The sequence below is a fragment of the Ignavibacteriota bacterium genome (assembly GCA_016716225.1).
Lineage (GTDB): Bacteria > Bacteroidota > Ignavibacteria > Ignavibacteriales > Melioribacteraceae.
On record JADJWT010000001.1, the window covers coordinates 1,730,144 to 1,787,814 of the forward strand.

Sequence of the window (57,671 nt, forward strand, 5' to 3'; positions counted from 1 at the left end):
TTTTAAAATTTATTTATTAAAAATTTTTGACAATACTTCTGCCATTTCTACAACTGCTGCAATTGTGTGAGAATATCTCATTCTTTTTGGACCGATAATTCCAATACTTCCGGCAACTTGTCCAATATTATATTCTTTAATAATAATGCTGTAATCATTTAGTTTTTCTTCTTTACTTTCACTCCCTATTGTAATAGAAACTTCTCCGGAATTTCTATTTACGTTTTCATCCATAAAATGAATTATAATATCTTTATCTTCAATCAACTCAATAATACTGCTTAATTTTTTATGATCAATAAACTCAGGTTGAGTTAATAAATTTTTTGTGCCCGTAATTATTGAATCTTCGTTTGAACGAATATCTGTAAAAATTTCCGGAACTGAATCTAAGAAAACTCTAATTACCGGTTTGAATTCCGAAGCCGAAACACTTTTTATTCTTTCATTTATTGTATCCCTAATTTCAGAAAATGTTAAACCGGAAAGTCTTTCATTTAATAATCTTTCAATTGTTTTTAAACTTTTTCTATCAAATCCACTATTTATTTCCAAAGTAATTGTTCTAATCATTCCGGAATTTATTGTGATTACAACAAGAATTCTGGAACTTGAAACTTCTACCAAACGTAATCTTTCTAAAATTGCATTTCCAAATTTTGGATAACTAACATAGGCAAGCTGATTTGTCAAACTACTCAAAATTGATGAAGTTACTTTTAAAATTTCATTTGTATCAAAATTTAATTGCTCAAGCTGAGATTCAATAAAATCAACTTCTGTTTGATGTAATTTTGGTGAATCCATTAAAGAATTCACATAATATCTGTAACCTAAATCAGTTGGAATTCTTCCAGCAGAAGTATGCGGATGACCGAGCAAACCGGTTTCTTCCAAATCCGACATAATATTTCTAATAGTTGCCGGAGAAAATCCTATTCCAAATTTCTTGGAAAGATTTCGTGACCCAACTGGATTTGCAGTTAGAATAAATTGGTGAATCACATATCTTAAAATAGATTTTTCGCGTTCTTTTAAATCAGCTGTATTCATTTAAATAAAATTGAAAAAATAAACTTATAAAGTTATCAAAATCCTAAAAAAAATTCACTTATTTACGTTAAATTGAATATACAAAAAATTATCGTTTTGCATCATTTTACTTTATAATTATAATTGTTGTTTCAAAAATTTTGAACGTAAAAAACTTAAAATAAATAAGGAACTAATTAGATTGAAAAATAGCTACAAAGATTCCGGTGTTGATATAAAAGCTGGCGACGAAACAGTTGAAAAAATCAAAACTTTGGTGAATTCTACATTTAACAAAAATGTGCTTTCCGGAATTGGACATTTTGGCGCGTTTTACGAAATTGATTTGAATGAATGTAAAAATCCGGTTTTAGTTTCAAGCGTAGATGGGGTTGGAACTAAACTTAAAGTTGCAATTGATGCAGGAATTCATAATACGGTTGGGCAAGATTTGGTAAACCATTGCGTAAATGATATTGCGGTTTGCGGTGCAAAACCAAAATATTTTATGGATTATATGGCTTTCGGAAAATTAAATTCAGAAGTTGCAGCGGAAATTGTTGGTGGTTTTGCAAATGCTTGTAAAGAAAATAATGTGGCATTAATCGGTGGCGAAACTGCAGAAATGCCCGGACTTTATAATGAAAAAGATTATGATTTATCCGGAACGATTGTAGGAATTGTTGATAAATCTAAAATTATTGATGGAAAAAATATTGAAAAAGGTGATTTGTTAATTGGATTTGAATCAAACGGATTGCATACAAACGGATATTCGCTTGCGAGAAAAGTTTTATTTTCAAAATTTAATCTTGATGAAAATATTTCAGAGTTAAATTCAAATTTAAAAACCGAATTGCTGAAAGTTCACAAATCATATTTAAATATTATTCAAAACCTAATTCAAAATTTTGAGATAAAAGCATTTTCACACATAACCGGCGGGGGAATTATTGGAAATACCAAACGCGTTGTTCCAAAAAATTTATCAATAAATATTGATTGGAACTCGTGGGAAATTCCCGCAATTTTTAATCTCATTCAAAATACCGGAAATGTTGATGATGAAGAAATGCGCATGGTTTTTAATATGGGAATTGGGTTAATTGCAATTATTAATAAAAGTGTTTTAAATGAAATTCAAAATCTGTGTAAAAGTTTAAACGAAAGCCCAATTGTAATTGGAGAAATTTCTTAAACTTTTTAGGTTTAGATTGGAGTAAAAATGTTTGTTGATATGCACGCTCATTTATTTTATCCAAATTTTGATGGAGAAATTGAGCAGATTATTGATAGAGCGAAGCTTGCCGGTGTTAATTATATTTTAGTTCCGGGAACTGATTTGGGAACATCGAAAAAAGCTATAGAATTAGCCGAACAATTTGATGAAATCTATGCTGCAGTTGGTGTTCATCCTCATGATACAAGGGAATGGAAAGATTCAGATTTGGAAATTTTAGAAGAATTTTCCAAACATCCAAAAGTTGTTGCGATAGGTGAAATTGGATTGGATTATTATTATGATTTTTCACCCAAAGAAATTCAGATCAAAGCATTCAAAGCACAAATTGATTTAGCGTTAAAAGTTAATAAACCAATAATTGTTCATAATAGAGAATCCAACGAAGATATTATGACAATTATTAGATCTTATTTGAATACAAATTTAAAATGTCATTTTCACTGTTTTGCCGGAAGTAAAGAAGATGCTGCAGAGCTTACGGCTATGGGACATTACTTATCTTTCACCGGAAATATTACTTTTAAAAAAGCTGATAATTTAAGAGAAATTTTAAAAAGTATAAATCTTGAAAATTTATTATTGGAAACAGATTCACCTTTTATGACGCCGGTTCCTTATCGCGGACAAAGAAATGAACCTTCGTATATTCCATTAATTGCAGAAACAATTTCAGAAGTTCAAAATGTTTCTATTGATGATGTTTCGCGAATTACTAATTATAACGTTTATCGCCTTTATGGTATTGGAGAAAAAGCTAAAGTTAGTTTCACATATAAAATTGGAAATTCACTTTACATAAATGTTACAAATAGATGTAATGCCGATTGTGTTTTTTGCGATAGAAAAGGCGAAGCCGTGATGAAAGGTTATAATCTGAAAATGAAAAAATCGGAAGAACCAGAAACTGATGTTTACATAAATGAAATTGGTGATCCAAAAAAATATAAAGAAATAGTTTTCTGCGGATACGGTGAACCAACAATTAGATGGGATGTTGTAAAACAAATTGCAAAATATGTAAAAGAAAATGGCGGAAGTACAAGAATCAATACAGACGGGCATGGAAATTACATTAATAAAAAAGATATTACTCCGGAGCTTGCTGGAATAATTGATGTAGTTTCTATTAGCCTTAATTCTACTGATCCAAATCAATATGCAGAGCTAATGAGAGTATCTCCGGAAATGCACAAAGAAATGATTGATTTTGCTCAGAAAGCTAAAAATTATACAAGAGTTGTTTTATCAATTGTTGGTTTGGATGAAGTAGATAAAGAAAAAGCAAAAGATTTTGTTTTAAATAAAATTGGTGTTGAATTTAGAGAACGTGAGTATTTTTAATGAAAAAAATAACAGAATTTCTTTTAGCATTTTTGATTTTTTCATTTCCAATTTTTGCACAAGAATTTAACAAAGAAATTGAAGAAGAAATCAATGAAATATTTGAAGATGATTTTTTTAAGTCTTCCATGTTGGCTGTTTCAATTTATGATTTAACTGATGATAAATTGCTCTATCAGAAAAATGAAAAACAACTTTTAACGCCCGCATCAAATATGAAAATTTTAACCTCCTCTGCTGCATTGGAATTTTTAGGTTCAGATTATTCATTTCAAACTTCTGTTTATCATAACGGAATAATTATGGATTCGATTTGCTACGGAGATATTTTTGTTAAAGGCGGATTTGATCCAGAATTTTCAACAGATGATTTAGATACATTAGTTTCAAAAATTATTAGTTATGGAATTAAAGAAATACGAGGAAATATATACGGCGATGTTTCAAATATGGATTCATTATTTTGGGGAAATGGCTGGATGTGGGACGATGATCCTTCATCTGATTTTCCATATTTAACTCCGTTAATTATAAATGATGCTTGCGTGCAGATAGAATTTGAGCCCGGAGAATTAAATAAAGAAGCTAAAATTAAAGTTATTCCCGAAACAGATTTTTTTGATATATCAAATACTTCGGTTACAACAAATAATGAAACAGAAAAATTTGAAATTACCCGCGATTGGCAATCACGCGGAAATGAAATAATTATAAAAGGTGATTTACAAATAAGTGCAAAAAAAGATACTTCTAAAATAAATATTGTAAATCCGGAATTTTATTTTTTGTATCTGCTAAAAGAGAAATTAGAAAAACAAAATGTTGAATTTTTAGGGAAATTAGATACCGCAACAACTCCGCAATTTGCAAAAAATATTTACACTTTTGAAAGAAAATATAAAGATGTAATTGTAAATCTCAATAAAGATAGTGATAATCTAAATGCTGAAATGACCTTACGCGCATTGGCGTTAAAGAATTTTGGTAAACCGGCATCTGCAGAAAATGGAATAAAAATGATTGATAGTTTAATTAATCAATCTGGTTTAAATTCAGATAATTATGTACTTGCGGATGGTTCGGGAATTTCTCGTTACAATTTAATTTCAGCGGAATTATTAGTTACATTATTAAAATATATGTATCAAAATTCTAAAGAGAATTATGAAGTTTTGAAAAACTCTTTTCCAATTTCCGGAATTGATGGAACTTTATCAAATAGAATGAAAAATACTAAAGCTTATAAAAATGTAAACGCAAAAACCGGCACTCTAAGCGGAGTAAGTTCATTATCCGGATATTTAAAATCTGCTGATTCACATGAAATTGCATTTGCAATTTTAATTCAAAACTTTGTTGGAAGCTCAAAATCTGCAAGAAATTTTCAAGATAGAATTTGTACAATTTTAAGTGAATTAAATTTGCAACAATAGTAATTCGGTAAAATGAAAAATTATAAGCAATATATCGTTAAAGCCAATCCATTTAATATTGATTTAATTTCCGGGAATTTGTGGAATTTAGAAATTCTTGGAATAAATGAATTTGATAATTATTTAACAACTTTTGTGTATGAAGATTCTGATTTGACAGTTGAGAAAATTGAAGAATCATTAAATGAATTGAAGCAGCAAAATCTAATAAATTCTTTTTCTGTCGAAGTTGAAAATGTTGAAAGTAAAAATTGGAATGAAGAATGGGAAAAGAAAATTAATGTTATAGAAGTTTCGGAGAGATTAGTAATTAAGCCATCTTTTAAGGAATATTCATCTAAACCAAATCAAATAATTATAACTATTGATCCGAAAATGTCTTTCGGCACCGGAGAACATCAAACAACCAAAATTGTTCTGCAATTATTGGAAAAATATGTTGATAAAAAGAAAATGGTTCTAGATATAGGAAGCGGTACCGGCGTTTTGGGAATTGCAGCATCGAAACTTGGAGCAGAAAAAGTAATTTGTATTGATAATGACGAATGGTGTTTTGAAAATGCAAATGAAAATGTTGAAAAAAATAATGTTACTAATGTAGAAATAATTAATGGCGAAATTAATAAAGTAAAAAATCAAAAATTTGATTTGATTTTGGCAAATATTAATAAACATATTTTACTAGAAATTCATTACGATATTAAGAATATTTGCACAGAAAATGGTATTCTAATTTTAAGTGGTTTATTAGAAACAGATTATGATGAAATAAAAAAGCAGTATACCCAAATTGGGTTTACTGCTTTAGAATTCCTTCAGAAAGATGAATGGATAGGAATAGTATTCAAAAACTAAGAAGCTAATTTTTCCAATAAAGCTGTTAATTGTTTCATCTCAACTTCTGATAATTTTTTAGAAACTTCGTTGAGACTTTTAACATGTTCAGGATAAATTTTATCTAGTTTTTGTTTTCCTTTTGGAGTTAACTCAGCATTAATAACTCTTCGATCTGTTTTTGAATGAACTCTTTTAACAAGATCTTCTTTTTCCAAGTTATCCATAACGCAAGTTATATTAGCTCCGGTAACCATAAGCTCGTCGCTAATTTTCTTCAAAGGAATTGAACCATTTTTCATCAAAACATCTAAAACGCCAAATTGTGGAGAAGTTAATTTTTCAGCACCAAGGTGTTTTGATTGTACTTTTTTTAACTTATCATGGGCTTTTCCCACTAAGTTATAGAGCTCAACAATCTGTTGCTCTTTTGTTGATTTTGCCATAGAACCCCCTTCTAGATTATAGGATAATTTTATTTAATTCTTTCCTATATATATTATAATTTGGTATTATACCCTTAACCAGCTTCCAGAATTTCACCGAATGATTCATCTCTTTAAGATGACACAGTTCGTGAACAATTACATAATCAATAACTTTGTGATTAAAATACATTAGTTTTATGTTAAATGACAACACTTTTTTTGCCGAACAACTTCCCCAGCGTGTACTAAGATTTTTCAGCTGAATTTTACTGAATTCAAAATTTCCAAGTTTTGCAATTTTTTCAACTCTTTGGGGGATATAACTTTCAGCTTGTATTTTCAACCACTTAAAGAACAACTCGTCATCAGAAAATTTATCATTTATGTTTTTCTGAACTACTAATGTATCATTTTCTAATATATATTTCAAGTTTTTATTATTGACATATTCTTTTTTAATTAAATCAATATTATTACCTAAATAATAATATTTATTTTTCTGAGATTTTAAATCATTGATTTTTTTTGTAATCCATTTCTGGTTAGCAAGTACAAACTTTTTTGCCGCAATAAATGAAACATAATTTGGAAGGGAAACCTTTATAACCCCATCTTTATTAATCTTAATTTTAATATTACGTGCTGATTCATATTTTCGCATTTCGTATTTATACGAAATGCTATTAATTTCTATTTCTTCTTCTCTCATATATAGTTATAAATTTTGTTGAAAGCTCCGTAAATTAAAATTATATTACTTATTCAAACTATAAAAATTCATAAAAATTATTGTGCGGCAAAATATAAAATTATTCGAGAAAGAATTAATAAATTTTTTCAATTCTTCAAGAAATTTATTTGAAAATAATGGTGAAAATACACTTTTTAGTTTTCTATTTAAGTTAGATAATCTTGAAATATCAAAATTTACTGATTCAAAACTTTTAGAAGATAAAATTTTCTTTTATTGGAGAATTTTTAGCGAAGATGAAGAATTTCTGGGAATAGACCCAATTTATACAATTTCAGCAAATGGTGAAAACCGATTAATTGAAACAAATCTGCAAGTAAACAAAATTTCATGTAATTTAATTTCAAATTGGAATAAACAAGATTTTAATAATATTCCCATTTTTTTAGGCGGAATAAAATTTGCTCCCAACCAAAAAAGTGAAAGATGGAAAGATTTTAATGATTCCGATTGGTTTGTTCCTAAAATTTTATTTCTTAAAAACTCTAATGGAAATTTTATTATTTATAATTTCTGCAGTTTAAATAATTTTAGCAATTCCGAAATTGAAATAAAAAAATCTATTGAATTTTTGAAAAATCTCTTTATTGAAGAAAGGGAAGAAATTCTACCAGCAAAAATTGATGACCCAATTTATTCAAATTCATTTAATATTTGGCGATCCCAAATAGAAAATGCTCTGCAAAACATTGGTGATGGAAATTTTGCAAAAGTTGTACTTTCCCGAGAAGTTAATTTTAAACTAAATAATTATCCAACCATTTCTTATTTGTTGGATGAACTTAGTGCAAAATATCCAAGATGTTATGTTTTTACTTTCAAAAAGGGAGATTCAATTTTTATTGGAGCTTCACCTGAAAAATTAGCAAAATTTTCTGATGGCTGGATTGAAATTGATGCTCTTGCCGGTTCTGCACCAAGAGGAAAAAATCTTGAAGAAGATTTTAATTTTGAGCAATTTTTGTTGACAAGTGAAAAAAATTTGAATGAACAGCAATCGGTTGTAAATTTTATTACTGAGCTGATTAAAGATATATCAGAAGAAATTTATTTTAACAAAAAACCTATAATTAGAAAATTACCAAACATTCAACATTTATGGACACCAATTAAAGCTAAATTAAATAATGACTTTAAACTTTTTGACGTACTTTTAAAACTTCATCCAACTCCGGCAATTTGCGGAACTCCGTGGGATATTGCACAAAATTATATTTTAAAAGTTGAAAAACATGATCGCGGATTATATACGGGAAATATTGGTTGGTTTAATTTAAATGGTAATGGAGAATTTGCTGTTGCAATTCGTTCTGCTTTAATTAAAGAGAAAAATTTGTTTGCTTATTCTGGTTGCGGAATTGTGGAAGGTTCCGAACCTCAGTCTGAATTTGAAGAATCCGAAATAAAACTTAAACCAATATTATCACTTTTTGTTGATGAAAAAGTTTATCAATCGTAATTATTTTTGGTCAAGTTTATTTGTTGAAAAACTTTCCAAATTCGGAATTCAGCATGTTTGCATTTCACCCGGTTCGCGAAATACTCCACTAACATTGGCTTTTGCAAATCATAAAAAATTTAAAAAATATATTCACGTTGATGAAAGATCTTCAGGATTTTTTGCATTAGGAATTTCTAAAAAAATAAATAAACCGGTTGCAATTGTTACTACATCCGGAACTGCTGTTGCCGAACTTTATCCGGCAATAATTGAAGCTTATAATCAAAGAATTCCATTAATAATTTGTACTGCTGATCGTCCGGAATATTTAAGAAATACTGGAGCAAATCAAACAATAAATCAAGAAAATATTTATAAAAATCATATAAGATTTTTTTGTGATTTTGGCTTGCCTAGTTTGGAAAAAACTGATTTAGAAAATTTTTGCTTTAAAATTGATGAAGGAATTTTTACCGGAAGTAAAAATAATATTGGACCAATTCATTTTAATTTTCCGTTTAAAAAACCACTTGAACCCGAAACTTTTAGCGATGAAATAATTTTCAATATTTCTGATTTTGTTCAAGAAAATAAAAATTATCAAATCAAATCAAAATTAATTTCCAACCAATTGATTTATGTTTCTGATAAAATTAAGCAATCACAAAAAGTATCTATTTTTTTAGCATGGGATAATTTTGATAAAGAATTTTATGATGAATTAATAAAATTTTCTAGAAAAAATAATATCCCAATTTTTGCAGATGGCACAAGCGATTTAAGATTTGTAAAAAATAAAAATGAAAATATTATTATAAATCATTCAGCATTTTTACAAAACTTTAATGACGATACAGAAATAATTTTGCAATTCGGAAATGCTCCGGCTTCACAATCTGTTCTAAAATATTTGGAAAACACAAAAGCGAAAAAAATCTCAATAAATAATTTTGGCGATTTAAAAGATCCATCGCAAAACAAACCATTAATAGTTGAGAATGATCCTAAAGAATTTTTAGAATTTTTGAGTAAACAAAATTTAAATTCACAAAACAAAATTGAGTGGAAAAAGGAAATTATTAATCTTGATAGAAAATCAGAGAAAATTAAAAATAAATTTTTACAAAATTCTAAAATAAATTTAGAACCATATTGGCCAAATGAATTGTTAAAGATAATTCCAAACAATTCAAATTTATTTATCAGCAACAGTTTACCGATTAGAGATTTCGACTATTTTGCATCAAAGAAAAAAAATAATTTAAAGATTTTAACAAATCGTGGTGCAAGTGGAATTGACGGAATAATTTCAACTGCTTCCGGAATTGCATCTCAATCAAAAGAAAAAACATTTTTGGTTCTTGGTGATTTGGCATTTTACCATAATTTAACGGCACTTTCTTCACTAATTGAATTTAAAATTCCTCTAATAATAATTTTGATAAATAATATCGGCGGTGGAATTTTTAGTATGCTTCCGGTTGCAAAAACCAAAAATCATTTTGATGAATATTTTAATACTTCATTGAATTTAAATTTCTCGAAAATCGTAAAAAGTTTTGGAGGAAATTATTCAAATCCAAAATCTTATAAAGATTTTCACGAAAAAATAAAATCTTCAGTTCTTTCTAAAATATTTTCCGTTATTGAAATAAAAACAAATACCCCAAAATCCATCGAATTGAGAAAAAAATATTGGCAGAAAATAAAAGAAGAAATTAATTCTTAATATGATTTTAAAAATTGATAATCTTGAATTTAATTTAGAATATGATGAAGAAAATTTACATTCAAAAATACCAATTTTATTTTTGCATGGATTTACCGGAAATTTAAATGATTGGAAATTTCTTGAGGATAAAATCCCACAATATTTTACTCCTATTTTTATTGATTTAATTGGACACGGAAAAACATCATCCCCGAATAATGCCGAATTTTATTCATCAAAATCACAAGTTGCATTTCTTAAAAAATTAATTGATGAACTTAATTTGACTAGAATTATAATTTGCGGATATTCAATGGGCGGAAGACTTGCACTTGATTTTGCTTATGAATTTCCACAAAATATAATTGCTTTGATTTTAGAAAGTACATCTTTTGGAATTCAAGATGAAAAAGATAAATTAGAAAGAATAAAAAATGATTTTCAAATTTCTAAGAAATTAGATGAAATTACGTTAGAAGAATTTTTAGATTTTTGGTTTGAACTTCCGCTATTCAATTCACTAAATAAAATGCCTCAAGAAAAATTATTACAAATAAAAACTGAAAGAATAATATCCAATAATAAAATTGGGTTGAAAAATTCCTTAATTGGGTTCAGCACCGGAAAAATGAAAGATTATTATGCTTTAGCAAATAATTTATCAATGAAAATATTTTTAATTACCGGTGAACTTGATTCAAAATTTACTCAGATTGGAAAATCAATTTTACCAAAATTAGCAAATGGGAAATTAGAAATTATACATGACGTGGGGCACAATACTCATTTAGAAAAGCCGGAAGAATTTCTTAAATTAATTATCAAATTTTTACTAAATATTTTGGACAATAAATGAGTTTTAATTGGAAAAAAGTTAAAGAATATAAAGATATCATTTACGAAAAAAATGAAGGTATTGCAAAAATAACAATTAACAGACCAGAAAAGAGAAATGCATTCCGACCCGAAACAGTTTTGGAAATGTATGATGCATTTTCCGATTCTCGTGAAGATCCCGAAATTGGTGTAATTTTATTAACCGGTTACGGTCCAGCAAAAGATGGGAAATATGCATTTTGCTCCGGCGGTGATCAGAAAATTCGTGGTGATCAAGGTTATGTTGGGGGAGATGGAATTCCAAGATTAAATGTTTTGGATTTACAAAAATTAATTAGGAGTATTCCCAAACCAGTAATAGCATTAGTTGCCGGGTATGCAATTGGCGGTGGTCATGTTTTACATGTTATTTGCGATTTAACAATTGCTGCTGACAATGCTGTATTTGGTCAAACCGGACCAAAAGTTGGAAGTTTTGACGGTGGTTTCGGTTCAAGTTATTTAGCAAGAATTGTGGGACAAAAAAAAGCCAGAGAAATTTGGTATTTGTGTAAACAATACAACGCAGAAGAAGCAGAAAAAATGGGACTCGTAAATAAAGTTGTTCCGGTTGAAAAATTAGAAGAGGAAGGAATTGCTTGGGCTAAACAAATTTTGGAACATAGTCCGCTTTCAATTCGATTATTAAAATCTGCATTCAATGCAGAATTAGATGGACAAGCTGGCATTCAAGAATTAGCTGGAAATGCAACACTGCTTTATTATATGAGTGAAGAAGCTCAAGAAGGTAAAAAAGCATATAACGAAAAAAGAAAACCGGATTTTAAAAAATTTCCACGAGTGCCTTAAGGTATGACTGAATCAATAAAAGCATTAACGAAATTAGATACTTGGATTTTAGCAAGTCGTCCTAAAACTTTACCGGCTGCTGTTGTACCGGTTTTAATTGGAACCTCAATAGTTTCATTTGAAACAAAAGTAAATTTTCTTGCTTCTGCTGTTGCATTAATTTGTGCTGTATTAATTCAAATAGGTACAAACTTTGTAAATGATTTGTATGATTATTTATCTGGCGCTGACAATGAAACAAGAAAAGGTCCGCTAAGAGTTTTAGCTTCCGGTTTAATTACAGTTAGTGAAATGAAATTTGCAATCTTTCTTGTTTTTCTAACAACTTTTATTTTAGGATTGTATTTAGTTTACATTTCAACGTGGATAACTTTGCTTATTGGAATTCTTTCAATATTTGCAGGAATTGCTTACACTGCCGGTCCATATCCGCTTGCTTACAATGGATTGGGCGATGTTTTTGTTTTTCTATTTTTTGGAGTTGTTGGCACAGTTGGTACTTATTACGTTCAAGTTGTTGAAATTTCAGCTATGGCAATTTGGGCTTCAATTCCGGTTGGAGCATTAATTACAAATATTCTTGTCGTAAATAATTACAGAGATATTGATGAAGATAAAGAAGTTGGTAAAAATACACTTGCAGTTAAAATGGGAAGACGTTTTACACAATACCAGTATTTGGTTTTCATGATTTTGTCATATTTAATTTTGTTTGTTGTTTACTTCACATACAATCAAAGATTGTTTGTTTTTCTTCCTTTGTTAACTTTACCATTATCAATAAAATTAATTAGAATGATTTTTTCATACACTGGTAAAGAGCTTAATAAAACATTGGAATTAACTGCAAAACTTTCTGCATTTTACGGATTTCTTTTCGCAATTGGAATACTTTTATAAATTATTTTCAGATTTAACTTTAAAAGTAATTCATCTGATTTTGTTACTTTTCACTTAATTAAAAATTTTAATTTCATGAAAATAAAATCGCAAAATAATTTTTGGTTAATACAGCAATTCAAAAAAAATCCTGAAACTATTTTTATTAAGAATAATTCAAGCGAATTTACATTTTCTCAAGTTTTTGAATTATCAAAAATGACTTCACAATATTTTGTTAAAAAAGGAATTAAAAATGGTAATCACGTTGCAATAATTTCTGAAAATAATTTGGATTTTATTATTACTGTAAATGCACTTTGGTTTGTTGGCGCAATTCCGATTTTGATAAATAACAGACTTAAAGAAAATGAAATAATAAATTTATTGAAACATTCAGATTCAGATTTTTTAATAATTATTGGGAAAAAATTTAATTCATTGTTGATTGAGAAAATAAACAAGATATATTTTCATTTAGACAAATTAAAATCTCCAAATAACTTTAATGATTTTGTAAAATTAGATGTAAATAAAACGGCGGTAATGATTTATTCATCCGGTTCAACCGGAAATCCGAAATTAGTTCAAATCACGTTTAAAAATTTATTTTCAAGTTTTACTTCTGCTGATAAATTAATTAAACATTCTCCAAATGATATTTGGCTTGCTTCGCTTCCGTTTTTTCACATCGGCGGATTTTCAATTTTTACGCGCGCAATTTTATCTGGCTCAATTTTGGCAATTCCAAAATCACTAAAAGAAAATGATTTGTTTGATGCAATTAAAAAATTCAAACCGACTTTAATATCATTAGTTCCAACAATGCTTAAACGAATTTTAGAAAATCAAAAGCGAAAATTAGAAAGTATTAGAATTGCATTTATTGGCGGAGGTCCATCAACGCAAAAATTAATATCTGATTCAATAAAAAATAATTTTCCAATTTGTACAGTTTACGGTTCCACTGAAACCTCATCAATGGTAACTTTTGCTGATTTTAATAATTTAAAAAAACATGGAATTTCTGCGGGAATTACTTTTCCAAATGTTGAACTAAAAATTATAAACAAAAATTATAAAAAAATTACCAATGGAAAAGTTGGTGAAATTGTAATTACATCGGATTCTATTGCTTTATCTTACTATAAGAATGAAAAGATTAATAATTTGAAAATTGGAAAATTCTTCACAAACGATTTAGGGAAAATTGATGAAAATGGAAATCTGCAAGTTTTAGGAAGAAAAGATGATATTGTAATTTCCGGCGGAGAAAATATTTCATTAAATGAAATTAGAAATTTACTTTTAGAAAAATTTAAATATGAATTTGAAACTTTAAAAATTGCCGATGAAAATTGGGGAGAATCTTATTTTCTAATTATTGAAGCTAAAAAATCAATAAAAATTAAAAATGAAATAACTCAATATTTGAGAAAAAATATTGCATCGTATAAACTTCCAAAAGAAATATTATTTGTAAATAAATTTCCAAGAACCGAATTGGGAAAAATTAAAAAAAGTGATTTAGTAAAAATATTAAATTAGATGTTCTTTAAGAATTTGTCTTAAATCGTTTGGCAAATCCGTCTTTTTAAAATCTGATTTTTTAACAAAAACATGAGTGGTTTTAACTTCTGCAGAAATTTTATCATTTACAATTAAATCATATTTTAATGTAAATGATGTTATGCCGATTTCATCAACGTAAATTCCACAAATTATTTTATCTCCAAATTTTACCGGAGACTTAAACTCGGCATTTGTTTTTATAATAGGAATAACAAATTCATCATCAAGAAAAAAATTTCTTTTCAAATTTAAACTAGCAAAAAATTGTTCGTATGCAAAGTGTGCTATTTTAAGATAGTTGGCAAAAAATACAATTCCTCCCGGATCCGTATCAGAAAACATCACTTTGTATTCAACGCTGAACATTTACGCTCTTTAATCTCTACTTATCGAAAAAAATATTAGTTATATTTCAATCCAAAATTAGTATTTATTTATAATGTTAGAAAGGTTTTTTTGTGGATTTATTACTTATAATTGTCTCAGTTTTTCTCGGAACATTCATTTTATTTCAATTATTTATTTATTTAAAATCAAAAAAAAGTGTTGGCAATCAAATTCCATTTAGTGAAATTAATTCTGAAGTTGCAGAAAAAATAAAAAACAAAAAAAGTATTTTGTATTTTCATTCGCCTACATGTTACAATTGCAAAACTCAAACTCCAATTATAGAAAAATTGAAAAAGGAATTCGATTCAATTTTTTCAATTGATATTAGCAAGGATTTACAAACTGCAAAGGCATTCGGAATTATGGGAACTCCATCTCTAATATTTCTGGGAACAAAAACAATTGAAGGATTTTATGTTGGTGTAAAAAATGAAAAGTTTATTCTTGAAAAACTTCAAAGTTTATCCTAGTAAAAATACTTCAAAAATATTTATGAAAATATTTTGTTAACCTTTAGAAAAAATTATGCAAAATAAAATAATTCCACTTTTATATTTATTTGTAATTTCATTTTTACATGCTCAGGAAGTAGAGATAAAAAAAACATTTTATCCAAATGGAAAAATTGAAACAGAAGGAGAATATATAAACGGAGTAAAACATGGAATATATAAAGAGTTTTATGATAACGGAGTTTTGTGGAAAGAATGGAAATTTGTAAATGGAAAAGAAGAAGGAATTTCCAATTGGTATTTTATGGATGGAACTTTAAGCATGATTTGGAATTATAGGGATGGAAAACTTGAAGGCGATGCAACTTGGTATTATGAATCGGGTGAGATTTGGTCAATTCCACATTATGAAAATGATATTCAGCAAGGATTTACAAAAACGTTTTATAAAAGCGGAGCTATTCAAGGAATTTGGCAATATGTAAATGGAAAGTTAAACGGAATTTCAAAATTATTTTTTGAGAATGGTAAACTAGAAGTTGAAAAAAATTATACAGATGGAAAACTTGAAGGAATAAGTAAAGTTTATAATAATTACGGCGGTGTTGCTCTTGAAGCAAACTATAAAAATGATGAGCTGGATGGAACATCATATTTTTATTATCCGGATAAATCGATAAAAGTAATAGATACATATAATAACGGACAAATTGTTAAACGTATTCGTTATGATATTGTCGGAAATTTTGAGAAACTTGAAGAAAATTTTACCGATTTTTTCGGTGACGGAACAATCAAATCAGAATTAAATTTTAAAGAAGGAAAAATTAACGGAATAAATAAATACTACTATCCCGGCGGTTTTATTAAAGCAATCCTAAATTATAGAGATGAAAAACTTGATTCAGTTTGCAGATATTTTTATGAAAACGGAATTCTCCACAAAGAAATAAATTATGTAAACGGATTTAAAAATGGGATAACTTTTGATTATGATAGTTTGGGAATTTTATTTGCAAAGTCCAATTTTTCCGATGATGAATTGGATGGCGAAACTATTTACTTTTACAAAAACGGTAATGCAGAAATAAAATTTAATTATGCAAAAAACAAATTGGAAGGTAAGCAATTGATTTATTTTGGTAATGGAGAAGTTGAAGCGGAATTTTATTATAAGGATAATTTGTTAAATGGAATGAGCACAAAATATTTTGATAATGGGAAAGTTAGAAACTACGGAATGTTTAAAGATGGGAAAATGGATGGAAAATTTTACGAATATTATAAAAATGGATTGTTAAGATTTGAGAAAATTTATTCACAAGATACTTTAGTTTCACAAACTTTCTACAATGAAAAAGGTTTAAAAATCACAAAATAATTTTTCAATTAATTTTCACTTCAAAATTTTTGCCATCAAAAAAAAGATAAAAATTTTTGTTTAAATATTTCAATTCTACTTTCTTAAAAGAAGTTTCAAATTTATATAAATATAAATTTTCACCAAATTTACTTTTTGAAATTACTTCCGCATTTTGATAAATCCAATTTCCGTTTTCCAAATTTGCATTTTGAGACTTTATAAAAACTATATTTTCATTATTCCAAATAGCTTCTAAATAAATTTCATTACTTGCTAAATGTTCTTTCCACAGAACTTTATTTTCATCCATATCAAAACAAAATAAATTTTTATTTGTGAAACCTAAAAATAAATTATCGGTATCACAGAATTTTCCGTTTGCAAATTTTTCATTTATTGATGAAATTAAATTGCCATTTGAGTTATATATTTTTGTTTGATTTAGAATTTTTTCATCACTCCAATTATAAATAGAAACCGCAATAAATTTTCCATTTCCCGTAAATGAAATTCCCGAAGTAATTCCATCTTCAACATTTATTGAATCTTTAATTTCACCGTTTTCATTGAATAAGAAAATTCTATTTAGAAAATTTTCCGAAATTAAAACTGCTAGATTATTTTCACTATTATCTGCAATAATACTTTGCTCGTTATGCTGATGAGTTTTGTAGAGAAAATATTTTTTATGAATTTCATTATTTTCATAAAATTCAATCAATCCTTCTTGCGAAAAGATTAAATAAAATTTATTTGAATCTAAAATTTTTACTTCCGGAGTTGATTGAAACGGCTCTAATATTTTTGTGAATGATTTGCGAATAACTCCATTTTGCGAAAGAATAATTTCAATCTCGCGTTTTTCTGAGTAACTTTTTTCAGAATCAATTTTTTGGAACGTAATACTATTTTGTGCAAATAGTAAATTGAATTTTAACATAAATAAAACAAAAATTATTTTGTAAATATTTTTCATTTCAATAAAATCATTTTTTTTGTTTGAATAAAATTATGTGTTTTCAATTGAAAATAATAAACTCCACTTGCCAAATCTCTTGCATCAAATTCAATTTTGTAATTTCCCGGTTTTTGTTTTTGATTAACTAAAGTTGCAACTTCTCTTCCTAGAATATCATACACAATTAATTTCACATTGTCATCCCGAACTTGATTCGGGATCTCAGAATTATTAAGATGCTGAAATGAATTCAGCATGACAGATTGCGGAATGCTATATTCTATTGTTGTAATTGGATTAAAAGGATTTGGGAAATTTTGAAAAAGTTTAAATTCATTTTGTATAGTTTTTTCTTCGTCAATTTTTACAGTAAGAATATTTAAATACTCTAAAAATAATCTCATTAAAATTTGTCTTTCAACTTCATTACCAATTGCTTCAAACGGAAATGAAAGATAAATCATTTGTCCAATTTTTGTACTTTCTCCAAAAGTACCGGTATATGCAATTCCACCTTTTCTATGCAAACCATCGCGGTCAAATTCAAAATTGTAGTTCAGAATTGGAATAGCTCCGTTTATAGGCTCAATATCATCGGGAGCAATATCATAAAATGATGTATTAAAATTTTCAAATTGTGTATTTTCTTCACCATTAAGTTCAGTCAAAATATCAAGTCCGTCATGAATTAATTTTGATTTCAAATATTGATGAAAAAATAACGTATCTGAAGATTCTGAATTGGAATGTTGTGTTTCTAAATCTTGACCAATATTACTTCCGGAAATTAAAATTTTTCCACCTTGTTCCAAATAAAGTGCAATTTTATATTGTTCCATATTTACAAAAGTATTATCAGCCATGGAATTATCACCAACAAACCAAATAACTAAATCATAATTATTTAAATCAATTTCTTCATCTTCAATTGCTTCATCAATACAAGATGAAACACTAAAATTCGTATTTGAAATAAGCGGATTAAAATAAATAGTATTTATTAAATGCTGTGGATTTTGCCATCTGCTATTAGTTTCATATCGACTAAAGCCATCTATAATTAAAGCTTTTTTATTTGATGAAAATGCTGCTGAGTAAATATCGCTTGTTTCAGATTCATTTCCTGCAGAATCAATTGAAGTTAAATAGAAATACAAATCTTTTTCTTCGGATGGAAATTGAAATGATTTTGTATTTTCAAAAGTAAATTTTGTTAGATCAGATTTTAAAACACTTTCATCTGCTGCCAATTTCCAAATATTTAAATTTTCATCTTCAGCATAATAAATTCTATAACCCAAAAGTTTATTGCTATTGTATTTTTCCCAATTAAATTCTAAAGAATCATTTTTTACTAAAACTGATTTTAACTTTGGCGGTAATTTCTGCACCGTAATTGGAAATTTTTTTGAAGAAAAACTTCCACGTGTATCTTCTGAAAAAATCTCTAATAAATAATTTCCATCATCAAAAAGATTTGTATTAAGAAAATTGTTTGGAACTGTTAATGTTGAATTGATATGACTTTCTCCATTTCCGTTTGTAAGCCAGTATATTGGATCAGAAAGAGTTGCAACATTATCAGCAAAAACAGTGTTTACGTAATTATCACTTGGTAAATAATAAAATCTATATTTTACTCCATTATCATTTGGTTCATAAATAATTTTAGTTCCATCTTCAGAAAGAATTCTATAACCTAAAATATAAGTTCCATTATTTACATTAGAAGAATTTGTTCCATTCGCATCTCTAACTTTAATTCTTATATCAACGTTTCCATTTAATTGATTTGGGGGAATTTCTATATTACTTCTGTCTTTAAAAAACTTAATTGTATTAGCTTCAATAATTGGCGGATTAGGATCAGAAAAAGGTGTTAAACCACCTTCTGGTCTAATCGGATTTATCTCATTTCCCAAACTGCTTGAAGAAACTTCCACAAATTCTCTTTCGATTAAATGAACATGTCCGGCACTTTCATAAATAGTTCCAAGAACTGTCAATCCCCTATAAACTTGCTGACCAACAGCTAAATTTGGATTAGGAACAACATGATAGTAAGTCATGTGTTTTTTCATTCCGTTAATTATTGATTTTACATTAATGTAAGAATCATAACCGTTATTTATAAGTGAGTAAATAATTCCATCTAAACAAGGATAAACTGGATTTCCATCCGGTTCTGCAATATCAACGGCATTATGAAAATGATCGGAACTTCCGGTATTTCTATATTCACCAAATGTTCCCGTAATTCCTTGGTTAGAATTTAAGGGCGGAACCGGCCACTGATATTTTGTAGTATCCGATTGCGAAATCAGATTTATAAAAGTTAACGTGAATACTGCTAAATAAAATTTCATATGAGAAAATTAGAATTTGCAAAACAATATAATTTATAATATGTAGAAAAGAAATTTATAACTTATTAGAACATTTAGCGGAAATCTAAAATTATTCCTTTGAGAAAGTAAAACTTAAGAAATAAAATATACTTGTAATTTCATCACTCAAAGATTAATATTTAATTAGTAAAAAAATGAATGAGGAAAAAATGAATGAATTAAAAGAAGTATATATAATTGATGCGGTTCGTACACCTATCGGTTCGTTTATGGGATCATTAAGTTCAATGCCAGCAACAAAATTGGGAAGCATTGTTATCAAGGCTCTCATCGAAAGAAATAAAATTCAAAATGATATTGTTGATGAAGTTATAATGGGTAATGTTATCCAAGCTGGAGAAGGTCAAGCTCCAGCAAGACAAGCTGCATTGGGAGCTGGACTATCAAATTCAACTCAATGTATGACAATCAATAAAGTCTGCGGCTCTGGATTAAAATCTGTTATGCTTGCTGCTCAAGCAATAATGGTTGGAGATGCAGAAATTATAATTGCCGGCGGTATGGAAAGTATGTCGCAAATTCCTTTTTATATGAAAAATGTTCGCAATGGTTATAAAATGGGAGATCAAAAAATAGTTGATGGAATGCTTGAAGACGGATTAATTGATGCTTACGATAAAATTCATATGGGAAATATTGCAGAAATTTGTGCAAAAGAATTTAATATTTCAAAGGAAGAACAAGATGAGTTTGCAATTGAAAGTTATAAAAGAGCATTAAAAGCAATTGATGAAAAGAAATTTATAAATGAAATTATTCCAGTAGAAATAGTCGGAAAAAAAGAAACAATAATTATTGATACTGATGAAGAACCGAAAAATGTAAATTTTGATAAACTAAAATTGTTAAAGCCAGTTTTTCTTAAAGATGGAACAATAACAGCAGCTAACGCATCATCATTAAATGATGGAGCTTCCGCAGTATTATTAATGAGTAAGCAAAAAGTTGAATTACTAAATATGAAACCAATTGCAAAAATAATTGCGCAATCAACTTTTGCAAAAGACCCAAAATGGTTTACAACAGCTCCAATTGATGTAATCAGAAAAGTTTTAAATAAAGCAAATTTAGAAACTAATGAAATTGATTTATTTGAAATTAATGAAGCATTTTCTGTTGTTTCATTAGCAGTGAATAAAGAATTAAGTCTTGATTCTTCAAAAGTAAATGTTAACGGCGGAGCAGTTGCTCTCGGGCATCCCATTGGAGCGAGCGGTGCAAGAATTTTAACCACTTTGCTGCATTCAATGATTGATAAAAATTCTAAATATGGTATTGCATCATTATGTATTGGCGGAGGGGAAGCTTCGGCAGTAATAGTTGAACGGGTATAAAAATTATTTTAAACCAGTTATATTAATTGTTTGTCAAACTATTATAATTATTGAAAATTATTAAGCAAAATTAAATGAAGAGAAAAATCATTTTGGGGATAATTTTATTTTCTGTTTTTAGTTGTGCAGATTTTGAAATTATTAGTAAGTGGAATGAAAAAGAAATTTCTATCGATGGAAGTAAACAAGATTGGAAAGGAAAAATAAATTATTTTGAAGATGAAAAAGTTGCAATCGGAGTTTTAAATGATGATGATAATATATATCTCTGTTTAATAACTTCTGATAGATCTAAAATTCTAAAAATTCTAAGTAATGGTTTTACAATTTGGTTTGAATCACCAAATAACTATAAAAACAATTTTGGAATTCAGTATCCTATTAAGAAAAAGTTTGATGATAGATTTGAAAATATGCCGGATTTTATTAACGAAAACGAACCTAGTAATGGAGATAAAATTATAAAAAGGGGGGAAATATTTCCCGGAAAATTGTTTGAAAAATTTAAAACAGAACAAAATGAAATTTTAATAATTAATGAAGATAACTTTCCTCTAAATGTTTATAAATTAAAGAATGATTCTGGTTTAGAAATTTCAGCAAATTTAGAACAAAATCAATTTATATATGAATTGAAAATTCCTTATGCAAAAAATAAAACTAATAAAATTTATTATGATGCATTTCCAAATGATGACATTATATTAAGATTTGAAACCGGTGAAATAGAAAAACCAAAATTTACTGATCGTAGTAAAAGAGGAGGAATTAGAAATCCGGGAAATGAAGGTAATGATAGAGAATTTACTCCAAGAGGAGGAAATAACGAAAGTAGCGGCAAAAGAATGGGAATGGATGAAATGATGAAGCCAATAGAATTTTCCCTAAAAATTTTACTGGCTTCAAATAAATAATCTAAAGATTTTAATTCAATGCACTTGTTGGTAAATCTACAGTTCTCATTGCATTAAAACTTCCAGAAATTGAAATTTCTGCATCAGTTAATGCATTATATAACTTTCCGGTAAAAGTTCCGGAAACTTTTCCACCAACTGCTCCATAACTAGAAATTGTTATTGATCCAGAATTATCTTTCCAGAAATAAAATTTTGATAAATCGCCACTTCCTGAGGAAAGTGTTATTCCAGTTCCTTGTTCAGTTTCTTCTTCCTTAAAGTTAAATGTTCCAGTTTTGTTCGTTCTTGCGTAAATCAAAATTTGAATGTCTTCTGGAAATACTCCATTAATAACTGTCATCTGAGACGCAGTTGCATAAGTTGAAACACAAGTATTAGCAATTAATGATTTGTTGCTCCATCCATCTCCATTGATTGATAAAGTTGTGTTTGTCGAATTATTATTATTATCATCGTCATTGTCTGTTGGATTACTATCATCTCCGCAAGCTGAAATCATAAATAAAATACTGGTTAACATTAACATGCTAAAAAAGTATTTTTTTGATTTTCTGAAAAGAATTTTCATTTTGCTTCCCCTTTTTGTTTAGCGTAAATAATTTTGGTTAAATAAGAATGAAAATAACTATTTCAAAAATAGTAATGTTATGATTCAAAACACACAATAATAAATAAATTGTAAATCAGTTATTATATATTAAAATGTTTATGTTGAATAAATATTTGTAAAATAAAAACTAAAGTAATATTGATAATATTTTTTAATTGCGAAAATTAAAAATCTTCTCCTCCGCCTTCCATTTCCATTCCAGAGCCTTCTCTTTCGCCTCTATTTTTAGATTTGTAGTTGTTAAAATTAAATCTCAAGTTCAGCATAACAACAGGAGATTCCATAACAAATTTATTGTATCTGTAAAAGTCATATGATTCGGCAGAGAATTCACGTTTACCAGTTCCAAATATATCACGAACTTGCAAAGTAAGCGCGAGTTGTTTATCAAAAAACATTTGTCTAAATGCAGCTCCAACCATAACAAAATCCTCATTTCTTCCTTGAGCAGAAACGGTTGGACTATTATAAAAAAGGTTAAGCTGCAACTGAGAAATTTGCGAAATATTTATACTATTATTTAATCTTGTATTCCAATTAAAACTTTCTCTATCAAAATTTGTTTCATTCAACTGGCCAACAATTTTATAGTTATAAATATTTCCCATTAAATTAACGTTCCAAATTTTAACTGGATCAAAATTAATCATTAGTTCGCTTCCGAAAGAATAATCCTTCCCTACATTATCCATAGATCGCAAAGTAACATTTTCGGAATATGCAGTTTGATATGATTCAATTTTATTATTGTTAACTCTGTAATATAATTCTGCAGAGAAAAGACTTTTATCAAACATTCTCTGATAACCCAATTCGTAAGAATCAATATTTTCCGGTTCAAGAGAAGGATTTCCTTGGCGAACATTATACGAATCCATCCAAGTTAAAAATGGTTCAAGTTCCCATCCGCGCGGTCTTTGTATTCTTCTTGTGTAACTTGTCATAAATTGATTTCTTTCATCAAGTTTATATGAAAGGTGAAGCGAAGGAAAATAATCCCATCTATCTACAGAAAACTTTTCATTTGTGTTATTTAGTTCGATTAAACGATCTGTGTATTCTGTTCTGAAACCAACTTGAAATCCAAAATTATTAATTTGATTTGAGTACATTGAATAAAGTGCATGAACATTATTATCATAACTTACATCTTTGCTGAAAAGATCTTGAATTTTAAAATCCGAAATTAGGGAATCATATAAAAAATATTCATTGATTTCATCTGAAATATCAAGCTCTGAATTTATACCAGCTTCAAATTTTGATTCAGCTGAAATTGGCAGCGAATAATCAATTTTAATTTCTACCGATGATGATGGTCCTTTTTCAGTTTGTTCTTGTCCGTTAACAATTAAATTATTTATATCTAATTGTTCATAAGATGTAAATTCATCCGAATTATTTTTTTGTAAAATTATATCACTTGTTATTGTATGATTTTTTGTTTCAAAATTATGACTGAAATTTAAACCGGCGCTATAAAAATATCCGCTTCGTGATCTATCGCTAATTGTTGTATAATTAATTTCATTGGGATTCAAATCATTCCATTGTGAATATGAAAGTGTAGAATTATTTGTTCCGTCTCGATAACCAAATCTACCGTTAAATGTTAAAATGTCTTTTTCACTTAAACTTAAAGCCAGCGAGCTTTTTATTCCATAATTTTCTCTTCCGTGATTTCCATTTCCGGTTGATGAATTATAAAATTTATTTTGATTAAATAATGTCCAACTATCAGAAATATTTTCACCTTCCATTAAATGTTTGCTGTAATCCAATCCTAAACTAAAATTTATTGGATTATTTTTTAATTCGAAAACAGCATCAGCACCGTATCTTGTTCCGTTCCCGCCATTTAAATTTGCAATTCCGCTCATTCCTTCCAAAGAATTTTTCTTGGTAATAATATTTATAATGCCAGCAGTTCCTTCTGGATTATATTTAGCTGATGGATTTGTGATTATTTCAATATTTTCTATTGTACTTGCGGGAATATTTTGCAAAGCTTCGTTTGATTCAAGAATTGTCGGTTTCCCATCAATCAAAACTGTAAAACTTGAACTTCCTCTTAAACTTACATTTCCTTCAATATCAACAGTTACGGAAGGTACATTTTCCAAAACATCAACAGCGTTTCCGGAAATTGAAGTTAGCTGTTCACTTACATTTATAACTTTTTTATCAATTTGGTATGAAACAGCAGCACGTTCTCCGCTAACAATTACATCATCTGTATTAAAACTTTCTGCTTTTATAAGAATTTCACCCAAATCTAAATTTGTAGTTGGAGTTATTTTTAGATTTTTTATTGTTGAAGATTCATATCCGATAAAACTAACTTTTATATAATATTCGCCTGGGCGTATGGAAGAAATATTAAAAATTCCCTCAGAATTTGTAACCGTGCCGTTTACTTGAGTGCTATCTCTATGACTAAATAAAATTATATTAGAATATTCCAATGGAACTTTTGCATCTTTATCAAGAACTTTTCCGGTAATTGAGTTATCTAATTGTCTTTGTGCAAAAATTAATAATTGTAAGTTTAGGAAAACTAAAAGTAGTATTGTAAATTTTTTCATGCGGATTTCTTTCAAGAATTTTGAATAAATGTTTGATGTTAGACAAACTAAATGAAAAAAAGTTTAGTCGACTAAAATGAATTTGTAAAAATAATTTATTAATAGGATTGATGCTTATAAAAAAGTAAATAAGGATTTTTGATATAAGAAACTATATTAAATATTCAGTTGGGGGAATAAAAACTAAAAGTAATATAAATACTTTACCTTAAAAACTCCGGCTCTATTTTTAACATGTAATTTTCTTTCAAGCAAATTATTATTTGAATCATATCTATTTGTTCTGTCTTGAACTTCATTAATTGCTAAGTAAATCCAACTTTTAGGTGAAAAATTGTAAGCGAATAAAAATCCTAAAATAATTTGCTCCAATTTATCAGAGGATTTTAGGTAGACATTATCCAAATACATTTTAATATTCAAATCATTTACCGGAGTTAAAGAAAAATATGGTCTTGCGTTTAATGTAATATCTTCAATTTCATTTTGCGGATTTCCTTCTACAAATAAATCGATTGAAGTACCCAGATTTAGAAAATTTAAAGTATTCCAATTTAAGTTACTACCAGCCCATGAATAAAACGCTAAAAATTCCCGTGAAAAATTATATGTATTTGAATAACCTCCATAAAAATTTGCAGACCATTTGGGTGAAATATTAAACCAAGAACTTATATTTGCACTGTATGATGAATAATAAATTTTTTGATCTTTTGATTTTCCGGCATCCAAATTTATTTCAAATCCCCAATTTTTTCTGAAATTCATATTAAATCCAAGAACTCCGCCATGATCTGTATAATTATCAAATTTTTCCCAATTTAAATAACCGCCAAAGTAAAGAAGAATTGCGTTTATTGAGCCTTCATCAAATTGCCATCTTGGACCAGTTAATGCAACCGAATTAGAAGTCCCACGCCAAGGAACGTATCCAATTTGATCAATATCGAATTTGTTTCCGATGTATCTGCTTCTAAATAGATGAATCCAATTATCCATAAATTGAGTGTAACCAGCTGATGCTGCGTAATCTCCTTCATTATTTTTGAATGATCTTGCCAATTGATAAGCTAATTGCCAATTTGATCCTCTAAAAGCTCCATCCAAATCTAAAACTCCGTGATCTTCATTATTATAATGCTTTCCTACGAATAATAATCCAACTGAGGAATTCTCAAAAATTTGTTTTTTAATTCTTGCAGAACCGAATATTGCGCTTTCTTCGGTTAAATTTTCACCGTCATTTTTATAATCGGTTTTGCCGGTTAATGCAAAAAAACCGCCATATTCAATATCATCATATCTACCAAAAGCTCTAGTTCCAACTTGAAGTGGAACTTCTGTGCCATCCGGTAAAAGTTTACCAATTCTTCGCGAATAGAAAAGTTCTAAGGGTCGGTAAAATCCGGTATTTCTTTGTCTTCCAGAAGGTGAAAAAACTTCATTACCTTCTGTGAAAAATGGTCTTTTTTCTTCAAAATATGATTCATATCTCGAAATATTAAAATCAAACGGATCAGCTTCAATTTGTGCGAAATCCGGATTTGCGGTAAGTTGGAATGTTAATGCTTGAGAAGGATTATAAAAAATATCAATCCCAGCGTTTAAATCAACATCATACTTTTCATTTTTTGTAAGAATTGCTTTAGAAATTCCCACCGGATAAATTTCTAAATTTAATCCATCGACTTTTGGTTTAAAACCATTTAAATTTAAGCTGCCAAATTTAGAAATTCGTTGACCTTCATTTTCTTCGTATTTGCACCAATAAATATCTTCTGTATCAATTGGTCGCCATCTATCAAAATCCAAACCCCATTTATTTATAGATTTTTCATATTGAATTGATTTATATGGAATTTCCATTTCAACAACATAACCCCAATTATAGATTTTTGCATCGGCAAACCAAATTCCATCCCAATTATAATCTCTGTTTCTTGCATCATCTAATAATCTGCAATCGCTTCTTACTCCACTGGCAGAAACTGCAAATTTATAAGCAGTTCTTTTATCCCCAAATGTGTCAATCATAAAAGACACAATATCTCCGGTAAATTCATCTAATTTTCCGGTGTTACTTTCAATATTTTCAATTTCATCATAACAAATCATTAAGCAGTAAATCGAGTTTTCATTAGTGATTACTTTTGAAATTGTTTTTTTAATTGGATCAACTGCATTATACGGTTGAAATTGGACAAAATCTGAAACAGAATCTGCTAAATTCCATGAGTCATCAATAAATCCATCAATATGGATTTCTTTATCAATTAAATTTAAATTCAATTCTTTTTCAGAATTTTGCGAATTTATATCATTTATTAAAAATGAAAGAAAAACTAAAGCGAAAATAGATTTCATAACTTTCCTGAATTTGCTCTTTTTTTGACGTAATAATTAATTATTGGTTCAGTTTTTAGTTAATTAAAAATTGTTTAGCACAAAATTTTTGTTGAATCATTTTGAAACACAAAATTTACGTTTTTCATTTTAAGACGATTCAATTATTACTGAAAAGTTCCCTTTTAATCTAAATTCTAACTTTTTGATATTGGCATTATAGTTGGATAGTTAAGATCAAATATCAAAATAGAATACTCAAAAGGAGCCAGAATGATTTACGAAGCAGAAAAATTTGATTGGACAATTGATAATAGAGGAAGCAATAAATTAAACCATAACTTATACAGAACTCCTCAAGGAAATATATATTATCATAGAATTAAATTTAATAATTCTGATGAAGAAATCATTTCGCAAGTTAACCCTGATGTAATTTGGGCTTTAGAATTTGAGGAATCTGAAATTAAAAAATATTATTTACAATCACGTAACTGGTTAACAAAAGAGTATCAAAAGGCTTCTTAGTTGTAGATTTATTCAATAACTCCTTTTGGAAAATTTATACAAAGGATCTTTCTAAAATTTAGAAGATCCTTTTTTTATATTTCCTCAAAACTTTGATTTGGTAGCCAGCCAACCTTTCCATCGGAAAGTTTAATTTTTGTCCAACTTCCAACTTTATCTTCAATTTCAAACTTTATTCCTTCATGAATTACAAATGCATCATTTGCTTGAATATCCGGAGAAATTTTTGCTGAAATTACTGATTGAAGTAAAATTCCGTTATTATTTGTTACTTCACGATTTATACTTGAAATGAACAAAATTATTGATACAATAAGCAAAATTGAACTAATTGTTCCTGAAATTAACGCTAATTTTTGAAGTTGAATGTTTCTGATTAAAAAGAAAATTCCAATACTTATTAGCAACAATAAATAAAAGATGAAAATAATAATTTGCCAAGAAGTTGAAGTAAATTGTGAAAGTAAAACATTCCACCAATGCACAAAAAATAATGGAGGAATTTCTTGAATTTTATCAACTGTTCTTGAGTTTGCAATTCTTAAATTATAAGCGGCATCTTCGTTTGATGGAGATATTTTAAGAGTTTTTTCATAATACAAAATTGATTTTCCTAAATGACCAACTTTAAAATATGTATTTCCTAAATTGTAAAATAATTCTCCGCTAATGTAACCTTGTTTTAAAATTGATTCATAACTGGAAATTGCTTCGCTATATTGCTTATTTTGGTAAAAATCGTTTCCTTGTTTCATAATAGTTTCCAAATCTTGAGCAGAAACTTTTATGAGGAAAGCAAAAAGCAAAATTGTAAATAATAAATTTTTCATATTTATAATTATTTTTTAACAGAAACGGAATTTTCTAATTTACCGATAATTTCTTCAACACCTTTATATAAAGATTTATCATTATCACTTCCAACAGCATTTGGAGCAAATCTTGCAAATTCACATTTCTCAGAAATTTTCTTCAGATTATTTATAAAATCTTCATCCAAATTATAATTTCTTAATTTATCAATTGCTCTATCTAAAGTAAATTCAGCTTGTTGAATTCCTAATTTATCACCTAAATATCCAAATAATGCAGATGATAAATTATTGTAATATCCGCCTAAATCATTTTTTTCTAAAGATAAATTTGCATCTTTAAGTTTTATTTTGGCATTTTTTACTGCTTTTTGATAACGCAATAAAGATAAATTTCCAGCTAATTTATTTTGCTGATTATTGAAAAATATTAGTCCGACTAAAATGCCCAATGGTAAAATTAAACCAATCCAAAACAAGAAACTTATTTTTGCAACTTCTTCTTTTTTAATAAAATCTGAAGTTGATGTTACAATGTATCTAATATCTTCATTTAAAAGTTTTACATCTTCTTTTGAATAACCTGAAACGATTTGTGAATTTACGCCGGTTCCTTCTTTAACATTTATGGTGAAAGGAGAAGACTGCAAAGTTATATATTCATTTTTATCCAAATCGAAATAAGTAAACTCTAATGGTTGAATTTCTTTTACGCCGGGAATTCTTGGAACAATTAAAAATTCTATATCTTTTCTTCCGGAAACCAAATTTGATCTAAAGATTTTCTCGCTCGTTTTTGGTTCATATTTTTCAAATCCGGCTGGGAAATTAATTTCCGGTAATTTTAAAAGTGCAATATTTCCGGTTCCGGATATTTTAGCATTTACCGTAATTGCTTCATTTTGTTCTACATTAGTTTTATCCAATTCCACATCAAAATCAAATTTGCCAACTGCTCCGGAAAAGGAATTTGGTGAGTTATCCGGCAATGGTTCAACATTTACATTGATACTATTTGATTTTGCAAGATGTTCAATTGTTTCAGTTCTGCCGAAAAATGAATCATTGAAAAAATCATCAAAAATATCATTTCTACTTCTTTTACTTTTTACAATTACGGGAACTTTTAATTCAAACGGTGTTAAAGTTAGCTTTCCGCTTTTTGTTGGAAAAAGTGCAGCTTTTTTAATTACAGCAGCTCTATATCTTTCTCCGTTATACATTTCAATTTCAAATTGAATATTGTTAGAAGTTTCTAAATCTTCTGTCCAAAATCCGTTGTAAGTAGGAAGTTTTGATATTTGCGGCGACGAAATATTTAATTTTGTGTAAAGTTTATAAGTAACTGTAACTTGCTCGCCTTGCTTTACATTTGTTTTATTTGGAATTGCTCGAATGAAAACATTTTTATCAAGCTCAGCTTTACTAATTCCCATTTGCTTATCAACATTCTGATTTGTTGAAGTTCCTTGAACTACGTTTACTGAGGTTGGATTTGTTGTTAAAGTTGTTCCCGAATAAACAATTGATGCAGAACCAATTTCTGCAGTTCCAAGATCAGAAGCTACAACCACAAATGAAAAAGTTAGTGATCCGGAAACTTGTCCGTTAATAATCTGCATACTTCTTGATTCATTAGGACCGCTTAAAACTTTAAGACCTTTAAAACTTGGAGATTTAAATGAGCTTAGTTTATTTAAATCTCCATTCTCAAATGTAAAGTAAACTTGAAATCTCTCATTTTGTCCAACAGTTGATTTATCAACGCTAACAGAAAATTCTTGCGCAAATAAATTGACTGTTAGAAAAACTAATATAAATGTTAAAAATTTTAATTTTTTCATAAGCATAAATTACCAATCTTTTTCAACATTCGACTTTTTAACTTTCTGCTCTCTCATTTTTTTCTGTAATTCAGCTTCGTTATTTTTTAATGCATCTAAAATTCTCTGAGCTTCATCTTTAGAAATTTCATCCTTTGGTTCTTGCTTTTGTTGCTGTTGATTTTGTTGTTCTTCCTTTTTCTGATCTTGATTCTGCTTTTGATCTTGCTGATCTTTATTTTGATCTTGTTGATCTTGGTTTTGCTGTTGATCCTTATTTTGCTGATCTTGATTTTGATCATTTTGGTTTTGCTGGTTATTCTGCTGGTTTTGCATTTGCTTTATTGCGTAAGAAAGATTGTATTTTGTTTCCATATCATTTGGATTTAATTTTAAAGCTTCACGATAAGCTCCAATACTTTCTTTCAACTTTTTAGCTTTCAACAAAGAATTACCAATGTTATGAAAAATTTTAGCTTTATCTTCATCAGTTTTTGCAAGCGCAAACGAATTTTTGAATTCTTCGATTGATTCTTCAAAACGTCCTTGTTTATAAATTGCATCACCTAAATTAAAACGTGATTCAAAACTTTCTACGTCTGATTCAATTCCTTTTTTGAAATTAGTTTCTGCATCGGCATATTTATTTTCTTCATATGCATCAACTCCTTCATTTACCAATCCTCGTGTTGATTGAGCAAAAGTTGCAGAGCTAAGCACTATTCCAATAAAAAAATAATTCTTAATTTTCATTTTGAATAAATTCGTCTTGTTTTTCAAATTTTGCAAATAATTTTGATTTTTTCTCTTTGATAAAAATTTCTGCAATTAATAAAAGTAAAGCCGGAATTAAAAAATAATAATATCTATCTTCATACTCAGTAATTTTTGTTGCACCATATTCCGAGCCTTCTAAACTTGCTAGATCATCGTAAATCATTCCTAATTCATCATCAGTATTTGAACCTTGGTAATATTTTCCGTTTGCTTTACTTGTAATTTCTTGAAGCGTTGTTTCATCAAGTTTTGTCAAAACAATATTTCCCGAAGCATCTTTTTTATATCCAATTTGATTTCCATTATTTCCATAAACCGGAATTGGCGCGCCTTGCGGGGAACCCAAACCAATTGCATAAATTTTTATATTTGAATTATTCGCTTCTTCAATCGGAGTTTCTAATTCGCCTTCATGATCTTCGCCATCGGTTATAACAACAATAGCTTTTTGAGTTTCTTCATCTTTTTTAAATGAATTTAAAGCAAGTTTTAAAGCCGGACCAATTGCAGTTCCCGGTTGCGGAACAGAATTTACACTAACTGCCGAAAGAAATAAATTTGCTGCAGAATAATCTGTAGTTAACGGAAATTGAATAAAAGCCTTTCCGGAAAAAACAATTAACCCAATTCTATCACCCTTTAATTTTTGAATTAATTTTGCAATATCGTGTTTGGCTTTTTCCAACCGACTTGGTTTGATATCTTCGGCTTTCATACTTAACGAAACATCTAAAAGAATGTAAACATCTATTCCAACTTGTTTAACTTCTTCAATCTTAGAACCTATTTGCGGATTTGCTAAAGCAAAAATCAATAATATAATTGAAAGAATTATCAATCCGTTTTTCAGTATAATTTTGAATTTACTTCTAAGCGGAAAAAGTATTTTGTGAAGTTTTGCACTTGCGAATTTATCAAGTAATTTATTCTGATTTTTATTTACATACCAAACCAAAGCAATCAAAATTGGTATAAGGTATAATGCATAAAGATATTCGCTATGTGCAAATCTAAACATAATTTTATGGTAATTTTTTTAAGTAAAGTTTAGAAAATAATAATTCAGCAAAAATGAATAATAATCCTAGTCCTAGCCAGCTGTAAAAAAGTTCTTTTGCTTTTCTATAACTTGTAACTTCAATTCTTGTTTTTTCAAGAGTATCAATTACTTTATAAATTTCTTCAAGTTTTTTATTGTTGGTTGCTCTAAAATATTTTCCGTCGGTAATTTTGGAAACTTCACCTAAAACTTTTTCATCAATTTCTACAGGAACCATTTGATATCTTTTACCGAATGGTGTTTGAAATGGATAAGGTGCTTCTCCCATTGTTCCAACTCCGACAGTGTAAACTCGAATTCCGAATTTCTTAGCAATTTGTGCAGCAGTAATTGGATCAATTTCTCCGCTGTTGTTTACGCCGTCTGTCAATAAAATCATAATTTTACTTTTTGCTTCGCTGTCTTTTAAACGATTTACACCATTTGCAATTGCTGTACCAATCGCGGTTCCGTCTTCAATCATTCCGCTTTTTATTTCTTTTAACAATCCGCGTAAAACCGGATAATCTATTGTTAGCGGACATTGAGTGAAACTTTCGCTGGCAAAAATAACAAGACCAATTTTATCCGTTGTTCTTCCGGCAACAAATTCATCAATTACGTTTTTTGCGGCTTCTAATCTATTTGGTTTAAAATCTTCTGCAAGCATACTTCCGGAAATATCCAAAAGCATTGTAATATCAATTCCTTCGGTATAAACATTTTCTCCGGATGAAAAAGTTTGAGGTCGTGCAAGTGCAACAATTAAAAATGAAAGTCCAATCAATCTCATCAGCATTGGCAAATGTCGCAATCGTTCTTTTATAGTTTTATCTAAATCACCAAAAATTTCCAAATTGGAATAAGTAATAGCAGCGGAACGTTTTCTATTTTGCTTCCAATACCAAAATAAAATTAATGGAATTACTGCTAGAAGATAAAGTAAATATGGGTAAGCAAATGTAATATTATTTAGCACGACTTACTCCCATTTCAAAATCTTCTTCTTTTTTTGTTTTCTGTACAATATCATAAGCTTGATTCATCATTTCATCATTAACAGTTGGGAGTGGAACAAATTTTGCAAATTTTACCATATCGGCATTTTCCAAAAAACTTTGTGTTATATCAATCATTTTTTGGTTATCCATAACTCGATTCAAAATTTGAACTGTTTGAGAAGTTGTCATTTCTAACGAATTAAAATTATATCTATCTTCAAAATATCTTCTAATAATTTCTGTTATCTCAGAATGAAATTCTTTAACTAAGCCTTGCTGCCACAATTTTTTTTCTTTCAACTTATCTAATTTTTGAAGTGTTAAAATATGCAATGGCAGCGCCGGAACTCTTCTAATTTCTCTAACTTCTTCTTTTGGTTTTCTGTACTTACTATAAAGGAAATATCCAATTGCAGCAAATAATAATAAAATCAAAATTACAATTGACCAAAAAAGCCAATCAAATGGAATTCTTATTGGAGCTTTAACATCTTTAATATCTTCAGCGGGATTAACTTCTAAAGTGTGAATAAAAATTTGAACTTCATTAGAATTTATGATTTGCGGTTCAGAATTGTTTTCCGAAAAATATGTTATTGGAATTGGTGGAATTGTAACTGCCGATGAATCATAACCGGAAAGTATATAATTAAATGTTTGAACATTTTTTTCTTCATCTTGAGTTGCCGGAAGAGATTTTATTATTTCCAAAGGTGCAAGCTGATCTGTTAATTTAGGAGGGACAATTCTAATTCCTTCACCAAACTCAACTGAAATTTTAAAATATATGTAATCGCCGACAAGATAATCTGAAGTATCCGTTGAAGCAGAAACATTTATTGTTTGTGCAAAATTATTTATCGATAGAAATAAAATGTATAAAAGTATTAAGCGAAAAATCTTTACCATCTTTTCTCACGCAATTTAAAAAAATCAATAAGTGGTTTTACATAAGATGTAGAAATGTTAATTGGAATTGTATCAACTCTGCTTTTTAAGAAAAGGTTATTTTGAAATTCTTTCCTTTCTTTCATTTTATTTTTAAAATGTTCTTGAACTTTTTTACTGCTTGTATCCAAGTATCTGATTTCTTCTGTTTCTGAATCTCTGAATTTTATTAAGCCAGCTTCTAGCAAATTTAATTCTCTCGGATCTTCAAGAATAATACTTATCAAATCGTGTTTTTTGCTTATGATTTTCAAAATGTTATCATAATCTTTATCAATAAAATCAGAAATCAGAAATGCGATTGTTTTCTTTTTTATCGAATGATTAAAATATTCCAAAGCACCTTTAATATTTGTTTTATTTCCTTGAGGTTCAAAAGAAAGAATTTCTCTAACAATTCTTAAAATGTGACTTTTACCTTTTTTTGGCGGAACAAATTTTTCAATTTCATCGGTAAAAAGTATTAACCCAACTTTATCATTATTTTTCAAAGCGGAAAAAGCAAGAATTGCTGTTAACTCGGCTGCAATTTGCTGTTTTGTTTTATCAACACTTCCAAAAACTAACGAACCGCTTAAATCAACCAATAACATTAAAGTTAGTTCACGTTCTTCTTCAAATATTTTTATGTATGGATGTCCAAAACGCGCACTAACGTTCCAATCAATACTTCTAATATCATCACCAAATTGATATTCGCGAACCTCGGAAAATTCCATTCCTCTTCCTTTAAATACGGAATGGTATTCTCCGGAAAAAACTTCATTTACAACGCCACGGGTTTTAATTTCAATTTGGCGAACTTGTTTTAAAATTTCTTTTGTCAGCATTTTCTACTACGGAACTTCAACTTTATTTAAAATTTCTTCAATAATATTTTCCGATGTAATTTCTTCAGCTTCTGCTTCGTAAGTTACGGCAATTCTATGTCTCAAAACATCCATACATATTGATCTTACATCTTCTGGAACAACATAACCTCTGCGTTTTAAGAATGCGTTTGCTCTTGCGCCCAAAGCTAAATTTAATGTTGCTCTTGGTGAAGCTCCGTAACTAATTAAATCAGCTAATTTTGTTAAACCGTAATCATTGGGTTTTCTTGTTGCAAAAACAATATCTAGAATATATTTCTCAATTTTTTCATCAACATAAATATCATGAATTAAATTTCTGGCTTTTAGAATGTTTTCGATTTTTATTATTGGATTTATTGCTGCCGGTTTTGATCCAACATTTCTATGAAGAATTTTCATTTCTTCATCTCGGGTTGGATAAGTTATTTTAACTTTTAGCATAAATCTATCAACTTGAGCTTCCGGCAAAGGATAAGTTCCTTCTTGCTCAATTGGATTTTGTGTTGCCAAAACTAAAAACGGTTCTTGAAGTTTAAAAGTATTTTGCCCGATTGTAACTTGTCGTTCTTGCATCGCTTCAAGCAACGCACTTTGAACTTTTGCGGGAGCTCTATTTATTTCATCGGCAAGAATAAAGTTTGAAAAAATTGGACCTTTTTTGATTGAAAAATTTCCCTCTTTCTGATTGAAAATCATCGTTCCAATTAAATCAGCGGGAAGTAAATCGGGAGTAAACTGAATTCTCTGAAATTTTGCATCCATTGCGCTGGCTAATGAATTTATTGCCAAAGTCTTTGCTAAACCCGGAACACCTTCCAATAAAATATGTCCGTTTCCAAGAAGTCCGATTACTAATCGTTCAACCATTTCTTTTTGACCGACAATAACTTTTCCAATTTCTGCTAAAAGAACATCAATAAATTCACTTTCTTTATTGATTTTTTCGTTTAATTCTGTGATCTCCAAAATAAATTTCCTCAAATTATTTTAAGAATTGACATTTTCTACAATTTTAACTTTGAATAAGTTTCAGTAAGATTTATAATTTATCATTTTATACAAAACATAAATATAGTAAAAATTGTTAGAAATCGATTAAACGGATTTTAACAAAGTCTATAAATTTTTTGGAATATTGAACAAATTCAAAGTTATAATTATTCATATAAACTCAATTTTTGCATCAAAATGAAAATTAAATTATTGTTATAAAGTTTGTTAATTTATATTATAGCCGTTCGTTTATGAAAATTTATGCAAAATTATGAAAGTACTAAAATTTGGCGGAACTTCAGTTGGCAATGCTAATCGAATTTCCCAAGTAATTAAAATAATTGAAGATTACAATTTCCAAAATGTAAAAATTGCCGTTGTGTTTTCTGCTTTTGGCGGAGTTACGGATCAATTAATTGATTTGAGCAACAAAGCTTTAAAACGTGATGATTCGTATTTGGGATTATTTCAATCTTTACGTTTAAAACATCTTGAGGCGTTCGATGTTTTAGTAAATCACGCAAAAAAAAGTTCGGCTCAAAAACATATTACAGATCATTTTGATGAACTTAGCGATATTCTAAAAGGATTGTATTTATTACGTGAACTTACTCCAAGAATTTTAGATAATATTTTAAGTTATGGTGAAAGACTTTCAAATTTTATAATTGCCGAAGCAATAAAAAGTAAAAAAATTGATTGCGAATATTTAAATTCTACAAAAATTATAAAGACAGATAGCAACTTTGGAAATGCGCATGTTAATTATGAAATTACAAATTCCAATATTGTAAAATATTTTAAATCTCATCAAATAATGCAGATTGTTACCGGATTTATTGGCTCAAATGAAACCGGAGAAATTACAACTTTGGGAAGAGGTGGTTCAGATTTTACTGCTTCAATAATTGGCGCAGCATTAAAAGCCGAAGAAATTGAAATTTGGACAGATGTAAACGGAATTTTAACCGCTGATCCGCGAAAAGTAAAAGAAGCAATTCCTCTTAAAGCTGTAACTTATCAAGAAGCAATGGAAATGTCATATTTTGGTGCCAAAGTAATTTATCCTCCAACAATGCAGCCGGCTTTTGATAATAATATTAAGATCAGAATAAGAAATACTTTTAATCCAAGTTTTAAAGGAACTATAATTTTAGAAAAACAGCCGAAAATAAAATTCAGTGCAAAAGGAATTTCTTCGGTTGATAATATTACTTTAATTCGAGTAAGCGGAAGTGGACTTTTCGGCAACGAAGGAATTACCGCAAGAATTTTTGATGCATTAGCAGAAGAAAAAGTGAAAACACTTTTGTTAACTCAAGGTTCTTCCGGTTTAAGCATTTGTATTGCAGTTCTTCCTGATGATGGAATAAAGGCGAAAACTGCAATTGAAAAAGCTCTGCGTTTGGAAATTTTTGATGGAAGAGTGAGAGAAATTAATGCCGAAAAAAATCTTTCAATAATTGCTGTTGTTGGCGAAGATATGCGTCACACTCCGGGAATTTCCGGAAGAGTTTTTAATGCATTGGGCAAAAACGGAGTAAACATTATTGCAATTGCTCAAGGTTCTTCGGAATTAAATATTTCTTGCGTAATTAAAAATGAAGATATTTCCAAAGCGCTAAATGTTCTACACGATTCATTATTTCTTGCGGAAAGAAAAGTTTACAATATTTTCTTAGTCGGAATTGGTTTGGTTGGAAAGGCTTTTCTAAAATATCTAATTGGGAAAAAAGATTTTCTTAAAAACGATAGATCTATTGAAATTAGAGTTGTTGGAATTGCAAATAGTAAAAAAATGCATTTTGATAAAAATGGAATTGATGTAGAAAATTGGATTGAATCATTAGAAATATCAAAAAGTAAATCCGATATAAAAAAGTTTGTTTCGGAAATGCAGAATTTAAATTTGGCAAATTCGATATTTATCGATTGCACAGCTAATGAAACCGCAATTCCGTATTACGAAGAAATTTTGAAATCGAATATTTCAATTACAACTCCAAATAAAATTGCTAACACAAAGGATTTGGAATTTTATAAAAAGCTGCGACAAACATCTCAAAAGAAAAATGTTAAATTCCTTTACAGCACTAATGTTGGAGCCGGTCTGCCAATAATTTCTACTTTGCGGGAATTGGTAAACAGCGGAGATAAAATTATAAAAATTGAAGGAATACTTTCCGGAACATTGAGTTACTTATTTAATTCATTTTTGGGCGATACAAAATTTTCTCAAATTGTAAAATCGGCAATGGAAAATGGCTACACTGAGCCGGATCCAAGAGATGATTTAAATGGATTGGATGTTGCTCGAAAACTATTAATTATGATTCGAGAAATCGGAATTGATTTGGAACTAAAAGATATTGAAGTTGAAAATCTTGTTCCGCAAAAAGCAAGAAATGTAAAATCCATTGAAAACTTCTTCAAAATTTTGGAAAGTGCAGATAATGTTTTTGATGAAAGAAAAATTCTTGCGCAAAAAAATAATTCTGTTTTAAGATACATTGCAAAATTTGAAAATAACAAATCAACCGTAAAACTTTTGGAAGTTGATAGTTCACATCCGTTTTACAATCTAAAAGGAAATGATAATATCGTTTCAATTACATCTCAAAATTATTTTGAACAGCCGTTAATTATAAGAGGAAGAGGCGCCGGAGCTGATTTTACGGCTTCGGGAATCTTTGCAGACATTTTAAGAATCACAAATTACTTAGGTTAAAAAATGAAGAAAATTCCAGTCGCAATTTTAGGTGCCACGGGAAGTGTAGGACAAAAATTTATTGAGCTTTTGTCAAATCATCCTTGGTTTGAAATTACGGAACTTGCGGCATCAGAAAAATCAGCCGGGAAAAAATATAAAGATGCAACAAAATGGGTAATGTCAAATATTCTTAAAGAAGAAATTGGAAATCTTGAAGTAAAAAATTGTGTACCAAATTTAACATCCAAATTGGTTTTCAGCGCATTGGATTCTTCGGTTGCGGAAGAAATTGAAACTGATTTCGCAAACAATGGTTACTTCGTAATTTCAAATTCCAGAAATCATAGATTTGATAATGATGTTCCATTGATAATCCCGGAAGTAAATCCCGAGCATTTAGAATTAATTAAAAATAAAACCGGAGCAATTGTTACAAATCCAAATTGCTCAACTATTGGAATGGTTTTAGCATTAAAACCTTTACATGATGCTTTTGGAATTGAAACAGTAAATGTTGTAACAATGCAAGCCGTTTCGGGTGGCGGTTATCCCGGCGTTCCCAGTATGGATATTATCGATAACGTAATTCCATACATAAACGGTGAAGAAGAAAAAATGAAAACCGAACCGTTAAAAATTTTGGGAAAGTTTTCTAATGGTACAATTCAAAATACAGAAATTAAAATTAGTGCGCAGTGCAATCGTGTTTCTGTTATTGATGGACATTTGGAAAATGTTCAAATAAAGTTTTCTAAGAAACCTACAAGGGAAGAAATTTTAAAAGTTTGGAAAAATTTTAAATCGCTTCCGCAAAATTTAAATTTGCCTTCAGCTCCTATAATTCCAATTTATTATTTTGAAGAAAATCATTTGCCTCAGCCAAGATTAAATAGAAATTTAGAAAAAGGCATGGCGGTTTCTGTTGGAAGATTACGCGAATGTGAAATTTTCGATTTTAAATTTACCGTACTTTCACATAATACAATTCGTGGAGCAGCCGGCGGCACTTTGCTGATTGCTGAATTGATGAAATCTCAAGGATATTTAAACGGAATAATTAATGAATAAAAAAATAAAAGTTTTTGCTCCAGCTACAATTTCTAATGTTGGCTGCGGATTTGATACAATCGGTTTTGCAATTGATAAACCCGGCGATATTGTAAGTCTAAGTTTAAGAAATGATGGAATTGTTAAAATAAAAAAAATTACCGGAGATGGCGGAGTTCTTCCATATGAAATTGAAAAAAATACGGCAACAGTTGGAATTTTAGAATTATTAAAAAATTATCCCAATAAAAATATTGGTGTTGATGTTGAAATAATTAAAAAAATGCCAATTGGCAGTGGACTCGGTTCAAGCGCTGCAAGTTCAGCCGCAGCTGTTTTTGGAATGAATAAATTATTGAATAATCATTTCTCTGAAACTGAAGTTTTAAATTTTGCGGTAAAAGGTGAATCAATTGCAAGTGGTGCAATTCATGCCGATAATGTTGCTCCATGTTTGTTTGGTGGTTTTGTTTTAATCAGAGATTACAATCCAATTGATGTTATCAAACTTCCGGTACCTAAAAATTTATATTGCATAGTTTTATATTCTCAAATTGTAATTGAAACTAAACAAGCGAGAAAATTAATTAAAAAAAATCTTCCGATAAAAAAAGCACGAAAACATTTTGGTAATATTGGAACATTGGTTTCCGGATTGTATGAAAGTGATTTAAGTAAAATTGGTAGATCGATTGAAGATGAAATTTCAGAACCGGCAAGAGCAACATTAATTCCAAATTTTTATGATATTAAAAATGCTGCGCTAAGCGCCGGAGCTTACGGATGTTCAATCTCCGGCTCCGGTCCATCAATATTTGCATTTTCAGATTCTGAAATTAATGCAAAGAAAATTGGATCAGCAATGAAAAAAATAGTTGATAAAACTGGAATTAAATCAACACTTTATATTTCCAAAATTAATCCTAATGGACCAAAAATAATTTAATCTTTTCTGTTGGAAAATATAGGTTGCAGAGTATCGCTGATGTTTCGATAATTTCTGAATTTAATTCGGAGAACTCAACATCTGACAATGTTTCGATCAACCGAAAATAAAGGATTATTAAAAAATATTATAAATGCAATACTACAGTACAAATAATAAAAACAATAAAGTAAATTTTAGAGAAGCAATTCTTCAAGGTTTGGCAAATGATAAAGGATTGTTCATGCCGGAAATCATAAGTCCATTGTCAAAAAAAATTATATCAAATCTTACTGAATTTAATTTTCTAGAAATTTCATTTGAAATTGCAAAAAACTTTATTGAAGATGAAATTCCAGAAAATGATTTGAAGTCGATAATTGAAAATTCAATTTCATTTGAAGCTCCTTTAGTTAGTTTAGATGAAAACTTATCAATATTAGAATTATTCCATGGACCAACTTTAGCATTTAAAGATTTTGGCGCTCGATTTATGGCAAGAACAATGGAATATTTTCTTAAAGGAATGAATAGAGAAATTACAATTCTTGTTGCCACATCGGGTGATACGGGAAGTGCTGTTGCAAATGGTTTTTTAAATGTTGATGGAATAAAAGTTTTAGTTTTATTTCCCAGCGGAAAAATTAGCAAGATACAAGAAAAACAAATTACAACTTTAGGAAATAACATTACTGCCATTGAAGTTGAAGGAACTTTTGATGATTGTCAACGGTTAGTAAAAACAGCATTTGTGGATGATGAATTAAAAAACAAAATTAATTTAAGTTCGGCAAACTCAATAAATATTGGAAGATTAATTCCGCAATCATTTTACTATTTTGAAAGTTTCAAGCAAATTAAAAATAAAAACAAGAAAATTGTTTATTCAGTTCCAAGCGGAAATTTAGGAAATTTAACTGCTGGACTTTTTGCAAAAGAAATGGGTTTGCCAATTTCAAAATTTATTGCAGCAACTAATAAAAATGATGTTTTTACAAAGTATATAAATGATGGAAATTTTAATCCGCAATCATCAATTGAAACATTATCAAATGCAATGGATGTTGGTGATCCAAGTAATTTTGTGAGAATTTTAGATTTATATAGAAATAATCATTCTTTAATTTCGGATATTATTTTCTCAAAAAGTTTTAGTGATGAGGAAACATTAAATAAAATTCAAGAATTGCACGATGATAATAATTATATTATTGATCCGCATGGTGCAGTTGGCTGTTTAGCTTTTGATCAATATAAAAATAAAGTTAATGAAAATATTTTTTGCGTTGTGTTAGAAACTGCACATCCGGCAAAATTCTTAAATGTTTTTGAAAATAATTTAAGTTTTAGTCCTGATGTACCTAAAAAACTTTTAAAGTGTTTGAATAAAAATGGAAGTACAATTAAAGTTTCATCAAAATACGATGATTTAAAAGAAATTTTACGAAACTAAAATAAAACTTGCATTGAGAAGAAGATTTTTATATTTTCACCCTCAATAAAAATTAATCGTTCTTTAAGTAATTTGATTATCAAGAAAGGCAGAGGGATCAGGCCCTGTGAAGCCTTGGCAACCGTCAGAAATGAAAGGTGCCAAATCCTGCCCTAGTTTATTGGGGAAAGATAATATCGGAAATTCAAAACCTCCTTTGGAATCTTTCCTAGGAGGTTTTTTTTTGCCTAGACGTTTTTCTTGATCATAATCTTACTCTTATTCTTAATCATTTTTATATTATAAATTATTAGAGATTAGGATTAAGAGTAAGAGTAAGAAAATAATTAATAAATCATTCTAACAAAGGAGAATAAAATGAGCACATATAAATATGAAACTCTACAGTTACATGCGGGACAAGAACCAGATTCTGCAACAAACTCTAGAGCTGTACCAATTTACCAAACAACATCTTACACATTTAATGATTCTGAACATGCAGCAAATTTATTTGCTTTAAAACAATTCGGAAATATTTACACAAGAATTATGAATCCAACTTCTGATGTATTTGAAAAAAGAGTTGCAGCTTTAGAAGGCGGAGTAGCTGCGCTTGCTACTTCATCGGGACAAGCTGCTGAGCATTTGACAATTACAAATATTGCTCAAGCTGGTGATAATATTGTTTCTACGAGTTTTCTTTATGGGGGAACTTATAATTTATTTAAAGTAACTCTGCCAAGACTTGGTATAAATGTAAAATTTGTTGATGGCGATGAACCGGAGAATTTTGAAAAATTAATAGATGAAAAAACAAAAGCGATTTATATTGAATCAATTGGAAACCCAAAATTAAATATTCCGGATTTTGAAAAAATTGCAGATGTTGCACATCGAAATGGAATACCGTTAATTGTTGATAATACTTTTGGAGCGGCTGGATATTTAGTTCGTCCAATAGATTATGGTGCTGATATTGTTGTAGCTTCAGCAACAAAATGGATTGGCGGACATGGAACTTCAATTGGGGGAGTAATTGTTGATTCCGGAAACTTTGATTGGGGCAATGGAAAATTTCCTTTGTTTACAGAACCATCACCCGGATATCATGGATTAAATTTTAATGAAGTTTTTGGGAAAGGTTCTCAATTTGGAAATATTGCATTTATTATTAGAGCAAGAGTTGAAGGCTTACGGGATTTGGGTCCGTGCTTAAGTCCGTTTAATTCATTTTTATTTTTGCAAGGCTTGGAAACTTTATCGCTCAGAGTTGAAAGACATAATAGCAATGCGTTAACTTTGGCAAATTGGTTGAAAAATCATAAAGAAGTTGAATGGGTTTGGTATCCGGGTTTTAAAGATTATCCATCACATGAAAATGCAAAGAAATATTTGCGACAAGGATTTTACGGATCAATTCTGTCATTCGGAATTAAAGGCGGATTAGAGGCTGGAAAGAAATTCATCAATAAAGTTAAACTTGCAAGTTTATTAGCAAATGTTGGTGATGCAAAAACACTTGTTATTCATCCGGCATCAACAACTCATCAACAACTTTCTGATGAAGAACAAAAATCATCCGGAGTTACACCGGAAGCTATTAGAGTATCGGTCGGAATTGAACATATCGATGATATTATAAATGATTTTGAACAAGCTCTAAATGGAAAATAATATATATTTCGTATAAAAATTATAGAATTATTTATGAAATATTTTTGGAGAGGAAATGATTGCTAATACAAAATTTGAAAATTTATTTTCCCAATCAAATCCTCTTCATTTAGATTGTGGCGAAAAGTTAAATTCTGTAAATGTTGCATATCAATCTTATGGAGAATTAAATTCAGAAAAAAATAATGTGATTATTGTAAATCATGCACTTACCGGGAATTCGCATGCTGCCGGAATTGTTGATGATCTAGAAATTAAAAATTCTGAATCGCATGAAAGATTAAATTCATATAACAAAATGTTTTTAAGCAAAGAAGGTTGGTGGTCGCAATTAATTGGAAAAGGCAAAGCACTCGACACAGATAAATATTTTGTAATTTGTCCAAATATTCTTGGAAGCTGTTACGGAACCACCGGACCAACAAGTTTAAATCAAAATACAAATCAATCTTATGGTATGAATTTCCCTCAAATTACCGTTAGGGATATGATTAAAGTTCAAAAAGAATTACTTGATAAACTTGGCATCTCAAAAATAGAATTAATTGTTGGTGGTTCTTTAGGAGGAATGCAAGTATTAGAATGGGCAATTATGTATCCAGAATTAATAAATAAAATTATGCCCATTGCTACTTCTTCAGCCCATTCAGCTTGGGCAATTGGATTAAACGAGGCATCTAGAAATGCAATTATTAATGATCCCGATTGGGAAAATGGCAATTATAAAATTCAACCGGAAAAGGGAATTAGTCTCGCTCGAAAAATTGCAATGATTAGTTATAGAAGTTACAATTCTTTTAACAAAAAATTTGATAGAACTTATAATGAGAAGGAAAACATTTTTGAAATAGAAAGTTATTTGAATTATCAAGGTGAAAAACTTACTAAACGATTTGATGCAAATACATATCTTTATTTAAGTAATGCAATGGATTTACATGATGTTGGAAAAGGAAGAGGCGGAATTGATAAAGCACTTTCTTCGATAATATCCAAAACAATGTGCGTAGGAATCGACTCGGATATTCTTTATCCCGTTGAAGAGCAAAAGGAAATACAATCTAAAATACCTAATGCAAAATACTCTGAAATTTCTTCAATTCATGGTCATGATGCTTTTCTAATTGAGTTTGATCAGCTAGATAGAATAATACGAAATTTTCTAAATGAATAAAGTCTGAGAAAATTATTACATTATTAAATCATTTTTACTAATCAACATTTTAGTAATTGAACTTTCATGAATTATTTCAAAGGATGAACTGAATTATACAACGCTGAATAATCCTTATCAGCATTACCTTTTTGAATTGAATCAATTAAAATTTTCCTAATCGATTTTAATGAATCTGTATTAATATTTTTTTCGGCAAATGAGTTCAACATTAAATCTAAATCTTTAAGTAAATGTTTAACCGGAAAATTTGGATTATTAAAATTTCTGTTTACGTAGTTTGTTAGTTTTTTATCGAAAGTTGGGGCATAAAGCACGCTGCTCCTAAGGATATCCATAAACATTTCGATATCTAAATTATTTTCTCTAACAAATCCCAAACTCATTGCGAAAGCTACCGTTTCAGAAATTATTAATTGATTCAATGCCAGCTTCATCGATGCAGCTTGTCCAACTTCACCAATGTGCAAAATTTTATTACTGAAAGGCTTAAATAAGTTTTCCCATTTCAAAAATTGCTTTTCAGTTGATCCGATTAAAACAATAAGTTCACAATTTAAAATTTGCTGAATGCTTCCAAGAACGGGAGCCTCAAAATATTCTCCTCTTAATTTTGTTATGCGTTTATATAAATCGAAACTTTCTGTTGGGGCAATGGTACTCATTTGAATAATCACTTTGTTTTCAAAATTTCCAATGTTGCTTGCGAATAAAACTTCATCTATTGCATCATAATTTGAAAGCATCAAAATTATTACATCTGTATCAGTCATGAATTCACGAATATCAGAAAATGTTTTTGCACCTAATTGAATAAGTGAATCTGTTTTACTTTTTGTTCTGTTAAAAACGTTCAATTCATATTTGGCTTCAAGCAATTTTTGAGCAATTGGTTTTCCCATCAAACCAGTTCCAATCAATCCTAATTTCATTATTATTCCATTAAAAAATTTATTAAATCTAATTCAATTAATTCTTCTGAATAAAAGGCTTCACCATATTTTTTGCCAATTTTAAAACCAAATGTTTTTGCACGCGCTTCCAAAAAATTTATAAATTCCGGAGTGCTTATAAAAGTTTCCGGTTCCTTTGATTTTTTATTGTAAAATTGCGTCTGATAAGCAAATACCGCTTTCATTTTTGTTTCAAATGTTTCTGAAATATCAACAATAAATGATGGCTGAAATTCGTAAGTCTGCATAAAATAAAAAATTCTCTTAGGTCTGAATGCATTTTGCAATTTTGAATTAAGTGAAGTTTTAATTTTCGGTAATCCAGCAAAAAACATTGCACGTTTTATCAATTTACTTGCTTCAATATGATCGGGATGACGATCTTTAAAATATGGTGCAAAAATTATTTTTGGTTGATATTTTCTAATTGCTTTAATTATTTTCAATGTATTTTCTTTATCAACAAAAATATGACCGTCTTTAATATTTAAATTATCTCTAACGGTTATATTTAAAATTTTATCAGCATTTTGAGATTCTATTTTACGAATTAGTTTTGAGCCTCTCGTTCCAAGTTCACCACCGGTTAAATCAACAATTCCAATTTTAAATCCAACATTGGTTAATTTGGCAATTGTTCCGCCCATTGATAATTCAGCATCATCCGGATGAGCAGCAAAAACAACTATATCTAATTTCAATTTTTACCTCAAAAATTTTACAATGAATATTATAAAAATATCATGGAAAATAAAATTTTCTTTCTTTTAATAATTATATTTACGCAATAAATTTTAATAAGGATGTAAATTGGAATATGAAGCAGTAATTGGTTTAGAAGTTCATGCGCAGCTCTTAACAGATACAAAAATATTTTGTGGATGTTCAACAAAATTTGGAAATCCGGCAAACACAAATGTGTGTCCGGTTTGCTTAGGTCATCCTGGAGTATTACCGGTATTGAATAAAAAGGTTGTTGAGTTCACAACATTAATGGGAATGGCAACAAACTGCACAATAAATGAAACTTCTACATTTGAAAGAAAAAATTATTTTTATCCCGATTTACCAAAAGGTTATCAAATTTCTCAGTTTGAAGTTCCGATTTGTGAAAATGGATTTATTAATATTAAAACACATGAAGAAAAAAAAATCAGAATTAAACGAATTCACATGGAAGAAGATGCCGGAAAATCAATTCATGATCAAGGGCAGGAAACTTTAGTTGATGTAAACAGATGCGGTACACCATTAATTGAAATTGTAAGTGAACCGGATTTGCATAGTGGGGAAGGGGCTTATCAGTATTTATCTAATTTAAAACAGATTATTACATATTTGGGAATTTGTGATGGAAATATGGAGGAAGGCTCTCTTAGATGTGATGCTAATATTTCAATTCGTCCCAAAGGTGCAAAAAAATTGGGAACAAGGACCGAAGTTAAAAATATGAATTCATTCCGAAATGTTCAGCGCGCAATTGATTATGAAATTGATAGGCAAATAAATTTAGTTGAAGACGGAGGCGAAGTTGTACAGCAAACATTATTGTGGAATGCTGAGCAAAATAAAGCAACATCTATGCGGGGAAAAGAAGAAGCTCATGATTATAGATATTTTCCCGATCCGGATTTAATGCCAGTTGTTGTTAGTGAAGAATGGAAAAATGAAATTTTAAGAAGCATGCCGGAGCTTCCTAAAAATAGAAAAGAAAGATTTATTAAAGAATTTCAATTACCAGAATATGATGCTGAAGTTTTAACTTCACTAAAAGATATAGCTGATTATTTTGAAAATGTACTAAAAGAAACTGGTGATACCAAAATTGCAGCAAATTGGGTTATGGGGGATGTTTTAAAAATAATTAACGAACAAAAATTAACTTTTGATAAATTTCCGATTTCACCGCAAAATTTGGGTAAATTAATAAATTTAATTACGACCAATAAAATCAGCAGTAAAATTGCGAAAGATGTTTTTCCCTTAATGTTGGAAGAAAATAATGATCCAAATATAATTGTTGAAGAGAAAAATTTACTTCAGATTACGGATACTTCTGCGATTGAAATTGCAATTGAAACTGTGATTAAAAATAATCCCGCACAAGTTGAAGAATTTAAATCCGGCAAAGAAAAAGTTTTGGGATTTTTCGTTGGACAAATTATGAAAGAAACAAAAGGAAAAGCTAATCCGCAATTGGTGAATGAAATTTTAAGAGAAAAGTTGAAGTAAATTATTTATAAGTAAAAATTACGGCAAACAAATTTTACCTAAAATTGTTGGTCGAGATGCACCGGTAGTTCGAGGAATATTTGTTGGATTTCCGGAAATAGTTTCGTTTGCTAAAACTGCAAAACAAATTGCTTCTTTTGCATCAGATGATATTCCTATGTCATTAATAATTTTAATTTCTACATTTTCACCAAAATCATCTTTTAAACATTCATAAAGAAATTTATTTTTTGCTCCACCACCGCTGATTATCAATTCGTCAATTTGAGTCTCTTGCTCAATATACTTTTGGTAATTTCTATAAATGCTGTAAGAGGTAAACTTTGTAATTGTGTGAAGCCAATCTTCACTTTTAACATCTTCAAATTCATTATATAAAATTGAAAGAAAATTTTCACCATAATATTCTCTGCCAGTAGTTTTAGGAGGGTTTCTCTCAATATAATTATCATTCAGTTTTAATGCTTCAAATAATTTAGTATTAAATTTTCCCATTCGCGCAATTTCTCCATCTTTATCAAAATCTTTGTTGAAAAACTTTTTTGCAATTATATCAATTAACATGTTACCCGGACCAACATCAAATGCCAATACGTCTTTCAATCCTTTTTCTTTATTTAAAATTGTGATATTAGAAATTCCGCCAATGTTTAATAAAGCTCTATTTTTTAGATGTGAATGAAATAAAATATAATCGAAATAGGGAACAAGAGGAGCACCTTCACCGCCTAAAGCAATATCACCGGTTCTGAAATCTCCAATAGTTACAATTCCGGAAAGCTTTGCCAGCACTGCTGGATCTCCAATTTGCAAAGTTGAAGAAATCTTATATCCAAAATAATTTTGTTTTTGAGGAAGATGCTGAATTGTTTGTCCGTGTGTTCCAATTAAATCAATTTTAGAAATTGGGAAATTAATATTTTTGCATAATGATTGAATCGCACTAAAATAAATATTTGGAAGTAGAAAATTTAGCTGGGAAATATCTTCAACATTGCTGGATTCTTTAAGAGAATTTTTCAGAAGTGTGTCTTTCAATCCCATTGGAAAAGGATATTCTAAGAAACCAATTAAATTAATTTTTGTAAAGATACTATTTCGTTCAATTTCAACGAGTGCAACATCAACTCCATCAAGTGAAGTGCCGGACATTATTCCAATTACATATTTATTTTCTTTCTTTGTTAGATCAAAAATTTTCTTCATAATAAATGAAATATATATTCTCAATATTTTTTAAGATAACAAATTTTCGCTTGATGATTCAGATAAAAATTATTGAATTTAAATTTTATAAAAATAATTCTTTAAGAATTACGGTTCTAAAACTCTTGCAACCATAATACCAGTATGCTTTTCAACGGATCTTGCATAATCTGCAAGCGGCAACTTTGTTATTTCAATCTTTTTACCTTTTATTGGTGCGTGCATAAAATGAATTCTCCCGTCATCCATTTTTACAGCAATTCCGGTGTGTGAAATATCAAGCCCATCAATTCCCGTGCTTAATAAAATTATATCGCCGTTTTGAATTTTGTCTTCAATACACTCAATATAATCTTCCGGGATATAATAATATTTTCTTGAATTGATTGAGTCCTCAATTGATTTTATCTCTTCAATAAACTTAAGATTATTCTTTAATTGTTTATAAGATTCAGTATGATTGCTCATAAAATCAATTTTTTTATCATACAAAATACCACCGATTTCTTTTGTTATATCTTTTACAATTCCCCGTTTTGTGTTATCGTAAAGCCAATCGGAAGCATAATGAAGTCTGGATGGATATAGGTCGATCGTTCCATTTCGATATCGAATATTTGTTAATTCTTTTTGATAATCTTCAAAAGTTATTTTATTGTTTTTTATACATCTAGCAAAAACTAATGAACTTTCAAAAAAGGTGTAACAATCTAAACCGGAAAGATGAATCACAAGATTTTCTTTTTCACCTTTTTCTAAAGTATTAGCTTCATAATCCAAACCCAAAAATGATTTGCCAATTTCTACAAAAATATCATTTATTGGAAGCTCTGTTAAATTTTTTGAAAAAGCTAACTCAAATTTTGAATTGCAAATTTTCAAATCTTCATCTGAATAAGTTGCTTGTGCAATGAATGAAGAATTAAATAAGAACAAAAAAATAATTGCGAAAAAATATTTCATATTGGTAAATCTTCCTCGTGATTTGAACTTGAAATATCCTCTTCAAAAGTTGAATGGAACATATCTAAGTTTTCAAACCTTGCAAAATCTTTTACGAATTTTAGTCTAACATCTCCGGTTGGGCCGTTACGTTGTTTCCCAACAATAATTTCTGCAATTCCTTCAGTTGATTCACCATCGGCAAATTGAGTAATTCCATAATATTCTGGTCGGTTTAAGAAAATTACAACATCCGCATCTTGTTCAATTGAACCGGATTCTCTTAAATCTGAAAGTTGAGGTCGTTTATCACTTCTTGTTTCAACTGCTCTATTTAATTGCGAAAGTGCAATTACCGGAACATTTAATTCTTTTGCTAATGCTTTTAATGATCTTGAAATAGTTGAAATTTCTCTTTCTCTACTATCCATTCTCGTGCTGGAAGACATTAATTGCAAATAATCAATTATAATTAAACCAATATTTTTTTCAGCTTTTAATCTTCTGGCCTTTGCTCTAATTTCTAAAACTGTTTGACCAGGCGTATCATCAATATAAATAGGGGCTTGCATAAGTTTGTGTGCAGTTCTGCTAATTCGGGAGCCGTCTTCAGCTTTAAATCTTCCGGTTCTAACGCTATGGGCATTTATTCGTGCTTCAGCACAAATCAATCTTAGCACAAGTTGAATTGTTGCCATTTCCAAACTAAAAACCGCAATTGGAACTTGATTATCAACCGCGGCATTTCTTGCAGCTGAAAGCGCAAAAGCTGTTTTTCCCATTGATGGACGAGCAGCAACAATTATTAAATCGGATTTTTGAAAACCGCCAAGCATATCATCCAATCCAAAAAAACCGGTTGGTACTGAAAAAGATGAAATATTTTTCGAGTGTATTGCTTCAATATGTTCAATTGCTTCACGGACTGCACGATCCATTGATTTATATGATTCTTTCAATCCAGCTTCGGTAATTTCAAATATTTTAGATTCAGCAGAATCTAAAATATCAAATACATCTTCGCTTCCGTTGTATGCGCTTGTTGCAATTTCCATTGATGAATTAATAAGTTTTCTCAGAATCCACTTTTCTAAAATAATTTTGGAATGATATTCTACATTTGCGGCAGATGCAATATTCTGAGCAAGTTTGCTTATATAAACAGCTCCGCCAACTTGCTCAATTTTATTACGTTTACTTAATTCTTCGTAAAGTGTAACAGAATCAATTGGTTCATTTGATTCATACAGCGAAAGCATTGCTTCGTAAATAATCTGATTTTTTTTATCGTAAAAACATTCAGCTTGAATTGAAGAAGCAACTTTATCAATTGCATCTCTTTCAAGCATAATTGCACCTAATACTGCTCTTTCGACTTCAATAGCTTGCGGTGGTTGATTTACTGCACTTTTTTGATTTTGTAATTCGTCCATAATAAATATTTATTTTAAACTATCATAAAGTTTTCTAAATTTTTGAACATCTTCCCAACATCCTCTTTTCCAATTTGGATTTCTTAATAATGCAGCAGGATGATATGTAACCATTGTTTTTATTCCGTTAAAATCAAAAATATTTCCGCGCAATTTTGTTAAACTTTCTTTGGAATTTAGCAAACTTCCGGCAGCAATTAATCCCAACAATAGAATTGCTTTGGGTTGAATTAAATCAATTTGTTTATACAAATAAGGAGTGCATTCAGTCATTTCAAAAGGAAGCGGATTTCTATTATTCGGTGGTCGGCATTTTAAAATATTTGCAATGTAAACTTCTTCTCTTTCAAAATTTATTGCTTTTAAAATATCAGTTAAAAGTTTACCAGCTCTTCCAACAAACGGTAGACCTTGTTTATCTTCATCTGCGCCGGGAGCTTCTCCAATAATCATAACCTCAGCATTCGGATTTCCGGATCCAAAAACAAAATTTGTTCTTGTTCTTCCAAGTGGACATTTTTGACATTCATGGATTGAATCATTTAAACTTTCTAAAGTTTTACATTCGGAAAAATTTTCAAAAAGGGAATTAGTCGGCATATAAAATTCGGTCTTCTCTTTAATTTTTGGAATTGACTGCTTTGATAATTTTATTTCAAATTTAATATTTTCAAAAAGATTATCACCGAAAATCTCTTTTTGATCTTTTAATGCTTCAATTATTAATTCTTTTCTATTCATCAAAAAAATGTAATGTATTTTGGGAAAATATAATGAATAAAAGATTAAGAAAATATAAATAAAAAAGGAAGTCGTTTGACTTCCTTTTAAAATTTTGAAATTTGGAAATTATGCTTCTTTTTCTTTAAAGCGATAATCTATTTTTTCAGCCACCATTTTTTTTACAGCTTGAACATGAGGTTTATCTCTTTTTTCAAACTCCAAAGAAATTTTTTCTTGCTCTTGATTATCTCTTTCATCAAAATCATCATCAGTTGCTGGAGCAAATGTGCTGATCAAATTACTAAATTCAGTTTTATTTTCTTCATTTAATCTTCTGGCTTCTTGAGCAGAAACAATTACTGCTTCATATAAACTATTTGCTTTCTCTTTCAGAATTCTTAAATCGACTGGTTTTATACTCATTTTATTCTCCTTTATTTTCTTAATTCATTTTCTATTATTTTATAAACTTCTATACTTGCATCTTCAAGATTATAATTATAAACATTATAATCGAATTTTTCTCTATAATTTAATTCCATTTCTGCTCTTTCAATTCTCTTTGCAAAATCCGCATCCGATTCGGTTTTCCGATTATATAATCTTGTTTTTAATTCTTCAATACTTGGCGGCGAAATAAAAATTAGAACAGAATCTTTGTAAACATTTTTTATATTTATTGCGCCTTTAACATCAACTTCAAGAACCATTGAAATTCCGTTATTAATTTTCTCAAAAACGAAATTCTTTAAAGTTCCGTAATAATATCCAAAAAATTTTCCCCATTCAATAAATTCATCATTCTCAACTTTCTTTTTGAAAGAATCTTCATCAAGAAAAAAATAATCTATTCCTTCAGTTTCGTTATGTCTTCTTTTTCTGGTTGTTGCAGAAATTGAAAACGATAGTTCTTTAAAATTATTTAGAACATTTTTAATAATTGTTGTTTTCCCCGAACCGCTTGGGGCTGAAAATACAAATAATTTTCCTTTTTGATCAGACAAATTTTACTCAATATTTTGTATTTGTTCACGGATTTTTTCTAATTCTTCTTTAATTACAATTCCGGCATGTGCAATTTCCGAAGAAACTGATTTGCTGTTTATTGTATTAATTTCTCTATTCATTTCTTGACTTATAAAATTCAATTTTCTTCCAGCATCATCTTCATTTTCAAGGGTTTCGCTAAATAATTTTATATGACTTCTTAATCTAATACATTCCTCGGTAATATCATGTTTTTCTGATAAAATTGCTAACTCAATAAGAAATCTGTCTTTATCATCAATAAATTCATCAACTAATTTTTTTGCTCGTTCTTTAAATTTTTCAAAATATTCTTGTGTTGAATTTTTTGAAATTTGTTCAATTTTTGTAAGCTCTTCCAAAATTTTATTAATTCTAAAATCTAAATCTTTTTTAAGTTCCAAGCCTTCATAATTTTTCATTTCAATAAATTTTTGAATTGCAGAATTTATTGAATTTGCAATTATTTCAAAATCAATTCCATTTGTTTCTTGATTTTCATTAAGATACAAATCCTTAAGCATTAAAATTTGATTTAAATCTATATCAGAATCAGAATTTGTAATATTTTTAATTTGAGTTAAAATATCCAAAGTATTTTGAAGCGCAGTTGGATTTATTGGTGAATTTCCGTTAGAAAATTTATTGTAAGTTAAATTTATGTTTAGGGAAACTTTTCCTCTGCCAATTTTATTTTTTATTAATTCTCTAATTGCAAATTCGTGTTTATAAACTTCTTTGGGAAGTTTAATTGAAAGATCTAAAAATCTGCTATTTAAGCTTTTTATTTCTGTTTCTAAAATAAAATTTTCGTTTGAATTTACATCCGAGCCAAAACCGGTCATACTTTTCAACATTAAAAATACCTCAAAAATTGAGCCTTAAATTTACCTAAATAATTGATTTTATTCAAAAATAGTTTATATAATTAACTTGCTAAGATTTAGAAGGCTTCGCCTATACCAATTTGGATTTCTAAAATGTTAAATAATCTTCTTTTATAGAATTGGGTTTTTACATTTGGATCGTAAATTTTAAATCCAAAATCTAAACGGAAAGGTGCAAAATCTGAATAATACCTAAAACCAAAACCGGCAGCTACTGCAAAATAATCAAATCTAAAATCGGAAACATTTTGCCAAACATTTCCATAATCTAAAAATATTGCAGAACCAATTCTTTCCGATAAATGTTCGCGAAATTCAAACGAACCTTCAAATAGAAAAAATCCACCGGGAGTAATATTCCTTACAATATTCTGAATTTCGTTTTGAGTTGGATTATCGGGTAAATCAATTTGTGTAACCGGTAAATCACTTGCTCCCCAAGCTCTAATTGAGTTGCTTCCACCAGCTGTTAATCTTTGGTTAAAGAGAATATTTTTTTTATTTCCGTAATATGATTGAATATTTCCGATTCTTAATTTTGTTCCGAAAGCATCAAAATAATTTGTCAAAATTGGAAGATAAAATGTTGATGTTAAAACAAATTTATAATATGCTGATTGATTAAAATTATAACTCCCAATTTTACTCGCCAAATAAGGAAGTGAATTTCCGTCTTCCAATAACATTGAAAGAGAATATCCCTTTGTTGGGAAAAGTAAGTCATCAGTTTTATTTGCGACTAAATTAACACCAAGAATTGCATTTGTTCCATAACTTTCTCCATTACCAGTATAAAGTGAATCAACCTTATTTTTTATTTGTTCATCTGAAATACTTGGCGCACTTCGCTTTCTGTAATAATCAAATAAAATATCTTGAATATATTTTTCTTTAAAAACGTACTCAGTTCTCTGTAAAGTAAAATGGCTACTTAAACCGGTTAAATATATATATGGCGGAAGTTCGAAACTTAAATTTAGTTTGGTTCCATAAATACTGGCATTCCATTCATCTCGTTTTTTTTCCAAAGTATAAAAAGCTTCAAGAGTTGTATTTATAGGTTTTCCAAAAAGAAAAGGTTGTTCGATTGTTGCACGCAAATCTGCTAATCCATAAATATTATCTGCAAGATTTCCCGCTTTTAAAAATTCCGTAATATTTTCTGCCGAGATAGAACTTCCAATTGTTAGTTTTCTTGCATCGCCAAAGAAGTTTTTATTTATCCAACTTAAACCTAAACCAAATTTGAAATTTGTACTTTCTGTTCTGTCATTTATTACAATTAATTCCGGAGCAAGTTCATTTAGTAATCCAACACTTGTTACAATGCGAATTGGAACGTAATTTTTATTTGTATCTACAGTATTTCCAGTAATTAATGCAGATGAAAAAAGATTAGTTCTGTAAAGTCTTACTTGCGCTGATTTTAAATTATGATAGCTAAAATAATTTTCCGGATTAATATTTACAATTTCTTTAATTAGTTCTTCACTAACTAAATTTTTTCCGGGTCCGCTTTTTTCAACTGTAACATTATTGATTTTATACCGATTTCCAACATCGAAATTCATTTTTACATTTACGGAGTTTGTATAAATTGTATCAATTTCAACAATAGGTTGATCGGCTTGGGCAAGCATATAACCGTTATCTTGAAGATAGTTTAGAATTGCGTCTCTATTTTGCTCAACTTTTGAATCAGAATATTGAATCGTGCTATCAATTGTAATAAGTGAATTTATTTTTTGTAGAAAATCCGGAGAAATTTTTTCTAAACCGGAAATTTGTAGTTTATTAAAATTTGTCGGTTTATTTTCCGTTATTAAAAAAATTAAATCAGCTTTTTCCGTTCCATTTTTATCAATATTAAATTCAGCATTAATTTTGGTATTGAAAAATCCATTGGCAAAATAAAGACTCTTTAAAATATTTATATCATTTTGAATATTAAGCGAATCAAAAAATGTTGCACTTTTTCCAAAACTTGAAAAACTTGAGAAGAATTGCGAAATCCAATTGGGACTTTCTTTTGAAGTTATAATTTCTTCAAGTTCTGAAGAAGAAAAAAAATCATTTCCTTCAAAACTTATTGATGATAATTCAATTTTATTTTCACTTTGAGAAAAAATTTGGTTTTGGAGTATTGAAATTATTAGAAGTAAAATGTATGCGATGAATTTATGGTATTTCATGAAATTAATTTTTAATAGTAACTTTTGTTCCAACATTTACAACAGATAAAAGTTCATCAATATTTTCATTGCTTAATGCAATTGAGCCGTTTGTCCAATTAAACACAAAAGGTAAATTCTTAAAAATAATATTGTATTCGCCGGTTCCTTGAATTCCAATATCTGCACCTAAAATTGTTTCACTATATGAACATCCAGTTTCGTTTAATTTTTTGGCAATATTTTTAAAATCATTTTGAGAGATTATATTTTCTTTCAATGCTTCAGATGCATCTTTCAAATTAGGAAAATCTAGAAATAATTTTTTATAGTAAATATTATTAGAGTCAATTCTACAAATTAAATAATTACCAATCGGGGTTACATTATCATTTTTTGAAATTTTATTTGAATTATTATTTCTGCCAAAAACAACATTGTAACTTTTCACTAGTGTTGAATCACTTAGCAAATTTAATTTGTAGTTTTTCCTATCTACTGAAATTGTAACATTTTTTAATCCGGAAAGTTTCTTTTCTATCAGAATTTCTTCTAAAGGTTTTTCACGCAAATTTAGAATAATTCCATAAGCAACAATTCCAGAAAAGAAAAAAAGCATGCTGGCAATTATATATAAAACATTTCTC

General features: G+C 28.9%; 50 protein-coding genes and 1 riboswitch (1 of these 51 cut by a window edge). Of the genes, 22 read left to right on the forward strand and 28 right to left on the reverse strand.

The features are described 5' to 3' along the window. Positions 1-9: 9 nt before the first annotated feature. Positions 10-1,053, reverse strand: coding sequence for a heat-inducible transcription repressor HrcA (gene hrcA / locus IPM32_07415; protein MBK8945090.1), 1,044 nt, complete (start codon positions 1,051-1,053; stop codon positions 10-12). Positions 1,054-1,234: 181 nt separating this feature from the next. Here hrcA and IPM32_07420 point away from each other — a divergent pair, with 181 nt between their 5' ends. The 4 genes from IPM32_07420 to prmA are packed head-to-tail and all read left to right on the forward strand — an operon-like array spanning position 1,235 to position 5,904. Next, positions 1,235-2,230, forward strand: a complete 996-nt coding sequence (locus tag IPM32_07420; GenBank protein MBK8945091.1) for a phosphoribosylformylglycinamidine cyclo-ligase — start codon at positions 1,235-1,237, stop codon at positions 2,228-2,230. 27 nt (positions 2,231-2,257) lie between these two features. Then, positions 2,258-3,616 carry a YchF/TatD family DNA exonuclease gene (locus IPM32_07425; GenBank protein MBK8945092.1) on the forward strand — a complete coding sequence of 453 codons (1,359 nt, stop codon included), beginning with the start codon at positions 2,258-2,260 and terminating at the stop codon, positions 3,614-3,616. Next, positions 3,616-5,049, forward strand: a complete 1,434-nt coding sequence (gene dacB, locus IPM32_07430; GenBank protein ID MBK8945093.1) for a D-alanyl-D-alanine carboxypeptidase/D-alanyl-D-alanine-endopeptidase — start codon at positions 3,616-3,618, stop codon at positions 5,047-5,049. The genes IPM32_07425 and dacB overlap by 1 nt, the downstream gene beginning before the upstream one ends. A gap of 12 nt (positions 5,050-5,061) precedes the next feature. After that, positions 5,062-5,904, forward strand: coding sequence for a 50S ribosomal protein L11 methyltransferase (prmA, locus tag IPM32_07435; protein ID MBK8945094.1), 843 nt, complete (start codon positions 5,062-5,064; stop codon positions 5,902-5,904). Here the strand turns inward: prmA and IPM32_07440 are convergent. After that, complete coding sequence (locus IPM32_07440) at positions 5,901-6,329, reverse strand: MarR family transcriptional regulator (protein MBK8945095.1); 429 nt, start codon at positions 6,327-6,329, stop codon at positions 5,901-5,903. The two genes, prmA and IPM32_07440, sit on opposite strands and share 4 nt — an antisense overlap. Positions 6,330-6,345: 16 nt before the next feature. Continuing rightward, positions 6,346-7,020, reverse strand: coding sequence for a M48 family metallopeptidase (locus IPM32_07445; GenBank protein MBK8945096.1), 675 nt, complete (start codon positions 7,018-7,020; stop codon positions 6,346-6,348). Between the two features lie 82 nt (positions 7,021-7,102). Here IPM32_07445 and IPM32_07450 point away from each other — a divergent pair, with 82 nt between their 5' ends. The 6 genes from IPM32_07450 to IPM32_07475 all read left to right on the forward strand — a co-directional run bounded on the left by IPM32_07450 (position 7,103) and on the right by IPM32_07475 (position 14,327). Next, a complete protein-coding gene (locus IPM32_07450) occupies positions 7,103-8,521 on the forward strand; it encodes an isochorismate synthase (GenBank protein MBK8945097.1) in 1,419 nt (472 codons plus the stop codon). After that, complete coding sequence (menD, locus tag IPM32_07455; GenBank protein ID MBK8945098.1) at positions 8,499-10,232, forward strand: 2-succinyl-5-enolpyruvyl-6-hydroxy-3-cyclohexene-1-carboxylic-acid synthase; 1,734 nt, start codon at positions 8,499-8,501, stop codon at positions 10,230-10,232. Before IPM32_07450 ends, menD begins: the two co-directional genes overlap by 23 nt. Before the next feature lies 1 nt (position 10,233). Then, entirely contained in the window at positions 10,234-11,070 is an 837-nt protein-coding gene (gene menH, locus IPM32_07460) for a 2-succinyl-6-hydroxy-2,4-cyclohexadiene-1-carboxylate synthase (protein MBK8945099.1), read from the forward strand. Then, a complete protein-coding gene (gene menB, locus IPM32_07465) occupies positions 11,067-11,900 on the forward strand; it encodes a 1,4-dihydroxy-2-naphthoyl-CoA synthase (protein MBK8945100.1) in 834 nt (277 codons plus the stop codon). Before menH ends, menB begins: the two co-directional genes overlap by 4 nt. 3 nt (positions 11,901-11,903) lie before the next feature. Further along, positions 11,904-12,800 carry a 1,4-dihydroxy-2-naphthoate polyprenyltransferase gene (locus tag IPM32_07470; protein MBK8945101.1) on the forward strand — a complete coding sequence of 299 codons (897 nt, stop codon included), beginning with the start codon at positions 11,904-11,906 and terminating at the stop codon, positions 12,798-12,800. A 75-nt stretch (positions 12,801-12,875) separates the two neighbouring features. Then, positions 12,876-14,327, forward strand: a complete 1,452-nt coding sequence (locus IPM32_07475) for an acyl--CoA ligase (GenBank protein ID MBK8945102.1) — start codon at positions 12,876-12,878, stop codon at positions 14,325-14,327. Here IPM32_07475 and IPM32_07480 read toward each other — a convergent pair. Next, positions 14,319-14,717, reverse strand: a complete 399-nt coding sequence (locus tag IPM32_07480; protein ID MBK8945103.1) for an acyl-CoA thioesterase — start codon at positions 14,715-14,717, stop codon at positions 14,319-14,321. The genes IPM32_07475 and IPM32_07480 overlap by 9 nt on opposite strands. Before the next feature lie 92 nt (positions 14,718-14,809). On the opposite strand from IPM32_07480, the gene IPM32_07485 reads away from it, so the two are divergent. Continuing rightward, entirely contained in the window at positions 14,810-15,211 is a 402-nt protein-coding gene (locus IPM32_07485) for a thioredoxin family protein (GenBank protein ID MBK8945104.1), read from the forward strand. A gap of 55 nt (positions 15,212-15,266) precedes the next feature. Next, the gene (locus tag IPM32_07490) at positions 15,267-16,574 is read left to right on the forward strand and encodes a toxin-antitoxin system YwqK family antitoxin (GenBank protein MBK8945105.1); all 1,308 of its coding nucleotides are present in this window, start codon (positions 15,267-15,269) and stop codon (positions 16,572-16,574) included. A 4-nt stretch (positions 16,575-16,578) separates the two neighbouring features. Here IPM32_07490 and IPM32_07495 read toward each other — a convergent pair whose 3' ends face one another. Both IPM32_07495 and IPM32_07500 read right to left on the reverse strand, forming a co-directional pair. Beyond that, positions 16,579-17,532 carry a PQQ-like beta-propeller repeat protein gene (locus IPM32_07495; GenBank protein ID MBK8945106.1) on the reverse strand — a complete coding sequence of 318 codons (954 nt, stop codon included), beginning with the start codon at positions 17,530-17,532 and terminating at the stop codon, positions 16,579-16,581. Continuing rightward, positions 17,529-17,978: a T9SS type A sorting domain-containing protein gene (locus IPM32_07500; GenBank protein MBK8945107.1), complete on the reverse strand. Its 450-nt coding sequence runs from the start codon at positions 17,976-17,978 to the stop codon at positions 17,529-17,531. The genes IPM32_07495 and IPM32_07500 overlap by 4 nt, the downstream gene beginning before the upstream one ends. Positions 17,979-20,071: 2,093 nt before the next feature. On the opposite strand from IPM32_07500, the gene IPM32_07505 reads away from it, so the two are divergent. Both IPM32_07505 and IPM32_07510 read left to right on the forward strand, forming a co-directional pair. Further along, a complete protein-coding gene (locus tag IPM32_07505; GenBank protein MBK8945108.1) occupies positions 20,072-21,256 on the forward strand; it encodes a thiolase family protein in 1,185 nt (394 codons plus the stop codon). Positions 21,257-21,330: 74 nt separating this feature from the next. Continuing rightward, positions 21,331-22,170, forward strand: coding sequence for a hypothetical protein (locus tag IPM32_07510; GenBank protein ID MBK8945109.1), 840 nt, complete (start codon positions 21,331-21,333; stop codon positions 22,168-22,170). A gap of 10 nt (positions 22,171-22,180) precedes the next feature. On the opposite strand, the gene IPM32_07515 is transcribed toward IPM32_07510, so the two are convergent. The 3 genes from IPM32_07515 to IPM32_07525 all read right to left on the reverse strand — a co-directional run bounded on the left by IPM32_07515 (position 22,181) and on the right by IPM32_07525 (position 27,732). Then, a complete protein-coding gene (locus IPM32_07515) occupies positions 22,181-22,741 on the reverse strand; it encodes a hypothetical protein (GenBank protein ID MBK8945110.1) in 561 nt (186 codons plus the stop codon). Positions 22,742-22,947: 206 nt separating this feature from the next. Beyond that, positions 22,948-25,368, reverse strand: coding sequence for a TonB-dependent receptor (locus IPM32_07520; protein MBK8945111.1), 2,421 nt, complete (start codon positions 25,366-25,368; stop codon positions 22,948-22,950). A gap of 183 nt (positions 25,369-25,551) precedes the next feature. Next, positions 25,552-27,732, reverse strand: coding sequence for a carbohydrate binding family 9 domain-containing protein (locus IPM32_07525; GenBank protein MBK8945112.1), 2,181 nt, complete (start codon positions 27,730-27,732; stop codon positions 25,552-25,554). 252 nt (positions 27,733-27,984) lie between these two features. Here IPM32_07525 and IPM32_07530 point away from each other — a divergent pair, with 252 nt between their 5' ends. Further along, positions 27,985-28,239: a hypothetical protein gene (locus IPM32_07530; GenBank protein ID MBK8945113.1), complete on the forward strand. Its 255-nt coding sequence runs from the start codon at positions 27,985-27,987 to the stop codon at positions 28,237-28,239. A gap of 74 nt (positions 28,240-28,313) precedes the next feature. Here the strand turns inward: IPM32_07530 and IPM32_07535 are convergent, their stop codons facing one another. The 8 genes from IPM32_07535 to IPM32_07570 all read right to left on the reverse strand — a co-directional run bounded on the left by IPM32_07535 (position 28,314) and on the right by IPM32_07570 (position 36,459). Beyond that, a complete protein-coding gene (locus tag IPM32_07535) occupies positions 28,314-28,994 on the reverse strand; it encodes a tetratricopeptide repeat protein (protein MBK8945114.1) in 681 nt (226 codons plus the stop codon). Between the two features lie 83 nt (positions 28,995-29,077). Next, complete coding sequence (locus tag IPM32_07540) at positions 29,078-30,895, reverse strand: protein BatD (GenBank protein ID MBK8945115.1); 1,818 nt, start codon at positions 30,893-30,895, stop codon at positions 29,078-29,080. Between the two features lie 9 nt (positions 30,896-30,904). Next, a complete protein-coding gene (locus IPM32_07545; protein MBK8945116.1) occupies positions 30,905-31,627 on the reverse strand; it encodes a tetratricopeptide repeat protein in 723 nt (240 codons plus the stop codon). Continuing rightward, on the reverse strand, positions 31,617-32,669 hold the full coding sequence (locus IPM32_07550; protein MBK8945117.1) for a VWA domain-containing protein: 1,053 nt from the start codon (positions 32,667-32,669) through the stop codon (positions 31,617-31,619). Before IPM32_07550 ends, IPM32_07545 begins: the two co-directional genes overlap by 11 nt. A 4-nt stretch (positions 32,670-32,673) precedes the next feature. Next, positions 32,674-33,669 (reverse strand): VWA domain-containing protein, encoded by a 996-nt coding sequence (locus tag IPM32_07555; protein ID MBK8945118.1) that lies wholly within the window; start codon positions 33,667-33,669, stop codon positions 32,674-32,676. Further along, positions 33,659-34,600: a hypothetical protein gene (locus tag IPM32_07560; GenBank protein MBK8945119.1), complete on the reverse strand. Its 942-nt coding sequence runs from the start codon at positions 34,598-34,600 to the stop codon at positions 33,659-33,661. Before IPM32_07560 ends, IPM32_07555 begins: the two co-directional genes overlap by 11 nt. Continuing rightward, positions 34,594-35,469: a DUF58 domain-containing protein gene (locus tag IPM32_07565; protein MBK8945120.1), complete on the reverse strand. Its 876-nt coding sequence runs from the start codon at positions 35,467-35,469 to the stop codon at positions 34,594-34,596. The genes IPM32_07560 and IPM32_07565 overlap by 7 nt, the downstream gene beginning before the upstream one ends. 6 nt (positions 35,470-35,475) lie before the next feature. Next, complete coding sequence (locus IPM32_07570) at positions 35,476-36,459, reverse strand: MoxR family ATPase (GenBank protein ID MBK8945121.1); 984 nt, start codon at positions 36,457-36,459, stop codon at positions 35,476-35,478. Positions 36,460-36,757: 298 nt separating this feature from the next. Here IPM32_07570 and thrA point away from each other — a divergent pair, with 298 nt between their 5' ends. The 6 genes from thrA to metX all read left to right on the forward strand — a co-directional run bounded on the left by thrA (position 36,758) and on the right by metX (position 45,451). Continuing rightward, entirely contained in the window at positions 36,758-39,214 is a 2,457-nt protein-coding gene (thrA, locus tag IPM32_07575; GenBank protein ID MBK8945122.1) for a bifunctional aspartate kinase/homoserine dehydrogenase I, read from the forward strand. A 3-nt stretch (positions 39,215-39,217) separates the two neighbouring features. Further along, positions 39,218-40,264 (forward strand): aspartate-semialdehyde dehydrogenase, encoded by a 1,047-nt coding sequence (asd, locus tag IPM32_07580; protein ID MBK8945123.1) that lies wholly within the window; start codon positions 39,218-39,220, stop codon positions 40,262-40,264. Beyond that, complete coding sequence (locus IPM32_07585; protein ID MBK8945124.1) at positions 40,257-41,189, forward strand: homoserine kinase; 933 nt, start codon at positions 40,257-40,259, stop codon at positions 41,187-41,189. The genes asd and IPM32_07585 overlap by 8 nt, the downstream gene beginning before the upstream one ends. A 133-nt stretch (positions 41,190-41,322) precedes the next feature. Then, positions 41,323-42,621, forward strand: coding sequence for a threonine synthase (gene thrC / locus IPM32_07590; protein MBK8945125.1), 1,299 nt, complete (start codon positions 41,323-41,325; stop codon positions 42,619-42,621). Between the two features lie 73 nt (positions 42,622-42,694). Then, a riboswitch (SAM riboswitch) is annotated at positions 42,695-42,798 on the forward strand. Positions 42,799-42,978: 180 nt separating this feature from the next. After that, complete coding sequence (locus tag IPM32_07595; GenBank protein ID MBK8945126.1) at positions 42,979-44,277, forward strand: O-acetylhomoserine aminocarboxypropyltransferase/cysteine synthase; 1,299 nt, start codon at positions 42,979-42,981, stop codon at positions 44,275-44,277. A gap of 55 nt (positions 44,278-44,332) precedes the next feature. Continuing rightward, entirely contained in the window at positions 44,333-45,451 is a 1,119-nt protein-coding gene (gene metX, locus IPM32_07600; protein ID MBK8945127.1) for a homoserine O-acetyltransferase, read from the forward strand. 71 nt (positions 45,452-45,522) lie between these two features. Here metX and IPM32_07605 read toward each other — a convergent pair whose 3' ends face one another. Both IPM32_07605 and bshB1 read right to left on the reverse strand, forming a co-directional pair. Then, a complete protein-coding gene (locus IPM32_07605; GenBank protein MBK8945128.1) occupies positions 45,523-46,383 on the reverse strand; it encodes an NAD(P)-dependent oxidoreductase in 861 nt (286 codons plus the stop codon). 2 nt (positions 46,384-46,385) lie between these two features. Beyond that, a complete protein-coding gene (bshB1, locus tag IPM32_07610; protein MBK8945129.1) occupies positions 46,386-47,105 on the reverse strand; it encodes a bacillithiol biosynthesis deacetylase BshB1 in 720 nt (239 codons plus the stop codon). Positions 47,106-47,214: 109 nt separating this feature from the next. On the opposite strand from bshB1, the gene gatB reads away from it, so the two are divergent. Beyond that, on the forward strand, positions 47,215-48,636 hold the full coding sequence (gatB, locus tag IPM32_07615) for an Asp-tRNA(Asn)/Glu-tRNA(Gln) amidotransferase subunit GatB (GenBank protein ID MBK8945130.1): 1,422 nt from the start codon (positions 47,215-47,217) through the stop codon (positions 48,634-48,636). An 18-nt stretch (positions 48,637-48,654) separates the two neighbouring features. On the opposite strand, the gene IPM32_07620 is transcribed toward gatB, so the two are convergent. From IPM32_07620 to IPM32_07660, 9 genes are all read right to left on the reverse strand, one after another. Continuing rightward, complete coding sequence (locus tag IPM32_07620; GenBank protein MBK8945131.1) at positions 48,655-49,842, reverse strand: anhydro-N-acetylmuramic acid kinase; 1,188 nt, start codon at positions 49,840-49,842, stop codon at positions 48,655-48,657. 108 nt (positions 49,843-49,950) lie between these two features. Beyond that, the gene (locus IPM32_07625) at positions 49,951-50,805 is read right to left on the reverse strand and encodes a DUF1460 domain-containing protein (GenBank protein ID MBK8945132.1); all 855 of its coding nucleotides are present in this window, start codon (positions 50,803-50,805) and stop codon (positions 49,951-49,953) included. Continuing rightward, positions 50,802-52,217: a replicative DNA helicase gene (gene dnaB / locus IPM32_07630; GenBank protein ID MBK8945133.1), complete on the reverse strand. Its 1,416-nt coding sequence runs from the start codon at positions 52,215-52,217 to the stop codon at positions 50,802-50,804. The genes IPM32_07625 and dnaB overlap by 4 nt, the downstream gene beginning before the upstream one ends. Before the next feature lie 9 nt (positions 52,218-52,226). Next, positions 52,227-52,958 (reverse strand): uracil-DNA glycosylase, encoded by a 732-nt coding sequence (locus tag IPM32_07635; GenBank protein MBK8945134.1) that lies wholly within the window; start codon positions 52,956-52,958, stop codon positions 52,227-52,229. 108 nt (positions 52,959-53,066) lie between these two features. Then, complete coding sequence (locus IPM32_07640; protein MBK8945135.1) at positions 53,067-53,363, reverse strand: DNA-directed RNA polymerase subunit omega; 297 nt, start codon at positions 53,361-53,363, stop codon at positions 53,067-53,069. 11 nt (positions 53,364-53,374) lie between these two features. Beyond that, positions 53,375-53,944 carry a guanylate kinase gene (gene gmk / locus IPM32_07645; protein MBK8945136.1) on the reverse strand — a complete coding sequence of 190 codons (570 nt, stop codon included), beginning with the start codon at positions 53,942-53,944 and terminating at the stop codon, positions 53,375-53,377. 3 nt (positions 53,945-53,947) lie between these two features. Then, positions 53,948-54,823, reverse strand: a complete 876-nt coding sequence (locus IPM32_07650) for a YicC family protein (protein ID MBK8945137.1) — start codon at positions 54,821-54,823, stop codon at positions 53,948-53,950. A gap of 86 nt (positions 54,824-54,909) precedes the next feature. Next, positions 54,910-57,045 carry a BamA/TamA family outer membrane protein gene (locus IPM32_07655; protein ID MBK8945138.1) on the reverse strand — a complete coding sequence of 712 codons (2,136 nt, stop codon included), beginning with the start codon at positions 57,043-57,045 and terminating at the stop codon, positions 54,910-54,912. A 4-nt stretch (positions 57,046-57,049) separates the two neighbouring features. Then, positions 57,050-57,671 carry the 3' portion of a L,D-transpeptidase gene (locus tag IPM32_07660; GenBank protein ID MBK8945139.1) on the reverse strand. 5 nt of this gene lie beyond the right edge of the window, so 622 of the gene's 627 nt are visible here — the last part of the coding sequence; its start codon lies off the right edge, out of view; the stop codon is at positions 57,050-57,052.

Bases quoted from the DNA above. Each gene is read 5' to 3' on its own strand.
- IPM32_07595 (MBK8945126.1), top strand. From the start codon at position 42,979: ATGAGCACATATAAATATGAAACTCTACAGTTACATGCGGGACAAGAA.
- thrC (MBK8945125.1), top strand. From the start codon at position 41,323: ATGCAATACTACAGTACAAATAATAAAAACAATAAAGTAAATTTTAGA.
- IPM32_07620 (MBK8945131.1), bottom strand. From the start codon at position 49,842: ATGAAGAAAATTTTTGATCTAACAAAGAAAGAAAATAAATATGTAATT.
- IPM32_07635 (MBK8945134.1), bottom strand. From the start codon at position 52,958: ATGAATAGAAAAGAATTAATAATTGAAGCATTAAAAGATCAAAAAGAG.
- IPM32_07505 (MBK8945108.1), top strand. From the start codon at position 20,072: ATGAATGAATTAAAAGAAGTATATATAATTGATGCGGTTCGTACACCT.
- IPM32_07515 (MBK8945110.1), bottom strand. From the start codon at position 22,741: ATGAAAATTCTTTTCAGAAAATCAAAAAAATACTTTTTTAGCATGTTA.
- IPM32_07500 (MBK8945107.1), bottom strand. From the start codon at position 17,978: ATGATTTATCTTTCATTTCCGTTTGAAGCAATTGGTAATGAAGTTGAA.
- menH (MBK8945099.1), top strand. From the start codon at position 10,234: ATGATTTTAAAAATTGATAATCTTGAATTTAATTTAGAATATGATGAA.
- metX (MBK8945127.1), top strand. From the start codon at position 44,333: ATGATTGCTAATACAAAATTTGAAAATTTATTTTCCCAATCAAATCCT.
- IPM32_07520 (MBK8945111.1), bottom strand. From the start codon at position 25,368: ATGAAAAAATTTACAATACTACTTTTAGTTTTCCTAAACTTACAATTA.
- hrcA (MBK8945090.1), bottom strand. From the start codon at position 1,053: ATGAATACAGCTGATTTAAAAGAACGCGAAAAATCTATTTTAAGATAT.
- IPM32_07650 (MBK8945137.1), bottom strand. From the start codon at position 54,823: ATGTTGAAAAGTATGACCGGTTTTGGCTCGGATGTAAATTCAAACGAA.
- thrA (MBK8945122.1), top strand. From the start codon at position 36,758: ATGAAAGTACTAAAATTTGGCGGAACTTCAGTTGGCAATGCTAATCGA.
- dacB (MBK8945093.1), top strand. From the start codon at position 3,616: ATGAAAAAAATAACAGAATTTCTTTTAGCATTTTTGATTTTTTCATTT.
- prmA (MBK8945094.1), top strand. From the start codon at position 5,062: ATGAAAAATTATAAGCAATATATCGTTAAAGCCAATCCATTTAATATT.
- IPM32_07440 (MBK8945095.1), bottom strand. From the start codon at position 6,329: ATGGCAAAATCAACAAAAGAGCAACAGATTGTTGAGCTCTATAACTTA.
- dnaB (MBK8945133.1), bottom strand. From the start codon at position 52,217: ATGGACGAATTACAAAATCAAAAAAGTGCAGTAAATCAACCACCGCAA.
- IPM32_07585 (MBK8945124.1), top strand. From the start codon at position 40,257: ATGAATAAAAAAATAAAAGTTTTTGCTCCAGCTACAATTTCTAATGTT.
- IPM32_07655 (MBK8945138.1), bottom strand. From the start codon at position 57,045: ATGAAATACCATAAATTCATCGCATACATTTTACTTCTAATAATTTCA.
- IPM32_07550 (MBK8945117.1), bottom strand. From the start codon at position 32,669: ATGTTTAGATTTGCACATAGCGAATATCTTTATGCATTATACCTTATA.
- IPM32_07560 (MBK8945119.1), bottom strand. From the start codon at position 34,600: ATGGTAAAGATTTTTCGCTTAATACTTTTATACATTTTATTTCTATCG.
- IPM32_07535 (MBK8945114.1), bottom strand. From the start codon at position 28,994: ATGAAACAAGGAAACGATTTTTACCAAAATAAGCAATATAGCGAAGCA.
- IPM32_07525 (MBK8945112.1), bottom strand. From the start codon at position 27,732: ATGAAATCTATTTTCGCTTTAGTTTTTCTTTCATTTTTAATAAATGAT.
- IPM32_07625 (MBK8945132.1), bottom strand. From the start codon at position 50,805: ATGAAATATTTTTTCGCAATTATTTTTTTGTTCTTATTTAATTCTTCA.
- asd (MBK8945123.1), top strand. From the start codon at position 39,218: ATGAAGAAAATTCCAGTCGCAATTTTAGGTGCCACGGGAAGTGTAGGA.
- IPM32_07425 (MBK8945092.1), top strand. From the start codon at position 2,258: ATGTTTGTTGATATGCACGCTCATTTATTTTATCCAAATTTTGATGGA.
- IPM32_07490 (MBK8945105.1), top strand. From the start codon at position 15,267: ATGCAAAATAAAATAATTCCACTTTTATATTTATTTGTAATTTCATTT.
- menD (MBK8945098.1), top strand. From the start codon at position 8,499: ATGAAAAAGTTTATCAATCGTAATTATTTTTGGTCAAGTTTATTTGTT.
- IPM32_07495 (MBK8945106.1), bottom strand. From the start codon at position 17,532: ATGAAAAATATTTACAAAATAATTTTTGTTTTATTTATGTTAAAATTC.
- IPM32_07475 (MBK8945102.1), top strand. From the start codon at position 12,876: ATGAAAATAAAATCGCAAAATAATTTTTGGTTAATACAGCAATTCAAA.
- IPM32_07530 (MBK8945113.1), top strand. From the start codon at position 27,985: ATGATTTACGAAGCAGAAAAATTTGATTGGACAATTGATAATAGAGGA.
- menB (MBK8945100.1), top strand. From the start codon at position 11,067: ATGAGTTTTAATTGGAAAAAAGTTAAAGAATATAAAGATATCATTTAC.
- IPM32_07480 (MBK8945103.1), bottom strand. From the start codon at position 14,717: ATGTTCAGCGTTGAATACAAAGTGATGTTTTCTGATACGGATCCGGGA.
- IPM32_07605 (MBK8945128.1), bottom strand. From the start codon at position 46,383: ATGAAATTAGGATTGATTGGAACTGGTTTGATGGGAAAACCAATTGCT.
- IPM32_07510 (MBK8945109.1), top strand. From the start codon at position 21,331: ATGAAGAGAAAAATCATTTTGGGGATAATTTTATTTTCTGTTTTTAGT.
- IPM32_07540 (MBK8945115.1), bottom strand. From the start codon at position 30,895: ATGAAAAAATTAAAATTTTTAACATTTATATTAGTTTTTCTAACAGTC.
- IPM32_07545 (MBK8945116.1), bottom strand. From the start codon at position 31,627: ATGAAAATTAAGAATTATTTTTTTATTGGAATAGTGCTTAGCTCTGCA.
- IPM32_07470 (MBK8945101.1), top strand. From the start codon at position 11,904: ATGACTGAATCAATAAAAGCATTAACGAAATTAGATACTTGGATTTTA.
- IPM32_07565 (MBK8945120.1), bottom strand. From the start codon at position 35,469: ATGCTGACAAAAGAAATTTTAAAACAAGTTCGCCAAATTGAAATTAAA.
- IPM32_07445 (MBK8945096.1), bottom strand. From the start codon at position 7,020: ATGAGAGAAGAAGAAATAGAAATTAATAGCATTTCGTATAAATACGAA.
- IPM32_07640 (MBK8945135.1), bottom strand. From the start codon at position 53,363: ATGAGTATAAAACCAGTCGATTTAAGAATTCTGAAAGAGAAAGCAAAT.